The 57,671-nt window shown below is 55.2% G+C and carries 46 protein-coding genes, 2 tRNA genes and 3 rRNA genes (2 of these 51 running past the window's edge); 17 read left to right on the top strand and 34 right to left on the bottom strand.

Going from position 1 to position 57,671, the window contains the following annotated elements; all coding sequences use genetic code 11:
• The 4 genes from CCALI_RS12140 to CCALI_RS12125 form a co-directional block, all read right to left on the bottom strand.
• Positions 1 to 445, bottom strand: partial view of a glycosyltransferase family 4 protein gene (locus tag CCALI_RS12140; protein ID WP_016483770.1) — the start only. Its footprint begins 656 nt before the window's first position; 445 of the gene's 1,101 nt are visible here — the first part of the coding sequence; its start codon is at positions 443 to 445; the stop codon falls past the left edge of the window.
• 301 nt (positions 446 to 746) lie between these two features.
• Entirely contained in the window at positions 747 to 1,898 is a 1,152-nt protein-coding gene (locus CCALI_RS12135; protein ID WP_044949224.1) for a hypothetical protein, read from the bottom strand.
• An 18-nt stretch (positions 1,899 to 1,916) separates the two neighbouring features.
• Positions 1,917 to 2,957 (bottom strand): GNAT family N-acetyltransferase, encoded by a 1,041-nt coding sequence (locus tag CCALI_RS12130; protein WP_016483768.1) that lies wholly within the window; start codon positions 2,955 to 2,957, stop codon positions 1,917 to 1,919.
• Positions 2,954 to 5,143: a hypothetical protein gene (locus tag CCALI_RS12125; RefSeq protein WP_016483767.1), complete on the bottom strand. Its 2,190-nt coding sequence runs from the start codon at positions 5,141 to 5,143 to the stop codon at positions 2,954 to 2,956. Before CCALI_RS12125 ends, CCALI_RS12130 begins: the two co-directional genes overlap by 4 nt.
• Positions 5,144 to 5,427: 284 nt before the next feature.
• On the opposite strand from CCALI_RS12125, the gene CCALI_RS12120 reads away from it, so the two are divergent.
• From CCALI_RS12120 to CCALI_RS12095, 6 genes are all read left to right on the top strand, one after another.
• Entirely contained in the window at positions 5,428 to 5,943 is a 516-nt protein-coding gene (locus tag CCALI_RS12120) for an Hsp20/alpha crystallin family protein (RefSeq protein ID WP_016483766.1), read from the top strand.
• Positions 5,944 to 6,078: 135 nt separating this feature from the next.
• Positions 6,079 to 9,195, top strand: coding sequence for an alpha-mannosidase (locus tag CCALI_RS12115; RefSeq protein WP_016483765.1), 3,117 nt, complete (start codon positions 6,079 to 6,081; stop codon positions 9,193 to 9,195).
• 27 nt (positions 9,196 to 9,222) lie between these two features.
• Positions 9,223 to 10,950 carry an Rqc2 family fibronectin-binding protein gene (locus tag CCALI_RS12110; protein WP_016483764.1) on the top strand — a complete coding sequence of 576 codons (1,728 nt, stop codon included), beginning with the start codon at positions 9,223 to 9,225 and terminating at the stop codon, positions 10,948 to 10,950.
• Between the two features lie 169 nt (positions 10,951 to 11,119).
• Positions 11,120 to 12,211, top strand: coding sequence for a quinolinate synthase NadA (gene nadA, locus CCALI_RS12105; protein WP_016483763.1), 1,092 nt, complete (start codon positions 11,120 to 11,122; stop codon positions 12,209 to 12,211).
• 97 nt (positions 12,212 to 12,308) lie between these two features.
• Positions 12,309 to 13,907, top strand: coding sequence for a phosphoglycerate dehydrogenase (gene serA, locus CCALI_RS12100; RefSeq protein ID WP_016483762.1), 1,599 nt, complete (start codon positions 12,309 to 12,311; stop codon positions 13,905 to 13,907).
• 149 nt (positions 13,908 to 14,056) lie between these two features.
• Positions 14,057 to 15,094, top strand: a complete 1,038-nt coding sequence (locus tag CCALI_RS12095; protein ID WP_016483761.1) for a Gfo/Idh/MocA family protein — start codon at positions 14,057 to 14,059, stop codon at positions 15,092 to 15,094.
• 311 nt (positions 15,095 to 15,405) lie between these two features.
• Here CCALI_RS12095 and CCALI_RS12090 read toward each other — a convergent pair whose 3' ends face one another.
• Positions 15,406 to 16,452, bottom strand: a complete 1,047-nt coding sequence (locus CCALI_RS12090) for a Gfo/Idh/MocA family protein (RefSeq protein WP_016483759.1) — start codon at positions 16,450 to 16,452, stop codon at positions 15,406 to 15,408.
• A 347-nt stretch (positions 16,453 to 16,799) separates the two neighbouring features.
• Between CCALI_RS12090 and CCALI_RS12085 the strand changes: the two genes are divergently transcribed.
• The gene (locus CCALI_RS12085; RefSeq protein WP_016483758.1) at positions 16,800 to 20,258 is read left to right on the top strand and encodes a zinc-dependent metalloprotease; all 3,459 of its coding nucleotides are present in this window, start codon (positions 16,800 to 16,802) and stop codon (positions 20,256 to 20,258) included.
• Between the two features lie 58 nt (positions 20,259 to 20,316).
• Here CCALI_RS12085 and CCALI_RS12080 read toward each other — a convergent pair whose 3' ends face one another.
• Positions 20,317 to 20,964 (bottom strand): flavin reductase family protein, encoded by a 648-nt coding sequence (locus CCALI_RS12080; protein WP_016483757.1) that lies wholly within the window; start codon positions 20,962 to 20,964, stop codon positions 20,317 to 20,319.
• An 11-nt stretch (positions 20,965 to 20,975) separates the two neighbouring features.
• The gene (locus CCALI_RS12075) at positions 20,976 to 22,139 is read right to left on the bottom strand and encodes a homogentisate 1,2-dioxygenase (protein WP_016483756.1); all 1,164 of its coding nucleotides are present in this window, start codon (positions 22,137 to 22,139) and stop codon (positions 20,976 to 20,978) included.
• A gap of 288 nt (positions 22,140 to 22,427) precedes the next feature.
• Between CCALI_RS12075 and CCALI_RS15425 the strand changes: the two genes are divergently transcribed.
• From CCALI_RS15425 to CCALI_RS16220, 8 genes are all read left to right on the top strand, one after another.
• On the top strand, positions 22,428 to 23,192 hold the full coding sequence (locus CCALI_RS15425) for a hypothetical protein (protein WP_052572410.1): 765 nt from the start codon (positions 22,428 to 22,430) through the stop codon (positions 23,190 to 23,192).
• Positions 23,137 to 23,418 carry a hypothetical protein gene (locus CCALI_RS16400; protein WP_156415934.1) on the top strand — a complete coding sequence of 94 codons (282 nt, stop codon included), beginning with the start codon at positions 23,137 to 23,139 and terminating at the stop codon, positions 23,416 to 23,418. Before CCALI_RS15425 ends, CCALI_RS16400 begins: the two co-directional genes overlap by 56 nt.
• Positions 23,419 to 23,434: 16 nt before the next feature.
• Complete coding sequence (locus CCALI_RS12060) at positions 23,435 to 24,211, top strand: ABC transporter permease (RefSeq protein ID WP_016483754.1); 777 nt, start codon at positions 23,435 to 23,437, stop codon at positions 24,209 to 24,211.
• Positions 24,212 to 24,221: 10 nt separating this feature from the next.
• Positions 24,222 to 24,494 carry a carboxymuconolactone decarboxylase family protein gene (locus CCALI_RS12055; protein ID WP_044949217.1) on the top strand — a complete coding sequence of 91 codons (273 nt, stop codon included), beginning with the start codon at positions 24,222 to 24,224 and terminating at the stop codon, positions 24,492 to 24,494.
• A gap of 48 nt (positions 24,495 to 24,542) precedes the next feature.
• Positions 24,543 to 24,779, top strand: a complete 237-nt coding sequence (locus tag CCALI_RS12050; protein WP_044949215.1) for a carboxymuconolactone decarboxylase family protein — start codon at positions 24,543 to 24,545, stop codon at positions 24,777 to 24,779.
• 28 nt (positions 24,780 to 24,807) lie between these two features.
• Positions 24,808 to 25,584 (top strand): ABC transporter ATP-binding protein, encoded by a 777-nt coding sequence (locus tag CCALI_RS12045; protein ID WP_016483753.1) that lies wholly within the window; start codon positions 24,808 to 24,810, stop codon positions 25,582 to 25,584.
• The gene (locus tag CCALI_RS12040; RefSeq protein WP_016483752.1) at positions 25,581 to 26,645 is read left to right on the top strand and encodes an ABC transporter substrate-binding protein; all 1,065 of its coding nucleotides are present in this window, start codon (positions 25,581 to 25,583) and stop codon (positions 26,643 to 26,645) included. The genes CCALI_RS12045 and CCALI_RS12040 overlap by 4 nt, the downstream gene beginning before the upstream one ends.
• A 154-nt stretch (positions 26,646 to 26,799) precedes the next feature.
• Complete coding sequence (locus tag CCALI_RS16220) at positions 26,800 to 27,069, top strand: hypothetical protein (protein ID WP_016483751.1); 270 nt, start codon at positions 26,800 to 26,802, stop codon at positions 27,067 to 27,069.
• 23 nt (positions 27,070 to 27,092) lie between these two features.
• Here CCALI_RS16220 and CCALI_RS12030 read toward each other — a convergent pair whose 3' ends face one another.
• Entirely contained in the window at positions 27,093 to 27,998 is a 906-nt protein-coding gene (locus CCALI_RS12030) for a PilZ domain-containing protein (RefSeq protein WP_016483750.1), read from the bottom strand.
• A gap of 216 nt (positions 27,999 to 28,214) precedes the next feature.
• Between CCALI_RS12030 and CCALI_RS12025 the strand changes: the two genes are divergently transcribed.
• Positions 28,215 to 29,480 (top strand): MFS transporter, encoded by a 1,266-nt coding sequence (locus CCALI_RS12025; RefSeq protein WP_016483749.1) that lies wholly within the window; start codon positions 28,215 to 28,217, stop codon positions 29,478 to 29,480.
• 105 nt (positions 29,481 to 29,585) lie between these two features.
• Here CCALI_RS12025 and rrf read toward each other — a convergent pair.
• The 8 genes from rrf to hisD form a co-directional block, all read right to left on the bottom strand.
• Positions 29,586 to 29,702 (bottom strand): 5S ribosomal RNA (gene rrf / locus CCALI_RS12020).
• 145 nt (positions 29,703 to 29,847) lie between these two features.
• A 23S ribosomal RNA gene (locus tag CCALI_RS12015) occupies positions 29,848 to 32,691 on the bottom strand.
• A 316-nt stretch (positions 32,692 to 33,007) separates the two neighbouring features.
• Positions 33,008 to 33,080, bottom strand: a tRNA-Ala gene (locus CCALI_RS12010).
• 22 nt (positions 33,081 to 33,102) lie between these two features.
• A tRNA-Ile gene (locus tag CCALI_RS12005) sits at positions 33,103 to 33,176 on the bottom strand.
• Positions 33,177 to 33,323: 147 nt separating this feature from the next.
• Positions 33,324 to 34,861 (bottom strand): 16S ribosomal RNA (locus CCALI_RS12000).
• The 16S, 23S and 5S rRNA genes sit together here with 2 tRNA genes alongside, the layout of an rRNA operon.
• Before the next feature lie 798 nt (positions 34,862 to 35,659).
• Positions 35,660 to 35,884 (bottom strand): hypothetical protein, encoded by a 225-nt coding sequence (locus CCALI_RS11990; protein WP_016483748.1) that lies wholly within the window; start codon positions 35,882 to 35,884, stop codon positions 35,660 to 35,662.
• Between the two features lie 44 nt (positions 35,885 to 35,928).
• Positions 35,929 to 36,522, bottom strand: a complete 594-nt coding sequence (gene hisB, locus CCALI_RS11985) for an imidazoleglycerol-phosphate dehydratase HisB (RefSeq protein ID WP_016483747.1) — start codon at positions 36,520 to 36,522, stop codon at positions 35,929 to 35,931.
• Positions 36,519 to 37,808, bottom strand: a complete 1,290-nt coding sequence (hisD, locus tag CCALI_RS11980; protein ID WP_155850552.1) for a histidinol dehydrogenase — start codon at positions 37,806 to 37,808, stop codon at positions 36,519 to 36,521. The genes hisB and hisD overlap by 4 nt, the downstream gene beginning before the upstream one ends.
• Before the next feature lie 282 nt (positions 37,809 to 38,090).
• Here hisD and CCALI_RS11975 point away from each other — a divergent pair, with 282 nt between their 5' ends.
• Entirely contained in the window at positions 38,091 to 39,353 is a 1,263-nt protein-coding gene (locus tag CCALI_RS11975; RefSeq protein ID WP_016483745.1) for a M48 family metalloprotease, read from the top strand.
• 4 nt (positions 39,354 to 39,357) lie between these two features.
• Here the strand turns inward: CCALI_RS11975 and CCALI_RS11970 are convergent, their stop codons facing one another.
• The 18 genes from CCALI_RS11970 to CCALI_RS11885 all read right to left on the bottom strand — a co-directional run.
• A complete protein-coding gene (locus tag CCALI_RS11970) occupies positions 39,358 to 40,110 on the bottom strand; it encodes a ComF family protein (protein ID WP_016483744.1) in 753 nt (250 codons plus the stop codon).
• On the bottom strand, positions 40,094 to 40,654 hold the full coding sequence (locus tag CCALI_RS11965) for a hypothetical protein (protein ID WP_016483743.1): 561 nt from the start codon (positions 40,652 to 40,654) through the stop codon (positions 40,094 to 40,096). The genes CCALI_RS11970 and CCALI_RS11965 overlap by 17 nt, the downstream gene beginning before the upstream one ends.
• A gap of 73 nt (positions 40,655 to 40,727) precedes the next feature.
• Complete coding sequence (locus CCALI_RS11960) at positions 40,728 to 41,186, bottom strand: DUF7577 domain-containing protein (RefSeq protein WP_016483742.1); 459 nt, start codon at positions 41,184 to 41,186, stop codon at positions 40,728 to 40,730.
• A 213-nt stretch (positions 41,187 to 41,399) separates the two neighbouring features.
• Positions 41,400 to 42,467, bottom strand: a complete 1,068-nt coding sequence (locus CCALI_RS11955) for an NAD-dependent epimerase/dehydratase family protein (RefSeq protein ID WP_016483741.1) — start codon at positions 42,465 to 42,467, stop codon at positions 41,400 to 41,402.
• A gap of 137 nt (positions 42,468 to 42,604) precedes the next feature.
• A complete protein-coding gene (locus CCALI_RS11950; protein WP_016483740.1) occupies positions 42,605 to 43,630 on the bottom strand; it encodes a glycosyltransferase family 2 protein in 1,026 nt (341 codons plus the stop codon).
• Between the two features lie 81 nt (positions 43,631 to 43,711).
• The gene (gene gmd, locus CCALI_RS11945; protein WP_016483739.1) at positions 43,712 to 44,749 is read right to left on the bottom strand and encodes a GDP-mannose 4,6-dehydratase; all 1,038 of its coding nucleotides are present in this window, start codon (positions 44,747 to 44,749) and stop codon (positions 43,712 to 43,714) included.
• Positions 44,750 to 44,797: 48 nt separating this feature from the next.
• A complete protein-coding gene (locus CCALI_RS11940) occupies positions 44,798 to 45,781 on the bottom strand; it encodes an SDR family NAD(P)-dependent oxidoreductase (RefSeq protein WP_016483738.1) in 984 nt (327 codons plus the stop codon).
• Entirely contained in the window at positions 45,778 to 47,004 is a 1,227-nt protein-coding gene (locus CCALI_RS11935) for a glycosyltransferase family 4 protein (protein ID WP_197409316.1), read from the bottom strand. The genes CCALI_RS11940 and CCALI_RS11935 overlap by 4 nt, the downstream gene beginning before the upstream one ends.
• A gap of 281 nt (positions 47,005 to 47,285) precedes the next feature.
• On the bottom strand, positions 47,286 to 48,230 hold the full coding sequence (locus tag CCALI_RS11930; RefSeq protein ID WP_016483736.1) for a glycosyltransferase family 2 protein: 945 nt from the start codon (positions 48,228 to 48,230) through the stop codon (positions 47,286 to 47,288).
• 19 nt (positions 48,231 to 48,249) lie between these two features.
• A complete protein-coding gene (locus CCALI_RS15825) occupies positions 48,250 to 49,500 on the bottom strand; it encodes an ABC transporter ATP-binding protein (RefSeq protein ID WP_016483735.1) in 1,251 nt (416 codons plus the stop codon).
• A gap of 151 nt (positions 49,501 to 49,651) precedes the next feature.
• Complete coding sequence (locus CCALI_RS11920; protein WP_016483734.1) at positions 49,652 to 50,755, bottom strand: hypothetical protein; 1,104 nt, start codon at positions 50,753 to 50,755, stop codon at positions 49,652 to 49,654.
• Positions 50,756 to 50,868: 113 nt separating this feature from the next.
• The gene (locus tag CCALI_RS11915) at positions 50,869 to 53,418 is read right to left on the bottom strand and encodes a discoidin domain-containing protein (RefSeq protein ID WP_016483733.1); all 2,550 of its coding nucleotides are present in this window, start codon (positions 53,416 to 53,418) and stop codon (positions 50,869 to 50,871) included.
• 459 nt (positions 53,419 to 53,877) lie between these two features.
• Entirely contained in the window at positions 53,878 to 54,261 is a 384-nt protein-coding gene (locus tag CCALI_RS11910; RefSeq protein WP_016483732.1) for a type II toxin-antitoxin system antitoxin SocA domain-containing protein, read from the bottom strand.
• Positions 54,262 to 54,520: 259 nt separating this feature from the next.
• Complete coding sequence (locus CCALI_RS11905; protein WP_016483731.1) at positions 54,521 to 55,219, bottom strand: hypothetical protein; 699 nt, start codon at positions 55,217 to 55,219, stop codon at positions 54,521 to 54,523.
• Positions 55,185 to 55,412, bottom strand: coding sequence for a hypothetical protein (locus tag CCALI_RS11900; RefSeq protein WP_016483730.1), 228 nt, complete (start codon positions 55,410 to 55,412; stop codon positions 55,185 to 55,187). The genes CCALI_RS11905 and CCALI_RS11900 overlap by 35 nt, the downstream gene beginning before the upstream one ends.
• A 35-nt stretch (positions 55,413 to 55,447) precedes the next feature.
• Positions 55,448 to 56,131, bottom strand: a complete 684-nt coding sequence (locus CCALI_RS11895; protein WP_016483729.1) for a hypothetical protein — start codon at positions 56,129 to 56,131, stop codon at positions 55,448 to 55,450.
• A 52-nt stretch (positions 56,132 to 56,183) separates the two neighbouring features.
• Entirely contained in the window at positions 56,184 to 57,422 is a 1,239-nt protein-coding gene (locus CCALI_RS11890; protein WP_016483728.1) for a phage tail tube protein, read from the bottom strand.
• A gap of 109 nt (positions 57,423 to 57,531) precedes the next feature.
• Positions 57,532 to 57,671 carry the final stretch of a hypothetical protein gene (locus CCALI_RS11885; RefSeq protein WP_016483727.1) on the bottom strand. Its footprint extends 403 nt past the window's final position, so only the last 140 of its 543 coding nucleotides appear in the window; its start codon lies beyond the right edge, outside the window — the gene reads right to left on this strand; its stop codon occupies positions 57,532 to 57,534.

Raw genomic sequence — 57,671 nt, 5'->3', positions numbered from 1 at the left:
CGCGCTGCGGGGGGACGCCATGCTCGATAAGCCATTGCCGTAAATACTCCGACACAGCCACCACCGAGGGGTCGCGATTAGGCAGAAAACGGTAAGCCGGGTTTCGATTGATGACATGCACACTGGAGACAACAGGAAGTCCGGCCAACCGGCCTGCAATGTGACCGAGGTAGGCCGCGCGGGTAAGATGCGTGTGCAGAATATGGGCATGAAAAGCTCGTGCGGTTTTAACGATGCTTGGAACGGCAAAGGGCGAAAGCGGCCCATGCATCACCACTTCACGGCACTCCATGCCCGCTTCGCGCACGCGCTCGGGCAGCCAACCGTTCGGTGGGCATATCACTAGAACACGATGCCCTCGTTGCCGTAAGCGGTTGGCGAGAACAAGCAGCTGGCTTGTGGTGCCGGAAATCTGGTTGCTAGAAACGATCTGTACGATGTTCATCGTTCGCGCGAAGCCTCAAGCCGCCTTCGCGAGTGGACAGGAGGACTGGGCGGCACGACGGTGGAGACTTTGAAAAACCTTTCCTTAAAGATTACGCACAAATTCCGACATGGTTTCTCACAAAGCCAACAGAGCGCCCCAGCACATTTTTGCTTGTTATATCAAGCCACGGTAGTATAGCACGCCCATCACACGGAGTCAAGCCAAAGAGATTTGGGCGATGTCTCTTATTCCGTCCTCCTCTCTAGCGAAGAGCGTTAAGGTCGCCGTTTCTTTTCTGGCTCAGGAGCTATGACTAGCCTTATCGTTCGGCTGTGCTAGCAGGTTGCCACAACAGTCCTTTGCCACTTGCAGGGTCAATAAAAACTCCACAGACGGTGATAGGATCTTTAGAATGAATGGCACGAATCTGCACGATGACGCTACCGGTAAAACGAAAGCGCAAATAGGCTCCATTTCCGAAGTTGTCCACGACCTGGGAGGCAAGTGGATGACCTTGAATATCGTAAATGTCCACTTCATAGCTCCAACCAAGGCGCGCGTAGTCGAGAAAATAGAGGCTCAGCCGATGTGCCTGCGCATCGGTTGTGTTGACCCGCAGAAAAAGCGGCAACATCTTGTAACGATAGACGTTCAGCTGATGGGGCACGGGCACAAGCACCTTGGCGGCAGCAAAAGCCACCGGTGCGCGTTCGGTAAGTCCATTCGCGCCTAATAAAACACGCTTATCCTCCACTGTAGGCTGTTTTACGAAGGCGAAGTTTACAAACTCGCTTTCAAGCACATCGTTTCCGACAGCGGAGGGGCGCCAGCGTTCAAACCCCGTACCTCTTTGCACGGTGACGGTAGGCAAGAAAAAGCTGGCCGTGCCGTCTCGAAGAGGGATAAGAAAGCCCTGTTTGCCGTAGTGCCCTAACCAGTTACCCTGTGTGGTGTCATCTCTTCCTTCATAAACCGCTTGTGCGCCCTCTGTGCCTTCTGGCACGATCACGTAGAGCCGCTGCAGAGAGGCAAGCCGTTGTTGACCTTGGAGGGCCAGCACATTCCATTGAAGCAGCGCATTGTAGGGCATCGGTGGCAGTCTTAGCGTAAATGTGAGAGTACGTTGGGCATGCGGTTTTAGAAGGAGCGGCTTGGTGGCAACGGCAATCTTATGGGGAGCATTCTTTGTTAGAAAATAGAGGGGTGCACTACGTACAAAGAGCGTCAGGGTGCGGTTGCTTGGGTTGGTAACAGCCACTGGTAGGTGTACAAGGGTTGCTGCAGGCAACGTAGGCATCCAGCGAGGGCTTTCACTAAAAGCGTTTGGCTTCAGCGCCTCCGTTGGGTAGGTAGGTACGCTCAACTCCACGGTGTTGGCACGTGCCCCTTCTGCCCCGATCCAGAACAGCAGGAGGGCGAGCGCAAACATTTTAAAGCATCCAGTGCAAAGCCGTGCAAGGTTATTTTTCATGGGTCTTTACTTAGCTTACTAGAAGAAGTGAAGTGGGTTATGGCAGACATAATGTTCGAGCTTCGGAACAGGATGGGAGCTCATATAAAGATACTGAAACACGATGCGCCATCCGCATCCCAACAACCACTGCAGCATCACTTCATTGCAGCCGGGTATGGCAAGGTAGGGTTCAACGCGCGTAAGATGCCCGCTCATACGAGGATGGAGTTTTGCCACGTGCAGCACATGCAGCACCATCCGCGGTAGGTCGGCAGGATTAAGGGCAAGGAAAGGGCCGGTAGAGAGCGGGCCATAATAGGCATAGCCGACTGGCTCACCGGCCTTCGTCCCCCCATCAGCTCTACGAAACAGACGCGCAGCCCCTTCCGGCCCACCTGTTTCGGCGATCCAGTGGAGATGTTCTGGCAAACGGGTATACCCTAAAATCGTTCGGTCGAGATGGTCAAGAATGGCCAGAGTTGCTGGCTTGGCCTCTACGGGTTCGGCCAAAAGCGGTGCTTCCGAGGAATCCGGGTTTAAACTGCTTGGCGGAGTAAGCGTATCGAGAATGGGTCCGTGAGATGAGTGGGGATGAAGCGACTCCACTTGCCCCCCTAAGAGCAGCATGGGCAGGCGCGGAAAACAGCCGGCGAGGCGAATGTAGAGCGAATCGGCAGCAGGGTGATAGGAGGCCAGAATAAACCGTGAAGAGGCACCGGCCTCCTCTCCATCCTGAAGACAACAGCGCAGAAGCGTGCGTCCAATTCCCTGGCGTTGGTAAGCGCTTAGCACAAAGAACTCGGTGAGCTGCCATACCCCGTCTCGTACAATGCTATGCGCATATCCAACGATGCGGCTTCGGCCGAAACGCGGTGTGTCTTCGGCCACCCAGTAACTGGAGTTAGGCGCAGAACGAAGATGGCGCCGTGCCCTCACATGTTGGCTCCAACTTATGTCGCTGCCCATGGCACGACGCATCACTTCAAAAGTATCGGGTTCGTCCTCCGGCGTCCCTCGGCGAAAGGTGATGGAGCGTGAAACGCGCTCAGCCTCTACAGGCCGTGTTGGGGAAGTCACCTTACAAACTCCTCATAGGCCTCAACAGGAAAATGTTGGTTAACCTCACTCGTTCGATCCTCATGCATCCGTGCGATCGGAAATAGAGTATACACATTTTCAGCTTGCACTTCGATACGATGTTTTCCGGGAGATAGATTATCTCGTGAAAGACGATAGGTATCTCCTTCCAGATGGGTCGCTACTGGTTTGCCATCCACTATCACGGTGAACCTAGTGGGTGCATCGCCGAGGTAGGCCCAACGAAAGACCAGTGCGCCCTGATCCTGATGAGGCGTTGCTAGAGCCAACAGTCCCTCCCGTGAGGTCGAATGATGATAAAGGTAGATCGCCGCCTGTGTGAGATTAAGGAAGAGATAACCCCAACCGCCCTTGCCACGATAGGCAGGGGTCGTTAAGGAAGTCGGTTCAATATCGTTGGACAGTTCGGGACTATAGCTATCCACATACATATCATGCTTTGGCCCGTAGCCTGCTCCTTCGGGTTGCCCAGCAAATTCGTTCCATTGGCAGATCAGCAGAAAGCGGGGCCTTACCGCGAAGGCGGTCTGCCACTCCTTGAGGTAGGTATAGCCGTTCTCATGCCCCATGGCCTGCGGATAGAGCCATCCCCCATCCCCAAAGAACGCGATGGTAATGGTAAGCGCTTCCGGTTGGCCTTGATAGTAGGTGGGAACGGGGGTTATGCTGCCGTCCATCCACGACCAGTAGCCGAAGCGCTCGAAGTGGCAGCTTTGAAGTTGACTAGCCATCCAGCGCACGGTGAACTGAGGAGCAAGGACAGGTGGTTGCCCCTGTAGATCGCCCGGCCCCGGCCCATTGAAGATCACAATAAGCGGCTTACCATAGGCCGATTGCCAGAGGTTACGATAGATTGGATTTGTTAAATAGTGCTGATAAACCCACGCGATCTCCTCACTTAGCGCTGTAGTGGTGGTGGAAGGGCCGTTATTTAGCCCTAAAAGCAGAGTGATTTTGGGAACAGAGAACCCCTCTTGCTGCAGCTTTGCCGCTTGCTGAAACAGCACGTCGGTTCCCCGTATGAGTTCATCCACGCCCGGAGCATGGTCTTTCCAGTGCTGCTTGCCCCAGAGATTGTTCGACCAGTCCACGAGAATGAAATCTATGCCGCAGCGGATCATCCAAAGAAGATGTTGCCGAGCCACAAGCGGATCAAAAGAGCTGTAGGTACCTTCCACAGGAATCGCCTCGGCGGTGCTCCATGTGGCGTTTAGCGGAGTGAACCACGGTTCCCACTCTATACCTACAAGGTGTGATGGGTCGCATGGCAGTTGCTGATGAGGGTGCCATGGAGTGACCTTCACGAGGACGGCATTCGAGCGAGGTGTGTTGGCAGGCCCTGGGGTATCGGTGGTAAAAGCGTTGAAGGCGTGCAGGCCCGGCCACCCCGTTATATCCCGCCCCCAAACGCCTCCACCCACTTTGGCTTCCGTCACTGCCGGTAGAGCGGGAGTCAGAGGTTGAGGCCACTGGACGGGTTTTGTTAGGCTTGCCTGCCAAGCGGAATCGGTTCCAATGGAAACCAGTTGGCCGGATGGCAGCCTCATATCGAGACGTGCTAAAAGACCTGCGGGGCCGGAGCCGTTGTAGCACTCCACGGCCAAACAGTTACCGCCCGGATGAAGGTAGCGTTGCAGCGATCTAAGGGTGTGCACCTTATGAAAATCCGCACCGGCTGCAACTTGCTTGCCGTTCAGGTAGGCCGTAAACCGATCGTCGCAGGTGATGTAGAGGATAGCCTTTTTCGGTTTATAGGGAAGGGTAAAGACACGCCAGAGCCAAACCTTTTGATGATCTTGCAGCTTTGAAGCCCATATCCACCAAGCCATAAGCGGTTGAGAGGAGGGGGCTTGCGCCACTTGAAGACGAGCTAAGCCAGAAAGTGGCAGCGGAACCGAATAGACCGCTTGTCCCTGTGCGTCGGTGGTGATCTCCGCTCCCCAACGGCGTCCATTCCACAAAGGCCAAAGCTTCACGCCGGACGCAGGCACACCGTGTTTACGAAAAGCTTGGACATGAAGCACAACGCTTGTGCCTTCCGCTATCTGCTTCTGATCGGCTCGGAGACTCAGTTTCAGCGAAGTCGCAGCACCCGACGGGGTAGCGGCCTTCAAAAGTAGAAGCCAGATGCCTGCCCACCCTAGCGACTGGCAACAGCGGTACATCGTTGCAAACCATCCCTTTCCAAGCGATGTTTGTGTCTTTTTCTCTACAACACCGACTGTTTCCTGCAGGCCTTAGGGAGCTATGCGATTTCCTAGCTAGGAAGCTAGTTGCCTACGGAAGCTGCACATATCTGTGGGCCATGAGAATCGCGTAAAAATTGTGGGAGCATCCTGCAATTTGGGAACATTGAATGTGATGCTGTACGTACATATTAGTGGAACACACTAAAGAGGTGTGCCAACAAGAATATAAACTTGAGAATACTTCATAGGAGGTGATGCCTATGGCCCGCAACAATGGAAACGCTTTGACCGTGCGATCGAACGAGAACGTAGTCCGCTGGAACCCCTGGGCAGAGTTTGATCGAATGCATCGCTACATGGATGATCTCTTCGCCTCGCTGATGGGCTACACGCCACTGAGCCGAATGCTCGGATCCACCGCCTTCGTGGGTGATCCGGAGCTGTCGCCCGATGTCTTCGAGACCGACGAAGAGATCGTCTTCGTCGTGCCGCTGCCGGGCATCAACCCGGAAGACCTCCATATCGAGGCCACGACCGATACCATCTCCATCCGTGGCGAGCGAAAACCGTTCTATCAAGCGGAGAACGCGGTGCAGCATCGCCAAAGCCTCTGGACGGCTCGCGGCACGGGCACCTTCCAAATCTCTTACACCTTGCCGGTTGAGATCAACCCCAATAAGGTGGAAGCCAACTATCGCAACGGTGTGCTAGAGGTTCATCTGCCCAAAGCGGAGGCTGTTAAACCTAAGACCGTTAAGATCAACGTCAACAAATAGTTTCCAGGGGAATAGCGAGGCGTGCAGCTCGCACCTCGCTGGCCAGCGTGGACGAACAGAGCTGTAGGAAAAGCCGCTGCCTATGGTGAATAAGCTAGGAAACTAGCTTGAATCCATAGGAGCGGCTTTGCGCTTATGTCAACTATGTCAACACCCCACGTCCTCCACACAGCGCTTCAGCGACTTCGTGCTGCGGCCGATCGTGCCCTTAACGGCTTCCCCTCTATCGCCTGGCAACGCCTTTCCGGACCGGGGGAAGGCACGCCTGTACTTCACGGCACCGGTTCTTTTGAAAATCTTTTTGTGGAACCGAACGCTGAGGTTCGCCTCTCCACAAAGCTAAATCTTCCCAACACCGCAGCAGGAGCCCCTATCGTCGGTGAACCACTGCAAGGGACGCTCTTTACGCTCTACCCCACCCGCATCACTTGGAACGGAAAACCGATCTTCGAGGACGATAGCCTCTCTGTGGCCGCCGGATCCGCGCTTTTTACCATCGTTCCCGCCCTAAAGGAGGGCGACAACGGCGAGTTGCGTTTGGAAATGCGCATCCCTAACCATCAAGTTACGGGGTGGTATCAGCTGCGTCTGACCACGCCGAGCCTTCGCAACCGCTTCGAGAAACTCGATATCCTTTGGGCGCAACTCGCCCTCGCCCATGGGTTCGCACAAACCGAAACCGAACGCCGTCTTGTGCAAGAGGCCGCCGCACTTGTGCCGGAAATAACCGACGAAACCTCTCTCGATCAGATCGAGGCGCTCTCCCAGCAGATCATCACCATTTTGACACCATTGCAAAAACCCATTGCGGACATGCGGGTTCACCTTATCGGCCACAGCCATATTGACATGAACTGGTTGTGGACCTGGCCGGATACCGTGCAGGTGATCCTGCGTGACTTCAAGAGCGTCCTGCAGCTGATGGAGGAGTTCCCCGAACTTACCTTTTCTCATAGTCAACCGGCAACCTACGAGGTTGTACGCCAAAAAGCACCCGATCTCTTTCAAAAGGTGCTTGAACGTATTAAAGAGGGGCGATGGGAAGCCACCACCGTGGCCTGGATCGAGAACGATTCGAATATGTCATCGGGTGAAGCCCATGTCCGCCAGATGTTAGAGGGAGTACGTTACTCACAGGAGGTGCTTGGGGTAACTCCAACCACCTATCATGCCCCCGATACCTTTGGGCATGCTGGCAACATCCCACAGCTTGCCACCTTGGCTGGAGCCGAGCGTTACTATCACCACCGAGCGAACCCAGGTCAGGCACAGCTTTGGCCTGCCTACTGGTGGGAAGGACAAGATGGAACCCGCATTTTGGCCTTCTCCACACCATCCTACAACGGAGAGATATACGCTCGTGATCTGGCCGAAGCAGCCCTTCGAGCGCACCACGCCGGGCATCATTGCGCGCTCCACTTCCATGGAATCGGTGATCACGGCGGAGGGCCCTCACGTCAAAACCTCGAGGCCTTACGCCGTTTTCAGAAAACCCCCCTGCTTCCAACCGCATTCTGCAGTCGTCTCGACAACTACACAAGGGAGCTTCTGCAACATCATCCTGTCTTGCCCGTGCATAGAGGCGAAAGCAGCACCATCTTTGAAGGCTGCTATACAACCCATGCCGATACAAAGTACTACAATCGTACAGGAGAAAACTTGCTCTGCACCGCCGACACGGTAGCCGCTCTGGCCGGTCAGAACGCTACAGAGGCGCTTAGCCAGGCCTGGCGTACCGTCTGTTTTAACCAGTTCCACGATATTCTCGATGGCTCGGCCATTCATGAGGCCTACGAACAGAACCGTGAGGATTTCCTAGCCGTAAAAGCTACCGCGCAACAGGTAATACAGCAGGCCCTTGATGTGCTCGAAAGTCCTCTACCTCCGGGTGTCATCGCCGTTACAAACCCACTCGGTTTCGAACGCACGGATGTTGCACGGCTTGAAGGATGGACAGAAACCCCTCCTACCGCCCTACAACGAGTAGATGGCACGCGGTACCCTTTGCAAATAACAGCGGAGGGTCTGCTTTTTACACCCACCTTAGGTGCCTTTGAAACGGCTGGCTATCTGCCCGTGTACGATGAATTGGCTTTTCCCGTCCTCGCTCCCGAACCGGCCTACGCCCCAGTTGACCCGCGCTCGCTAGCTCCTCCCACCGATGCTGCAGAAAGCGCCCCTTACTATCGCATCGAAACGCCCTATTTTATTGCCTACATCCGCCGAGATTGCGGCATCATCGTTAGCCTCTACGACAAACGGGTAGGTAAAGAGGTAGTAGGCTATGGCCTGCGACGTGGTAGCGACTACTTGGACTCGGCTCGCCCCGATCTCGCCCTCGGCGTTCTTCAGCTTGTGGACGAATATCCACATGGCATGGCAGCGTGGCATTACGACGAAGTCTACCAGGAGTTCAGCCTCATTCGAGGGGCGACAACGCGCATCTTAGAGACGGGGCCAGTGCGCTGCGTTCTGGAGACGCGTCACACGGTGCGGAAAACGACCATTCTCCAGAAGATCATTTTCTATCAGACTCTGCCTCGAATTGACTTTGAAACCCATCTCGACTGGCAGGAGGTCGGCAATCCGCAGGTAGGTATTCCAAACCTCAAAGTAGCGTTTACAGCACGCCTATCCGAATGCCAAGCCTGGTTTGAAACGCCCTATGCCGCCGTGCGTCGCCCGTCGGACGGGCAAGAGGTTCCCGCTCTGCGTTGGGCTTGGGTTGGTGGGCCGGAATACGGTATTGCACTACTGAATGATAGCAAATATGGTTACGATGTGCTTGGTTGCCGGCTACGCATGAATCTCGTTCGCACCGCTTATGAACCCGACACCTGCTCCGATGTTGGCCTGCATCAAGTGCGCTATAGCCTCTATCCTCATCCAGCCTTCTGGCCCGAAGCTGGGGTCATAGAGGCCGCCGCCGGCTTTAATCAGCCGCTGATCGCACGAAAGGCGAACGGTAAAAACGCCCGCTGCGCGATCTGCCGTCCCCATCTTGCCCCAGGCACCACGGTAAAGATCGGCTGTTTGAAAACCGCTCACGATGGCAATGGAATAATCGTCCGCCTTTACGAGAGCGCTGGGCGCTCTGGTATCGCCCTTCTCAAAGGCCTGCCGGAGGGGACTCAAGTCTGGGAAACCACGCTGCTGGAAACGGAAGGGCGGCCTTGCAATGTAACCCAAGGAGCTCTATCGCTCTCCTTTCTGCCTTGGCAGGTTAAAACACTCCGCCTGTTGCTGCCATAAAGAGAGGAAGATTGGTGGGGAAGGGATTTGAAAACCTTCGATAGCCTAACGCTTCACGCCTGCATAGACGAGCTAAACAGCGCATTGGTGGGCGGGCAGATTCAGGAGGTACGCCAACCCGACGAGCGTGAGATTCTGCTAGGCATCCGGAATCGCGGTGCGAACCATCTACTGCTTCTTTCAGCACATCCCCAATTCGCCCGCGCCCATCTCACGTTAAAACGTCCACCAAACCCGCCCACACCGCCAACTTTCTGCATGGCTTTGCGCAAACATGTGGAAGGTTTGCACCTTCTGAAGGTGCGCCAGCTCGATTTTGATAGGGTTGTCTTTCTTGAAATCGGCCTCCCTGCCAACGGCCTCCCGTCAGCAACGCTCATTGGGGAGTTCATGGGGAAGCATTCTAATCTTGTGCTGGTAACGCCGGAGGGCACCATTCTGGATGCCGTTCACCGCGTAAGCCATCGTATTAACCGCGTACGCCAACTGCTGCCCGGACAACCTTACCAACTACCGCCGCCACAACCCGATAGGGTTAACCCTTTTACGCCACACGCCATAGACAAGATCTTACGCGAGCTGGAATCCATCCCTTCTAACGATGTGGAAAGTTTGGCAAGCGCCCTCATGCAGATCTATGCGGGGATATCGCCCTTCCTAGCACGAGAGATAGCAATGCGTGCTCTACATTACGAAGACAGGGCAGAGGGGTTACGCGTCGCTTGGGCCTCTCTTTTCGACGCGGCCGCACGACAGGACTACCAGCCTACACTTTTTCTTTCCGATGCCGGTACGCCGGTAGGTGCTTACCCATTTCCCTCGGTGCAGTGGCCCGATCACCAACAAAAACCCATGGAGAGCCTTCAACTTGCTCTCGACCAAGCCTATACCTTCCTAGTGGAACAGAGCGAACGAGAGTCACTAAGGGCAAACCTACGAGCCCGCATTGAGCGCGCCATTGCGACCTGGCAGAAACGACATGAAGGTGCCAAAAAGGCCCTAGAGGAGGCAGAGAAAGCCGACTTCTACCGTCAAAATGGGGAACTGATCCTTGCCAACCTTTGGCGCATTCAGCCCAACATGTCCCACGTCATCGTAGAGGATTTTTACGATCCCGATCTAAAGCCGCGCACGATCCCCCTCGATCCGCATCGAACCCCTCAGGAGAACGCGGAAAGCTGGTTTCAGCGCTACCGAAAAGCGAAAGTAGCCAGGGAACAGGAAGCACAGCGTTTAGCACAGGCAGAAAGTGCACTACGCCGACTTGAAGCGGCCCTTGTGGAACTGACTCAACTCGGCACCTGTGAAGCCATAAGGGAGCTAGGCGAAGAGCTTACCTTACAGGGCCTCCTGCCAAAGGAGAGCAGCGAGCGGGGACGCACCGAAGAGCCGGAGTTTGAGGGACACAAAATCCGTCGCTACTTCTCGCCCGAAGGCTATGAGATTCTCGTAGGCGAAACGGCCACAGCGAACGACTACCTCACCACGCGTGTCGCCCACCCCAACGACATTTGGTTGCATGTGCGTGCCGGAGTCAGTGCCCATGTGATCATTCGTACCCATGGGCAGCCAGAGCGTGTGCCGCGCTCGGTCATTGAGTTTGCTGCGCGGCTCTGTGCCCAACACAGCAAACAAAAGCATGCCGCGCTCGTTCCCGTAGATTACACTCTACGCAAGTATGTTCGCCGTCCGCGTGGGGCCCCACCGGGTGCCGCTGACTACTGGAACGAGCGCACCATCGAGGTCACCCCTTAAACATTGCAGCGCTTTCGCAGTGCGATTCGTATATAGTAGTTAAAAGCGAGATGCGGTCGAAACCGCAAAAATCTTAAAACTTAAAAAACCTCATAGTAGGGCGATGTCAACATCCCCGTTCCACACTACGTGGAACTGCTCGCCCTCGGTTGAAGGGAAAAAGTAGACTATGTTGCAAAAACCGCTTCCCCAGGAGATCGTGCAACTCTCTCCAGAAGAGACGGACGCGCGCATCGCTACGGCCCGGCGCTGTTTGGGAGAGGAGCTCATTATTTTGGGGCACCACTACCAACGCGATGAGATCATCAAATGGGCCGACTTTCGTGGCGATAGCCTTTTGCTTTCTCAGATCGCCGGTAAACACCCCGAAGCGAAATACTTTATTTTCTGTGGGGTTCATTTTATGGCCGAATCGGCCGACATCCTTACCCGGCCCGATCAGATCGTCATCTTGCCTAATATGAATGCAGGCTGTTCCATGGCCGATATGGCCAACATTGGACAGGTAGAGCGCGCTTGGGAACAGCTAGGCACCATCACCGATACGAGCCGCATTGTGCCGATCACCTATGTCAACTCAACGGCAGCCATCAAGGCCTTTGTGGGGCGCCATGGTGGGGCGAGCTGCACCTCTTCTAACGCGCGTAAGGTCGTGCAGTGGGCGCTCGAAAGAGGCGATAAGCTTTTCTTCCTTCCCGACCAGCACCTTGGACGCAATACCTGTGTGGCGTTAGGGCTTGATCCGGAGAAAGAGATGCTGCTGTGGGACCCCACCAAGCCCCTCGGTGGCAATAGCCCGGAAGATATTCGGGCGAAGCGCGTCTACCTTTGGAAAGGGCACTGCTCTGTGCACATGCGATTTACCGTGGAGCAGATTCGGCAAGCGCGTCAGGAATACCCCAATGTCAACGTCATTGTGCATCCTGAATGCACTCTGGATGTGGTGCAGGCCGCGGATGCTTACGGCTCTACGGAGTTCATTATTAAGACGATTCGCGCAGCGCCCGCAGGTACGGTGTGGGCGGTCGGAACGGAGATCAACCTTGTGAAAAGGCTTGCCGATGAGATGCCGGACAAGACGATCTTCTGTTTAGACCCCATTGTCTGTCCCTGCTCCACTATGTACCGTATTCATCCCCACTATCTGCTGTGGGCGATGGAATCGCTGGTGCGTGGCGAGGTGGTTAATAGGGTGCAAGTGCCACCGGAGATCGCGAAAGAGGCTCGCATGGCCCTTGATCGCATGCTGTCCATTGTTTAAGTCGGAACGCCCTCTTAACGCCTAAGAAGGCCTCTATGGGATAAACTGATTCAGGGAGCTTCAAAAAGGCTCCCGAACTTTTGACGACGGAGAACCTATGGCGAAAGTGCTTGTTAGCGATCCGGTGGCGGAAGCCGGAATCGCGCCTTTAAGGCAGGCAACAGGGATCGAAGTAGACCTTCGCCCTGGCCTCAAGCCCGATGAGTTAAAAGCGATCATCGGTCAGTACGATGCCCTCATCGTACGAAGCGAAACCAAAGTCACGGCCGAACTGCTTGCCTTTGCAGAACGATTGCGCATCATCGGTCGTGCTGGTGTGGGGGTAGATAACATAGATGTGGAGGCGGCCACCAAACGTGGCATCCTCGTGGTGAACTCGCCCGACGGCAACACCATTGCGGCGGCCGAGCTTACTGTGGGGCTTATTCTCGCTCTTGCGCGCCATATTCCTCAGGCAGACGCCAGCTTGCGTGCCGGTAAATGGGAACGCAAGAAGTTTCTCGGTAGGGAACTGCATGGGAAGACGATCGGCATTGTGGGCTTAGGGCGCATTGGCAGCGCTGTGGCTCAACGCCTTAAAGGGTTTGGCGTGGAGCTTATTGCCTACAATCCTTTCGTCCCAGAGACGGTTACACGCCAAATGGGCGTTGAGCCGGTAACTCTTGACGAGCTGGTGTCGCGCAGCGATTTCATCACCGTACATACCCCTCTCAATGAAAGCACGCGCGGGCTCATCGGCCCCGCGCAGTTCGCGCGAATGAAGGAGGGGGTCTACCTTATCAACGCTGCACGTGGAGGCATTATAGATGAGGAGGCGTTGGCGGAGGCGGTGCGCAACGGAAAAGTGGCCGGCTACGCGCTCGACGTTTTTACCACCGAGCCACCATCACCCGAAAATCCGCTTCTGCATTTCCCACAATCCGTAGTAACCCCCCATTTAGGCGCCTCTACGGTCGAGGCCCAGATCAAGGTCGCCGTGGACGTGTCGGAACAGATCGTTGAATTTCTCCAAGGGCGACCTGCCCGCTCACCCGTCAACCTCCCCAGCCTCTCTGAGGAAGAGCAGGCCCGTTTAGAGCCATTTCAGCATCTCGCGACGGCCATCGGCAACCTTCAGATGCAGTTAGCCCTTGCCCAGCAAAAAGAGCGTCCCATTGCCGCTGTAGAGGTGGTCTTTCATGGCGATTTCGGCGATCTGCCCACCCCTCCTATTACCCGAGCCGTGCTCTACGGGCTTATGCTCCCCGTTCATAACGGGCGGGTCAATCTCGTGAATGCCCCCTATCTCACCGAGATGCGCGGCATCCGGGTGCTGGAACAGCGTCGTGCGGCCACTCCAGATCACACCTGCTTGCTTTCCGTTCATGCGCATACAGCTGCCGGGGAACGCGTTATCTGTGGCACCGTCTACGGCAACGAACCGCACATTGTTCATATTGATGGCTACCATGTGGACATTGTGCCGCACGGATATATGATCATCACGGAGCATACCGATCGCCCAGGAATCATCGGAAAAGTGGGCACACTGCTGGGTGAGGCGGGCATCAATATTGCGGGCATGCATGTGGGGCGCGCCGCCATTGGGGGTCGAGCGATTATGGTGCTGATGATTGACGACCCAGTGCCCCCCGATCTGATGGAGCACATTCGCGAGGTGGGAGGCCTTGAGACCGCCTACTTAGTTAAACTCTAGGCGCTCTCCCAACAGAGCGGACGTCTAAATTCTTCTAGCCAACCGCTGTGATAACTCCTAGAAAGCGGTAAAATAGACAGATGCAAGGGGCACCATGATGTGGTGCCTCCCCCAAAATATAAAACTCCGAAGCACGAGGTGCATTTCTCATGGCAAAAAAGAAGATAGGTGTTGCCATTATCGGAAGTGGCAGCATCGCTACCTATCGTCACGCGCCCGAATATGCGGCCCATCCGAATGTCGAGATCATCGCCTTCGTTGACCCCGTCATCGAACGGGCGGAAAAACTGGCGAAGAAGTACGACGCTAAAGCCTTCCGCAGCCACGAAGAGGTTCTCGAATTAAAAAACGTGGATGCGGTTAGCGTCTGTACCCCTAACGTCTACCACGCTCCCATCACCATTGAGGCTCTCAAAGCGGGCAAACATGTTTTGTGCGAGAAACCGATGGCCACCTCCGATAAAGAGGCCCGTGAGATGATTAAGGCGGCCGAAAAGGCTGGAAAATTCCTCATGATCGGCCACAATCAACGCCTTGCTCCCCTCCACATAAAGGCCAAGCAGCTCATTAAAGACGGCGTGATCGGAAAAGTGATCACCTTCAAGACCTCCTTCTGTCACCCCGGCCCCGAATCGTGGTCTATCGAAGGCCCGACGGGTTGGTTCTTTGATAAGAAGAAGGCCTTTGTCGGCTCTATGGGCGATCTAGGCGTACATAAAGCCGACCTGCTGCGTTGGCTGCTAGGGGAAGAGATCGTGGAAGTTGCCGCCATGGTGGACCACTTAGAGAAGCCGATGGGCGATGTAGACGATAACGCGGTCTGCATACTACGAACGGAGAGCGGTGCGATGGGCACCCTCACCGCCTCCTGGACACACTACCCAGGTGAAGATAATGCGACCTATGTCTACGGTACCCTCGGCCAGATTCGCATCGGCACCGATCCCCGATTTAGCGTGATCGTCCACCTCAAAAACAAAGAGAAGCAGTTTTACGAAGTGGGGGCGCTTCAGACGAATGAAGAGGGTGGCCAGTCCGATTCAGGGGTGATTCGCGCCTTTGTGGAGTCGATCCTTACCAATACGCCCCCGGAGATCAACGGAGAGGAGGGGCGACGGGCGTTGGCGATTATTCTGGCGTGCCTTAAGTCCTCCGAGACCAAAAAGTTCGAGAAGGTCGAAATTTAACATAGATTCTCGTCTCAAGCGGCAGCAGGTCTGTCAAACGACAGACCTGCTTTTTTAGTGGACACTAAACGAGGCGTGGCCTCTTAACTACTGGGCATCATGCCATTCAGCGCCCATTGAGGATCGAAGGGACCTTTAGCATCTCCACTTCAGCAAGGTCGAAACCGAAGTGTTCGTGCGGAAATTCGCCCTCAAAGTATGCATTGGGAACTGTTGCGCACCATCCAGCGCTCCACACCAACGCATTTTTTGCTTGGTGAAACAGAGACACCAGCATTTTGGAGAAGCTCGCCCTTCAACCCGGGTTGATTTCATTCGTAGCGAACGCGCACCGGCTTGCCGGTTTCCACGCTCTCGTTGCCCGCAAGGGCTACAAGGGTCGAGCGAACGCCATCGGCATAGGGGCAGAGAATGCCGGAGGCGTCGCCGCTCTTAACGGCATCAATGAAGGCACGGTCTTCTTTTGCGAAGATGTCTTCGATATCGCCCCGAATCTCCTCCGTTCCCGGCTCGTTGTGGCGATAGATCTGCACATGGTGCGCCCACTCTGTGAACTTTGCCGTATGCTTGCTCGCCCAGATGTTCAAGAAAACACCGCCCCCCTGCTGGGTAGCACAGCAAGACATGATGTTTCCCACGGCACCACTTTCAAACTGGAGCGACATCACCATGGCGTCATCAAGATTGTAGTTCGACACAAGGTTAGGCAGCTTTTGGTTAAAGCCGCGTGCAGCGAAAGCGAACACCTCTACGACCTCGCCCATAAGGTAGCGGGCGAGATCTACCGTGTGGATAACCTGCTCCACCATCTGCCCGCCACTTTTCTCCTTCACCGGCCACCATAACCCGATGGGGTTATTCGCAAAATAGTCGCCCTCACGCTGCAGTGGCGGCCCTCCGATCCAGCCACCGTCCAAGAGAATCCCCGTATCTCCTTTCAGGAGCTCTCTTACGCGATTAACCGATTTGCGGTAGCGATTCATGAAGCCCGCCGAGGCGATGAGTCCCGAAGCCGTTACCTCCTTGCTAAGCTTGCGCAGATCGTCTGGATAGAGGCCGAGCGGCTTCTCCACCAAAAAGTGAACGCCGGCTTCGATACAGGCGCGCTCCGGCGCCCCATGAGCGTAGGTGGGAATTAAAATGTAGGCGGCGTCGAGCTGTTCCTTCTTCAGCATGGTGGCGGCATCGTCGTAAACGTTCCCACCACCGTACTCCTCCGACCTTTTCTTAGCGCGCTCTACCACAATGTCGCAAAACGCGACGAGCTCTACGTCGTCCCACTTAGAAAGATGGGGCAGGTGAGCACGTGAGATACCCCCACATCCGATAAACCCTACACGAACTTTGTCTTTTGGCATCGTCTTCTCGCCAACTCCTTATTCTAGAGCTAATCGTTGAGACCGTTCATCGGCACGTGATGAACTTTTCTAAATGAATAATTCTCCACCGTCTTCGCCTTCTCCTGCCTAGCAGTCGCTTCGCGATCGAGCAGATGTCCATTATCTCCAAGAAACGCCCACAATCGCAGGCACTACGAGCGTAGTTCAACGCCATTTTGGCGAAACCTCCATCGCGCTACCGTAGTCTTGAATCCAAAAGCCTTTTAGGCGCAACTCCTCGATACCTAGGAGGCGCTTTTAGGGTGACAATGGTGTAAAATTAATTCGTGGGCATTAGTCCCCAGATTTGAGGAGATACGTACTCTATGAAACCGTTTGGGCGTTTTTGTGTTCTCGCAACTCTGCTGCTGTGCGCTGCTCCCCTCTATGGTGCGCAACAGCCCCAACAATCGCCGCAAAAACAGCAGGTCTCATCACCATCACAAAAGGTTACCTTGGCTATCCGTGCGAAGGAAGGCCAGATCGCACGCTATCGGCAAGTGGCCGATCTAAAGGTCTCGGCGCAAGGAATGAGTTTAGCGCTGCAAATAAAACAGACGCAACGCGTGAAGTTCACCAAGGTAGACCCTTCGGGTGACATCACCCTAGAGCAGACCACCGAATCGGGTGAAATCACCACCAACGGCCACTCTACCCCTTTACCCGATGAAGAGAAGACGACGGATGTGCTCGTCATTCATCCCGATGGCACGTTGGCCTCCTATCAATCTGCCGATGGCGAAGCACAGGCACGCGATTCGGTACGCCTGATCGAGGCTACCAGCGTGGTTTTCCCCAAACAGCCTGTTGGAGAGGGCGATAGCTGGAGCTACACTTATCAGCCAAACGACAAACTCGGCATCCGAGCCGGTAAGGCCGATTTCAAAATTGACGGGGAGGAGACCGTTGCCTCTGCTGACACCTTTCGTGTGGAACTAAGTTTCACCGAAACCTCTGGAGAACATCCGATCACGGCAAAGGGCACGCTGTGGATTGAGAAGTCCAGCGGAGACACCGTCAAATCCGATCTGCAGGTGGACAACGTGCCCTTTGGTGGACCGGACGCCCCAACGCTCGCCAGCGGCCACTTCACCTCCGAGCGAACTGAGGGAAGCCCTCTTGGCGATGTGAAGACTGGTGGGGTGGCATCGGCCTCCGAAGCCCCTAAGCCAAAAACCATAGATGAAGTGGTACAAGGCTTTGAGAAACTTCCAGGGTTTGTGACCATCTACCGCAAAAAGACGGATGAGGGCGACATCATCTATATGGAGATCCCGGAGGACCTGCTAAACAAGCTCCTCTTCATGGAGGTTACAGCGCGCACCGGTACCTCGGCGCAGATCGTGGCAGGCACCCCCATCAACGATCTGTTGTTCAAATTCGTCAAAACGCCCGACGGCAAACTCACCATCGTGGTGCCCAACATTAACTTCCGGGTGCGCCCCGATACGCCCTTAGCACGGGCGGTAAAGCGCTCCTTTGCCGATGCAGAGCTAGAATCGTTTGTTATCAAAGCACAACAACCCGACCGAAAATCGCTCTTAATTGACGTAAGTGACCTCTTTAAAGGAGACATCGCTCAGGTCACCGATATCTTTTCTAATCCCCTGGGTGGACTGCTCGGCGGTGGTGGCGGAGGCTATACCCTCGACCGCAGCAAGACCTACGTTACAAGCATTAAGAACTTTCCGAAAGACCTTGTGGTAGAGACCCACTATAACTTCATGAAGATCGGGCGTGGTGGAGGAACCAGTTTAGCGGATCTGCTAGGCGGCTCAAGCAGTGTGCTTGCCGACGACCGTTCTATTCCCTTCATCGTTAACTACACGTTGTTTCCCCTTCCCACCGATAACGGGTATATGCCGCGCCTTGCCGACCCTCGCGTGGGCTATTTCCAAGTGGATTTTCAGGATCTAGACGACGACTCGAAGTCCGATCAGTCCGTGCACTACATCTATCGGTGGCATCTGGTTAAAGCCGACCCCAGTGCCCCGCTGTCGGAACCGACTCAGCCCATTGTGATGTGGCTCGACAATGCCATCCCGCTGCAGTATCGCGAAGCCATTAAGGAGGGCATCCTCTACTGGAACCGAGCGTTCGAGAAGATCGGTTTTAAAAACGCTATTGTGGTGAAGCAGATGCCCGACAACGCCGACTGGGATACGGCCGATATGCGCTACAACGTCGTGCGGTGGGTTACCTCGCCCTCCAGTGGTTACGCGGTCTCCCTTATGCGAGTTAACCCACTTACCGGTCAAATTCTTAATGCCGATATCACCATTGATGCCAACCTTGTGCGCTTCACGAAGGTAGAACAGCAGGTGGAGGTAGACCCCGCCTCCTACTTCAACGAGATGATGCAGCCTCTCTCACCAAAAGAGCTTTTGAAGCGCTCCCTGCAGGAGATGCGCTGCGATATGCCCGCTGAAGGGGTTCAGAACGCTTGGTTCGGCAGCATGGCGTTGAAACTCTTGGAGCCGGCAGGCCTCATAAAAACCGACGAAACCGCCTATGTGAACGCCTATCTGCGCTCCGTGGTGGCCCACGAAATGGGGCATATTCTTGGACTACGCCATAACTTCGTTGCCAGCACCTATCATAACCTCGATCAGCTCAAAAACGAGCAGATCATAGATAAAACCGGCATCTCCGCCTCGGTAATGGACTATCTACCATTCAATATCGCGGCACTGCACCAACGTGATGTTGCCTTCTGGACGCCCCGTATCGGGCCTTACGACGAGTGGGCCATCAAATACGGCTACCTGCCCATACCCGGAGCCAAAACGCCAGAAGCCGAACTGTACACGCTGCACCAGATCGCTTCGGCTTGCAATCTGCCGGGACACGCCTACGAAAGCGATGAGATCGCCGACCAGTTCGACCCCGATGTCGCTCGTTTCGACTTAGGTGCCGATCCGCTGACCTACTGGAAACGCTCTCTCGATCTCTCGCGCTACCTTCTACTCACCCTCTCCAAGCGGGTACCGGCACCGGGCCAGAGTTACTGGGAGTTCACTCGCGATTTCAACGGGCTCTTGAACATCCATGTCGCGTCAGCTGCACGTGCTGCGCGCTACATCGGCGGCCTCTATGTGAACCGTAACCAGCGCGGCGACTACCTTGAACATCCTACACTACTTCCTATCCCACGATCGCAACAGGAGGCTGCACTTCGGCTCGTCTGCACCTATATGCTCAGCTCCGACGCCTTCAAATTCCCTTCGAGCTACTACACCCACTTTACTACCAACCCAAATGCCGGGTTCGCCGTTATGCTGCAACGGCAGGACTACCCTATTTTCGACACGATCTCCCGCGCTCAAGAGAGCTGTCTTCGCTACCTTTTCAGCTCCATCACGCTCGATCGCATCGTGAACAACGAGTTCAAGGTTGGTGCTGCAAACACGCTACCGCTTACCGAGCTTTTCCATACGGTGAGTGCAGCCGTCTGGTCAGAGCTAGCCCATGGGGAGAACATCAACGCCTTACACCGCGATCTGCAGCGCACCTACATAGACATTATGTCGGATATGGTTGTGAATCCAACCAACCCAGCCCCAGAGGATGCCAAAATGCTAGCATGGTATCAGCTGCGTACCCTGCGTGATGAGATAGAGGCCAGCCTGAAGCGGCCGCACGATGAGTATACACGCATTCATCTTGCCGACTGCCTTATGCGCATCAATCGCGCCCTTCATGCCCAACAGATCATCGGAGGACCGCAAGGGGGCTCCGCAAGCTCACTGCTTCAACTCCTTCTGGGCGACCAAAAGCAGAAGTAACTCGAAACCTTAAAAACAAGAGGGGGTAGCTTCTTAGAAGAAGCTACCCCCGTCTTTGTCAAAGCTGTGGGCGCGGCATTTCAAACATGGCATCCGGACGAGCCCGCACATACCAATCGCCTCCCATGCGCCCAATGTAGTCTACGCGCGTAGCATCTATCCGACCATCCGGCAGAAGCAGCGAGCGTGCCACATGAAAATAGAGCACTTCGCCAATAATATAGTTGGCCGAGATGGGGCCACCGCCATGCTCTACAATCTGAAACAGGCGACACTCCATTGCCATAAGGCTCTCTGAAACCCGCGCGGGCTTCACCTTCACCGAGGGTGCCGGCATAAAGCCCGATTTTTCCCATTCGCTGACGCCGTATGGATAGTCAGCAGAGGCCTGATTCATCCGCTCCGCCATAAAATAGCTCACCACCGAGATGGTGTATTCCCTCGTGTCACGAATGTTCACCAACGTATCCTTGGGTTGCCCATAGCGATTGTTGGTAGGGGAGATGACCACTGAAGGGGGGTTCGAGCCTCCGGCCATGAAGAAGCTGAACGGAGCCAAATTGGGCACGCCCTCTTTAGAAAGCGTTGAGACAAAAGCGATGGGCCGCGGAGCTACATGATGCAATAGCAGGCGGTAGACCTCCGGTGGCGTGAGATCAGAAGGGTCTATGCCCACAAACTCTTGTGTATTAGATGTGTTTTCCATAAAATTGCTTCTTAACTCCGTGGAAGCCAGCTCTTTGGATAGGTAGGATCGTCAAACGCGAGGGCGGCTTCGGTGATCTGCAGCGGATAAAAGGTGTCGAGCATCACCGCCATCTCCTCTGTACGTTTTAGGCCTATGCTTGCCTCGACGGCACCAGGTTGAGGGCCGTGAGGGAGCCCAGCTGGGTGGTGAGTTATGGAACCGCGTTCGATGCCTCGGCGACTGGAGAAGTTACCGTTCACATAATAGAGCACCTCATCGCTATCCACATTACTATGATTATAGGGAATGGGTATCGCCTCCGGATGATAGTCCAACATTCTAGGTACGAACGAGCAAACAACAAAGTTGGGGCCGGAAAAGGTCTGGTGCGTTGGCGGCGGCTGGTGCAAGCTGCCGGTTATCGGCTCGAAGTCGCGAATGTTAAATGCCCATGGATAGAGATAGCCATCCCACCCCACTACGTCGAAAGGATGAAAGCCGTAATGATAGGCGGTGAGGGCGCCCTGAGCTTTGATACGCACCTCGAAATGTCCCGTCTCTTCGTGCACCTCCAGCGTCTCCGGAACGCGAATGTCACGTTCACAAAACGGAGCATGTTCTAACAGTTGACCGTACTCATTGCGATACCGTTTCGGTATCTCTATCGGCCCTCCAACCGCCTCAACGACTAGAAGCCGCACGGGGGAGCGTACGAGTTCTAGCTGATAGATAGTGCCTCGCGGAATAACAAGGTAGTCGCCCTCGTCAAACGCTAGCGGCCCGAACATGGTATGCAACGTGCCCTGCCCTTCATGCACAAAGATCAGCTCATCGCCATCGGCATTTTTGTAGAGATAGGGCATAGTGAACTTGGGACAACATATCGAAAGGGTGACATTGGCGTTCACCAACAAAGGAATGCGACCGGAGATAGCATCGCCCTGCGGCTGCGCACCTCCTGTACGCAGATGGTGATGGCGTAACGCCTGCCGATTAGCCAGCGCCGGCCGGAGATCCATGAGCGGCTCGAAGTTCTGAACCTGCGTGGGCGGATGGAGATGATAAAGAATGGAGGCGATACCAGAAAACCCCTTGGTTCCGAACACCTGCTCGCTATAGAGCGAGCCATCGGACTTCCGAAACTGGATATGGCGTTTTCGCGGAATGGTGCCGCGTTGGACATAGTGTGGCATGGCTTTCCTCCTGCCCTACCAAATATCGAGGTGCCGAAACTCCGGATGGGAGCGGTACCGACGTCAAAAACGACTTATGAATATTTAGGCATTCTATAGGTCACTTCCTTCTTTCATCTTCTCTATGTTAGGCCCAAACCCACAACCACCCCTAGCACCTATTCCACAGCCTTCCGCAATGAGCGGCAGCCAAATTCTCTCAAATAAATGCGAGATTTTGTCTATGCACAAAAAATTGTCTATGATCTATTGCGCTCCTGTTCGCTCCTGTGTTAGAATAGAACTACCATGAAGCAGACCCTGGTGCTACGCCTTGAGACGAATGAAGACCAACAGCGTGCGCTGCTGGAGACCATCGAGGCTTTCAACGGTGCCTGTCAGCACGTGGCCGATGTGGCCTATGCCTATCGCATTGCCAACAAGCTGGCACTCCAACCGCTGGTCTATCAAGAGCTTCGCAATCGCTACGGGCTCTCCTCGCAAATGGCTGTGCGCGCCATCAGCAAGGCGTGTGAAGCCTATAAGGCCGACAAAAGGGTTCATGTGCAGTTCGAACCCCATGACCCGATGGTGCTTGATCAGCGATTGGTTTCGTTTCGAGGGCTAACGCATGTTTCGATGCTGTGCTTATCGGGGCGCCACTACATTCCTTTCCGCTTCGTGCGCTATGCGCCAGCCCGCCCCGATCGCATTCCCGGGCAAGCCGACCTCGTCCTTGAAAACGGAGAGTTTCTGCTTCATGTGTGTATAGACATGGCAACACCGCCACCAGAACCGACGGAGATCGAAGAGATCACGGAGGCCACCACAGCACAAAAAGAAGATGAACACGCAGAAAGGAACGAATCGGAACATGTCGGAGGAGACAGCTATTCAACAGCAGACTCTGGCAGCCTATCAGCAGACGATCATAGCCAGTCAGCAGGCCATCACGGCCACGCAACAGACGATTCTCACCACGATGGAGCAGCTCCAATCGCAAATGGCCACCATGGAGATGGTGCTCGTAAACCAAGAGCGCATCCAAAATCGCCAAGAGGAGATCGTGGATAACCAGAAAGAGATCGTGAGCAATCAAAAAGAGATCATCGGTAACCAAAAGGAGATCATTGGCAATCAAAAAGAGATCATCGGCAATCAAAAGGAGATTATCAGCAACCAAGAGCGCATTCTCACACGTGAAGAGAAGATTCTTGAAAATCAACAGACACTCCTACACAATCAGAACGAGATTTTGGGCAACCAGAAACGGATTCTGGCTGCGTTAAAACTATCTTAAGGAGTTGAAAGTCACGATGCGTTATCATCAGCCTTCTCCCACCTATGCTGTACTCGCGCCTTTTGCCCTTTTTTTAGGTGCGTTAGGCCTTTGGTGGCTGCTGTGTGCACTCCATAAGCTGCCTGCAACCGTCTTTCCTACCCCGTCTGACGTTTGGCATGGTTTCCAAGAAGAATGGCGCTCTAGTCGCCTGTGGCAAGACATCATCGTCTCTCTATGGCGTGTGGCAGCCGGATTCAGCCTCGCCGTTTTCCTTGGTATTCCCATGGGACTATGGCTTGGAAATAGCCCTTGGGTACGAACCGCTCTTCTACCGATCATCAACTTTTTCCGTAACCTATCCCCTCTCGCCTGGATAGGCTTTGCCATAACCTGGTTCGGTGTGGGCGACCCTCCGGCCATCTTCCTCATCTTCTTGTCGGTGTTCTTCCCCATGGCCGTCTCGGTGGCCTCAGCCGTGGCCGCCATTCCGGAGGTCTATTTCCGTGTAGCGCATGACTTCGGCATCCGAGGGATACGCCGCATTCTTCTCGTTACCTTGCCAGCCATCACGCCGCAACTTATTACGGCCTTACGAGTAACTCTTGGCATTGCCTGGGTCGTGCTGGTGGCCGCCGAAATGGTGGGTACCCGCAGCGGCCTTGGTTTTGCCATCTACGACGACCGCAACGCCCTACGCCAAGATCTCCTGGTAGTGCACATGGTGGTTATTGGGCTTATCGGGGTGTTTATGGATAAGCTGGTTCTACAGCTCTCCAAATCGCCCTCGGTACAGTGGGGCTATAGAAACTGAGGAGCAGACTATGACCTGGATCAAGATCGTACAACCCAACGAGTCGCCGGCGGTTCTAGAGGCGATGCAGAAGCAGGGTCATCTGTATCCACCAGAGTACAAGCTACCGGTGGAGGCAGTGAAAGGCGAGAGCATTGTGCTCTCCCACAGCCTGCTGCCAGAAACCCTCTATCATGCCTTTGCGACCTTCGGCACCCTTATGTCGCCGGAACTGCCGCTTTCGCGCAAGCAGCACGAGATGATCGCCGCCACCGTTTCCGTGCTCAACCACTGTTTCTATTGAACGGAGTCACACGTAGAGTTTCTACGTCGCGTTACCAAAGACGATGCGTTGGCAAACGCCATTCGCGAAGATTATCGAAAAGCCGACCTAGACCCTGCCGATAGGGCGATGTTGGACTATGTGGCCAAACTGACGCTTGAACCGGCCTCCGTAAGCCGAGAGGATATTGAGTGCTTGCGCTCGCACGGTTTCGATGACAAGGCTATTCTACAGATCAACCTTATAGCTTCTTGGTTTAACTATATTAACCGTGTTGCGGACGGTTTGGGCGTGGGGCGGCCCTAGAGAACCATAAATTAGGAAAGGGGTTTTTATGACACGAAGCGACCTCGCAACGATTCATACAACAGCACAAATACAGTCTAGCGATGTACCGGCGGTTGCCATTAAGCAGTTAGAGCACGCCTACGGCAACCTAAGCGTTATCGAAAACTTCAACTTAGAGATCAGGCGTCATGAGTTTTTGGCCATCGTTGGCCCCTCCGGCTGCGGAAAAACTACCCTTTTAAGTCTCCTTTCCGGTTACGAACAGCCTACAAAGGGGTCTATTGCGCGCCTTGGAGAGGTTCGCATGATCTATCAACAAGGCGGGCTTTTTCCGTGGCTCACCGTGGCCGAAAATATCGGCTTAGGCCTAAAGCGCTTGCCAAATGCCAAAGAGCGGCAAAAAAAGCTCGAAGAGATGCTCGCACTCGTGGAACTACCCATGTTCGCCGATAGCTACCCACACCAGCTGTCGGGCGGAATGAAGCAACGCGTGGAGCTTGCTCGCGCGCTGGCCGACGACAGCGACATCCTGCTTATGGACGAGCCCTTCTCTTCACTCGACTACATCGCCCGACTGCAGTTACGCCAGGAGTTGGGCCGCATTCTCTCGTTACGCCCACGCACCGTGGTGCTTGTAACGCACGATCTGGAGGAAGCCGCCCATCTGGCCGATCGGGTTATCGTGCTTTCGGAACGTCCGGCCCGTATACAATGCGAGTTGGTGGTTAACGCCCCGCGTCCTCGCAATCTTACTCATCCTGCTGTTATCGAAACGACACAACGCCTTTTAATCGAAATGGGATTGGAAGGAGCACCAAAATGAGATCTACGCTATGGAAACAGTTTCAACGTTCCCCGCTTTTGCAGGGCTGCTTTGGCATGGTTCTCTCGCTGTGTGTGCTTGGCACCTTGCGGTTTTATCCAAATATCGCCGAGGCCCTGCAACGACACAACGGCCCGCGAGAGGTGCTAAAGGTGGGCTTTTTGCCGGTTACCTGCCATCTCACCTGTCCCGTCACAGACTACGCCACGCGAACCAGTAAGTTCGCTCGGTTTGAGTCGTGGCGCTTTATGGACTTTCCTACCCTCTGTGAGGCCTTCAAATCAGGGCGATTACAGGCTAGCTTTATTTTAGCCCCGCTTGCCATGAAGCTTGTGGAAGAAGGGGTACCGTGCAAAATCGTCTATCTTGGCCATCGCGACGGCTCCACGCTCATCGTACCTAAAAACAGCAAGGCCAAAAGCCTACGCGATCTCAAGGGCTGCACGCTTGCCATCCCCAGCTTCACCAGCAACCAGTATCTCGTTTTACGGCGTCGAATGGAGCAGGAAGGCATGCAGCCTAACGACATCAAGTTTGTTCAGATGGCTCCGCCCGATATGCCAGCAGCGCTGGCAGCGCACGCCATAGATGCCTTCTTCGTAGGCGAACCCTACCCCGGCAAAGCTGAAATGATGGGCATTGGAAGGCCGCTTTACTACGCAAAGGACCTGTGGCCGGGATTTGTTTCCTGCGTTCTGGTGGTTAGCGACAAGCTGATTCACTCCAACCCGCGCCTCGTTGCTGACCTGGTGCGCGGCATCGCCGACAGCGGCGCATGGGCCGACAAACATCGGATTGAAGCGGCGCAAGTGGTCGCTCCCTACTATCGCCAAGACCCAAAACTCCTGCGCTATGTGCTGACCACCCCACCCGATCGCGTAAGCTATTCGATGCTCACACCGACCGACAAGGACATGGAGGATATTATGGACGAAGCGGTGAAGGTGGGTGTTTTAAAGCACAAGCTTCCGCTTTCAGCTTTCTTAGACCGAAGCTTTATTCCTAGACACATCGTGCCCATAAAGATCACGCCGCCGCCCACCACCGCCCAAGCGGGATGAACCGTTTGAGGAGGGTTTCGTCGTAAAAATATAGGTGGGAAGTCACCGGATAGATGCCAGGAATCACCAGTCTCTTGCGGACATTTATCGCCGTGAAAATAGAACGATCCGGGGCTTCCCACCAAAAACAGCTTGCAAGGGAGGAAACAGAAAGATGCGTACTGTTGTCACCCAAATGGTGATTTCGATGGGTTTGTTCGCCCTGCTTTTGGTGACAGCACCGGCGCAAGCACAAATCTACCGCCCCACGAAGTTCCAGCAAGACCTCAGGAGGGCGCAAACACATCTGGCGGCCATGCAGCGACTGCTGAATCGTGTAGCGGCGCATCGCTCCAGCTCTAAAGCAAGACAACATACAACGCGACCGTCTCACCACTCGGCTAACACGAATCGGCACAAAGACGGTCACAATAAGAAGCACTAGCAGAGTTACGCAAACCTAAGCCTCTAGACGAAACGGGAGGGACGCCGGCGCTGCAGTTCCTCCCGCTGTTTCTGAAAGACAAAGTGCATGATCTCCTCTTGCTCCCAAGGCTCAGGGGCCAGAAAACTGCAGGCAATACGAACGCCCAGCCCACAACGCGCTAAGATGCGATCACAGGTAAGCACGCGTGCGCGCAACCGAGCTTTTTCTAACCCGATGATAGGTAGGTGCACCGTCACCATCGTTTGAGGCGCTAGAAGCTCCGACAACATGGCCGCCGCTTGAGGGCTTCCCTCACAAAGCAGTTCCGCACGAAAGCCACCTGCAGAGAGGTCGCACAACACTGCATCGAAGCGTTGTCTCTGAGTTTGCCGATCTGAACGCTCTGATGGCTTCACGACCTCTTCAGCAATCTGATGAACGGACGTCTCCTCCATGCGTTCTAGCACGATAGGCAACGCAACGGCAACACGAGCGTACTGGCGACGTTGAATGCGCACAGCCCAAAACGGACGAGTTGTCTTTATTAAAAGACCTTGGGCATGGCTACGGATTCCGCAGAGTCGAACCTCTGCACGATAGATTGCGGCCTCTCCAGTCATTTCGACAAAGAGTAAGTTTCCCTTCTGCAGCCATTCGACCGCTGTTTCCGGCAGGCAGCCCTTATCAAGGTCTGATAAGAAATAGAGGTGATAGCGCTTCACCGCCCATAGGGTAGCGGGAATGCAGATCGGCTCGGCACCTATTTCGCCCGGCGGCCGCAATACGAGACATGGATTATTCGTCTGCCACAACAGCTCGGCAGAGACCATCATCCCTTCAGAGCGGCGTTTAAGCCGTCGCCAAGTGTAGTAGCGGATGCTCGATTGCCAGAGACCGATTAAGGTAACGCTCAGCGCCCCAACAATGGCGGCCCAGAAAGCGGCCACGCTTTTCTCCCTTCGGCTAGCCTTCAGAATTATGATTCGCTAATTCCACGTTATTCTTTAGGCATGTTCTCTTTCCTAAAGCGTGGAGATGATAGGTACGGAGGGCAGATCACAGTTAGCAAAGCAAGATACAAACGCATATTTGTTTCTTACCAGCAGGATATAGACGACGAAGCGACGAATTTAGGAAAGAATTTTCCGGAGGACTTTTTGCCGATGTCGGTTCAATCGCTCTCCGAGCCTAACTCTCTTCGTGATCTCACATCGCGTCAGCTACAGGGTGGATTAGCTGCCTGGCTAGGTTGGCTTTTTGATGGAATGGATAGCACGCTCTACGTGCTGGTTGCTGGTTCGCTGGTGCCCATGCTGGTACCTGCAGGCACAGCCAAGACAACGATAGTGCACATCGGCAGCTATATTCAAGCGGCACTTTTGGTGGGGTGGGCGCTAGGAGGCACCCTTTTCGGTCGCGTGGGCGATAGGATAGGGCGCAGTCGCACCATGGCGCTAACCATTTTGCTTTTTTCGCTCTGCACTGGGCTTTCCACATTGGCTCCCAACTGGCAGACGTTTTTAGGGCTTCGTTTCCTGGCCGCACTGGGCATTGGCGGAGAGTGGGCGGCCGGTTCCTCTCTCGTGTGCGAGACATGGCCAAAGCGTTGGCGCCCATGGGTAAGCGCCACCTTACAATCGGCCTTTCAATGCGGCATTTTGATAGCGACTTTAGCAGCTGGGGTCTTCGCGGCAAACCCGCGTCTGGTGTTTTTGGTGGGGGCTTTGCCGGCCCTCCTGGTTTATTGGATTCGCCGTGCTGTCCCTGAACCAGAAGAATGGACTACCGCAAAACAGCAGCAGCCCGACCCACCGGTTATCGAGCTATTTCGCGGCCCGGTGCGTCGTACCACTATTCTCTCCCTACTTATCTGCTCTGCCTCGCTCACCACCGTTTGGGCGCTCATCTTCTGGTATCCTCAGCAGTTACGGCAACTCCCCGACATCGCGCATTGGAGCGACGTACAAAAGCAACACTATGTGGCTTTGGCCAGTCTCATCACCACCATTATGGCCATCGGGGGCAACTACTTCGCAGCTTTTCTCGCACATCGGTACAGCTACAAAATCGCCATCTCCATTACCTTTATTGGGGCATGGCTTGGCATGTTAGCGGCCTATGCGTTTCCGCACAACCATGTAACGATTCTGTACTACATCATCTGGGCTCATTTCTTTTCTCAGGGCGTCTTTGGGCTATACCCGCTCTACATCCCCCCGCTTTTTCCAACCCTTCTGCGTACCACAGGTGCCGGTTTTAGTTACAACACCGGTCGCATTGTGGCGGCCATTGGCACCGTCGTTTTTGGGGTTCTGGCACCCGTCTCCAATTTTGCACGGGCGCTCGTATGGGTCGCGTGGCTTTACATACCGGCTCTCCTCATCGCGCTTCTCATTCCTGAACCTTCTCAGGAGGGGCTACCGCAGTAAGCGACGCGTTAGCGTAGGGTTCAGAATTAGCGCAGGCATCTTTTTTCTGCAGACAAAGCAAACCGCCGAACGATCGCAGGGATCGTTCGGCGGTTTTTGCAGAGATTCTGGCAGCGTCCTATCTTCCCAGAGGGTTGCCCCTCCAGTATTTTCGGCGCAGACGGCTTTCACGACCGTGTTCGGGATGGGAACGGGTGGGGCACCGTCGCCATGGCCACCAGAAGAGGGAAGTGCACGAGGCACAAACTGAAGGGAAACGCGTAGCAGCGTAGGAGCGCAGACGATATGCGGATGCAGTTTTTACACGCGCTCTCTTTCTTGGAAGGTATCCGGGAGGAAAGAGAGGGTGCGCGTACAGCGAGGGATAGCGCTAAAGACCTCGGTCACTTAGTACGGGTCGGCTCAACATGTCACCATGCTTACACCTCCCGCCTATCAACCCGGTAGTCTGCCGGGGACCTTACCAGCTTCACGCTGTGGGGATTCTCATCTTGGGGCGCGCTTCGCGCTTAGATGCTTTCAGCGCTTATCGCTTCTGGACGTAGCTACCCAGCGTCTGCGCCTGGCGGCACAACTGGTACACCAGAGGTCCATCCAACCCGGTCCTCTCGTACTAGGGTCAGCCCCCCTCAGAATCCCTGCGCCCACCGCGGATAGGGACCGAACTGTCTTACGACGTTCTGAACCCAGCTCGCGTACCGCTTTAATGGGCGAACAGCCCAACCCTTGGGACCTGATCCAGCCCCAGGATGCGACGAGCCGACATCGAGGTGCCAAACCTTGCCGTCGCTGTGAGCGCTTGGGCAAGATAAGCCTGTTATCCCCGGGGTAGCTTTTGTCCGATGAGCCCTGGCACGCCCACGCGTAGCCAGAGGATCACTAGGCCCGACTTTCGTCTCTGCTTGGCCCGTCGGCCTCACAGTCAAGCTGGCTTATGCCCTTACACGCACTGCCTGATTTCCAACCAGGCTGAGCCAACCTTTGGGCGCCTCCGTTACCTTTTAGGAGGCGACCGCCCCAGTCAAACTGCCCACCTGCCACGGTCTCCGCAAAGGCTCACTTTGCGGGTTAGCGTAGCGAATACAGAAGGGTGGTGTTCCATTGGCGCCGAAGCTCCCACCTACGCTCTACATCCATATTCGCCACGCAATGACAGGTTGCAGTAAAGCTCCACGGGGTCTTTCCGTCCTGCGGCGGGGAATGCGCATCTTCACGCATGCTACAATTTCACCGAGTCTCTCGCTGAGACAGCGGCCAAGTCGTTACGCCATTCGTGCGGGTCGGAACTTACCCGACTAGGAATTTCGCTACCTTAGGACCGTTATAGTTACGGCCGCCATTCACCAGGGCTTCAGTTCGGGGCTGCACCTTGCGGTTGACCCCTCCCGTTAACCTTCTGGCATTGGGCAGGCGTCAGCCCGTATACGTCGCCTTTCGGCTTAGCACAGACCTGAGTTTTTGGTAAACAGTCGCTCGGCCCATTTCACTGCGGCTCCCCTTGCGAGGAGCACCCCTTCTCCCGAAGTTACGGGGTCAGTTTGCCTAGTTCCTTAGCGAGAGTTATCTCGAGCGCCTTCGTATCCTCTACGCGCCTACCTGTGTCGGTTTGCGGTACGGTCGAATGTAGGCTCCAGACCGGCTTTTCTCGACCCCTCTTTTGCCCGCTTCGCTTTGCCCCGAAGGGCTCCACTAGTGGGTTACCCCAACGTGCAACCAGCTGCACGACGGACGCCAGAGAAGTGTCCCCGGCCATTCAACGCCTACACCCGGTTCCGGAATATCAACCGGACAGCCATCAGCTACGCCTTGCGGCCTCGCCTTAGGACCGACTAAACTTAAGAGGACGAGCCTTCCTTAAGAAACCTTAGGCTTTCGGCGGACGGGATTCTCACCCGTCTTTTCGCTACTTATCCCGGCATTCGCACTTGCGTTCCCTCCACCGCGGCTTTCGCCTACGGCTTCACCGGAGAACGCAACGCTCCCCTACCCGTAGCCCTTGCGGGCCACGCCTTCGCTTCGGCAGTGGGCTTAAGCCCCCTTACATTATCGGCGCAAGGACACATCGACCAGTGAGCTATTACGCACTCTTTAAATGGTGGCTGCCTCAAAGCCAACATCCTGGTTGTCTGTGCACCCTCACATCCTTTCACACTGAGCCCACATTTGGGGGCCTTAGCGGAAGGTCTGGGTTGTTTCCCTCTCGACTATGGAGCTTATCCCCCACAGTCTCACTCCCATTCTGTGGTGTCTCGCCATTCGGAGTTTGGTTGACTTCGGTAACCCGGGAAGGCCCCTAGGTCATCCAGTGTCTCTACCTGCGAGACAGAACGAATGAGGCTGCACCTCAATGCATTTCGGGGAGAACCAGCTATCTCTGCGTTCGATTGGCATTTCACCAGACTACCCACAGTTCATCCAAGCACTTTTCAACGTACACTGGTTCGGGCGTCCACGGGCGCTTAAACCCGCTTCCCCCTGACCATGGGTAGATCACGCAGTTTCGGGTCTACTGACGGCAACCTTAACGCGCCCTATTCGGACTCGCTTTCGCTCGGCCTACGCCACAGAGTGGCTTAAGCGGCTACCGCCAGTAACTCGCCGGGTCATTATGCAAAAGGCACGCCATCACCTCCCTAACGGGAGGCTCTGACTGTTTGCGGGCTGACTGGTTTCAGGTTCTCTTTCACTCCCCTCCCGGGGTGCTTTTCACCTTTCCCTCACGGTACTGGTTCACTATCGGTGGCGATGTGTATTTAGCCTTAGGAGGTGGTCCTCCCAGATTCCCACAGAATTCCTCGTGTTCCGTGGTACTTGGGTACCGTCTAGAGCCGACACAACGTTCCATACGGGGCTCTCACCCTCTATGGCACGCCGTTCCAGGCACTTTCTAGAACACCGTATCGGTCCCCGTATTGACGGCCCCGCAACCCCGACAGGACAGGCCTGTCGGTTTAGGCTGTTGCCCGTTCGCTCGCCGCTACTTAGGCAATCGCATCTGCTTTCTTTTCCTGAGGGTACTTAGATGTTTCAGTTCCCCTCGTGCCCCTCCCGCAAAGCGGGATGACGGGTCGTTACACCCGCCGGGTTGCCCCATTCGGAGATCGGTGGATCATCGCTTGCTTGCAGCTCCCCACCGCGTATCGCCGCTTGGCGCGTCCTTCATCGGCACATCGCCCCAAGGCATCCACCAGCAGCCCTGTGTATCTTTAGCTGCTTCCTCTGCTGCACACGCTCACCCTCTTTCCACCCCGATACCTTGCGATATCGCGCGAAAGATGAGCGTTTCCACAGAAGAACTGCAGCCGCGCTTGTAGCATGCGCTCTATGCTGCTTTCATCTTCTTTCTGAAAGATGCTGCGTTTCCACTATTCAGTTATTAAAGTGCTTCGTTCTGACCCTTGCCATCTCTGCTGCAAGAGGCCCCGCCTCTTCGGCGGTCTCGCGCGTTCTCTGCGTCGCGCGGCGAGGTTTAATCTACCACATCCCTTTCCCTTTTGTCAAGGGTGGTCGTGCTTCCTTTTTGCAGGTGGAGGCTAGCGGGATCGAACCGCTGACCTTCTGCGTGCAAAGCAGACGCTCTCCCAGCTGAGCTAAGCCCCCAAAACCCACCGCTGTGGCGGGATGGGCCTATGAGGATTCGGACCTCAGACCTCACCCTTATCAGGGGTGCGCTCTAACCAGCTGAGCTATAGGCCCGCGGCCGTCAACATGTCCTAAGAACGTCGCGTGGACGGAAGCGCTTGCGCTTATCACAGACCAGGTATCGACATCAAGGTGGTAGGAGGTATGTAGAGAGGCTGAAGGTTTCAGCACTCCTCTCTATCCTCCCCCCATAACCCTTAGAAAGGAGGTGATCCAGCCGCACCTTCCGGTACGGCTACCTTGTTACGACTTCGTCCCCCTCGCTCCCCACACCTTCGGCGGCTAGCTCCCCTTGCGGGGTTGCCCCACCGACTTCGGGTGCAGGCAACTCAGGTGACGTGACGGGCGGTGTGTACAAGGCCCGGGAACGTATTCACCGCAGCTTCGCTGATCTGCGGTTACTAGCGATTCCGACTTCACGCAGGCGAGTTGCAGCCTGCGATCTGAACTGTGGACGGATTTTTGGGATTGCCTCCCCCTCACGAGTTCGGAACCCTCTGTCTACCGTCCATTGTAGCATGTTTGTAGCCCAGGGCGTAAGGGCCATGCTGACTTGACGTCATCCCCACCTTCCTCCGAGTTACCCCGGCAGTTTCCCAAGAGTGCCCGGCACTACCCGATGGCAACATGGGATGGGGGTTGCGCTCGTTGCGGGACTTAACCCAACATCTCACGACACGAGCTGACGACAGCCATGCAACACCTGTGTCGGCGTCCCCTTGCGGAGAACGTGGCTCTCACCACGGTGCGCCGCATGTCAAGCCCTGGTAAGGTTCTACGGTTTGTGACGTATTAAACAACATGCTCCACCGCTTGTGCGGGCCCCCGTCAATTCCTTTGAGTTTCAACCTTGCGGCCGTACTCCCCAGGCGGGATACTTACTGCGTTAGCGACGGCACCAGAGGAGTCGATACCCCTGACACCTAGTATCCATCGTTTAGGGCTGGGACTACCGGGGTATCTAATCCCGTTCGCTCCCCCAGCTTTCGCGCCTCAGCGTCAAGACAGCCCCAGGAGACCGCCTTCGCCACGGGTGTTCCTACCGATCTCTACGCATTTCACCGCTCCACCGGTAATTCCATCTCCCCCTAGCTGCTTCAAGAAGAGCCGTATCTACCGACCTTTTGGGGCTGAGCCCCAAACTTTTACAGTAGACGCGCTCCCCCGCCTACGCGCCCTTTACGCCCAGTAAATCCGGACAACGCTCGCCCCCTCCGTCTTACCGCGGCTGCTGGCACGGAGTTAGCCGGGGCTTCTTCCTTGGGTACCGTCACTTCCTTCTTCCCCAAGAAAAGGAGTTTACAACCCGAAGGCCTTCCTCCTCCACGCGGCGTCGCTGCGTCAGGGTTTCCCCCATTGCGCAAGATCCCTAATTGCTGCCTCCCGTAGGAGTCTGGGCCGTGTCTCAGTCCCAGTCCGGCTGACCATCCTCTCAGACCAGCTACCCGTCGTCGCCATGGTAGGCCGTTACCCCACCATCTAGCTGATAGGACGCAGGCCCCTCCTCAAGCCCGTGGCTCTTCGCCCGGTTTTCATCGTACAAAGATGCCTCCGTACGACACCATCCGGTATTAGCACCCCTTTCGAGGTGTTATCCCGGTCTTGTAGGGCAGGTTGCCTACGCGTTACGCGACCGTTCGCCGCTAGAAGAACCCCTTGCGGAGCTCTCCCCGCTCGACTTGCATTTCTTAGGCACGCCGCTAGCGTTCGTCCTGAGCCAGGATCAAACTCTCCGTTGAAAACCGTTATGTCAAGTCGGTTCTTTGTTTTGGCTTCCAGCTCTTAGTGGACGAGAAAAAGCCCACACATGGAGAGGATGCCATCAACAAATCCGACTTCGACTTCGAGATGTTTTATAAACCTGGCTGTTTCTATAAGGCGCAAGGTCACTCTCTTCCCCTCAACAGGGAAGTATCATGACGTTGCTCCGTCACACGCGACTCAATTCTTAAGGACCTGTGTCTCCCAGCGTTTCCCTCTGGAAGCGTTGGGCACTGCGTCTTCGGCCTGCCTACATGGCTGCAGGCTCCTTCCAGACGCCCGCATAATATACACCAGCCCTTGCGTGTTTGTCAAGGGAAGAATGCAGAATTTTTCGACCCCACGTCCCCAGACAGCGGAGATGATGCTCGATCGGCCTAAAGGGTTATGCTATAAGGCCTGGAAATCGTGTAGAAGGTGACCTGCCGCTTCGATTCCGGCGCTTTCCCCTTTTTATCGTGAGGGAGTTGTCGAAGCAGCGGCCTTGTCGTGACGCTTTGGACGAGCCCCTTGCCGACACTAGACCGAATTGGGACGAGGTATTGGAAGGTAAAAAGCTATAGGCAGGCGGTTCTAGTACAAATTAGCAAAACAAGGCCGGCTCTGGGGAAAGCTGCATTTTCTAGCAAAACTCAAGCCAGAGAGGGTTCTAAGCAAACTTTCGTCTTAGGGTAGAGCCGCCGGCGAGTAGAGATCGCCAGAGGCTATATCTATCCGCCGAAAAAACTGCCACCAAGTTCTGGCAGCGATTGAGTCAAGCCGCCTGTCTTTGCTGCTTACCGATCGGAGTAGACCTGAACGATAGGGCCCTGTGCGCTTGGCTTGGCAAGCTCTTTCTCGATCTGGAGGAGATTTCCTGAGACCTGCTTCGCATTGGCATCCGTAATATTGATTGCCCAGCGTATCGCCCCAATTAGCGCAGCGATCAAGGCGATCACCAACAAAATGCGCACGGTAACGCGTTGTGGATGGGGGGTCTCCTCCCACTCGTCTTCTTCCATGGTAACTCTCCTCCATGCCCTCTTGCCCTTCACCTCAGGAAGAGCTACAATACCCCCTTTGTGGAGGGCACACCTTTCACACGTGGATCGATACTACAGGCTTGGGCAAGTGCCCGCCCAAACGCCTTGAAGGTCGCCTCGATAATGTGGTGAGTGTTGCTTCCTGCTATCTGGCGCAGATGGATTGTCCAGCCCGCATGAAGCGCCACCGCACGGAAGAACTCCGGTACCATCTCCGTGGTGAAATCGCCCAAACGTGGCGTGGTAAGCTGTAGTTCCCAGCTTAGGTAGCCCCTTCCACTGATATCAAGGGCACATAGCACGAGCGCCTCATCCATAGGCACAATGGCGTGTCCCATGCGAACAATGCCGCTTCGATCGCCCAAAGCCTGAGCTAGTGCTTGGCCCAACACGATGCCCGTATCCTCCACCGTGTGGTGGTCGTCAATATGCAGGTCACCATGGGCCTGCACGGTAAGGTTCATTAGGCTATGTCGAGCGATATGGGCCAGCATATGGTCGAAAAAGCCTACACCTGTGGTTCCCTCGAAGCGCCCCTCAGCGTCGAGAGCGACCTCAATATGTATATCGGTTTCTGCGGTTTTACGATGTAGGGTGGCCTTACGGGGTGCGCTCATAGGGTCTTCTCCTGTCGTGCTTCAGCAGCTCGCGCGTGGGCTTCAAAACCTTCAGCGCGCGCCAGCAGTGCGAGGGAAGGAATAAGAGGGTTTAGCGTTTCGGGTGCCGCGTAGATCACACTGGTTCGCTTGAGAAAGGTCTCCACATGAAGGGGAGAGGCATAGCGCGCTGTACCACTTGTAGGCAGCGTATGGCTGGGGCCGGCCATATAATCCCCCAGCGTCTGGGGCGTGTAGTCTCCCAAAAGCACCGCTCCCGCATTTTTTACCGAGCCAAGCAACGCCAAGGGCTCGCGCACCATGAGCGCGAGATGCTCTGGGGCGCAAACGTTGGCCAACGCGAGAGCCTGCTCCATCGTCTCAGTCACCATCAAGAGACTGTTACGCTCTAAAGCCTGCCGAAGAATGGCGTGACGTGGAAGGTGTTCCAGCTGCCGCTCTATTTCGGAAGCCACGGCAGCAGCTAGCGCAGCAGAAGGCGTTATGAGATAACCAGCGCAGGCCGGATCGTGCTCCAATTGGGTAAGAATATCCAAGGCGACAAAAACGGCATTGGCTCCTTCATCGGCCACGATGCACACCTCGCTAGGGCCGGCTAACATGTCTATATCTACTATCCCCCAAAGCAGCTTCTTGGCGGTGTTAACCCATACATTCCCCGGCCCTACAATCTTATCTACCGATGGCACGGTTTGAGTGCCAAGAGCCATCGCCGCCACGGCTTGCGCCCCCCCCACAGCAAAAACTCTATCCACTTCTGCCAAAGCGGCCGCTGCAAGGACGAGAGGAGAGACGCTACCCTCTTTCTGAGCCGGTGAACAGAGAACGAGCTCCTTCACCCCAGCCACCCGCGCAGGTAAGGCGGTCATGAGAACGGTGGATGGATAGGCCGCCGTCCCTCCTGGCACATAGATACCCACCCGCTCCAATGGCCGTATGAGTTGACCGGTAACCCAACCTGGGCGCGCGTCCATCCAGCTTGTTCGTTTCTGATGCTCGTGAAAAGCGGTGATACGGCTTGCCGCCTGCTCCAACACTGCCCGGAGCGCTGGTGGCAGCGTGTGAAGCGCCTGTTGCATCGCCTCACCAGATACCTCAAGTGACGTCAATTGAGGAGAATCGAAACGCCGCCCTAACTCCACAAGAGCGGTGTCGCCCTCCGTGCGTACCCGCTCCACGATTTCGCGCACTACTCGCTCGACCTCGGGGTTGTCCTGCAGAGTCGTGCGTCGGACGGCGGCACAGGCCTGTTCAAAACCGATCTCAGCTACGTTTACAATGCGCACAATAGGTATTAGCTTCCTTCCCATGCGAATAACAAAGTATACCTGCCCTAAAAAGAGGAAGGGAAGTTTGTGCTCTTCACACAGCGAAAGAGAGCGATTGACCGTCGGTTCGATAGATAGGGGCTTTGATGAGGGGAGCTACGGAGAAATAATAAGAGGGTTGAAGGCTGTAGCCGTATATCTCAAATTTTATGGATACGGATAAGGGGTAAAAAACGTCTATTAAAGTAGGGTATTGTGTAAATAGGGAAAATGTTCCCTTAGGTGAAAGGTTGCACCAAAATGAGCGATTCGGAAGATGGAGTCCGCTGTTGGACTAAAGGAAGTCGTCTGCTTCTCCTTGGCCTTGTGATTTTTGCGGCGAGTTTACTGTGGGGCCGGCCCAGCTATGCTCAAACGTCTAGCACCTCAGCAAAACCCAGCCCAACGTCCGAGAGCGGTTCTATTGTCTACACCCCCGATACCGATCCCGAGGTAAAACTGGGCAAAGAGGCCGCGCAAGAGGACATGAAGCATCTCAAGCTCATTACCTCAGGCCCGGAGTATGAGCGCCTACAAAAGATAGGTCAAGAGTTGGCGGACGTCGCCGATCGCTATCCCATTCCCGCTCTTTGGGGTTACCCGAACTTTAAGCCTTTCAAGTTCTCCTTCTATCTGGTAGACGATAAAGACGTAAACGCTTACTCCTATCCTGGCGGCTTTGTTTTCGTGGATAAAGGCCTTATGGATTTCGTTCATTCCGACGATGAGCTGGCCGCCGTGCTCGCCCACGAAATGGGACACGTTATGCATCATCACATTCTCAAGCTGCTACACGAACAGGGCAAACTTCAAAACATCCTTACGCCGCTTCAGCTGGCCGCCATCGGAATGATCATTGCTGGACATTTTGGCGATAACAGTACTGCTGGGGCCGGTTTTTTCCTGGCCAACGGCTCGCAGCTGTATCAAATTGCGCGTATAAACGGCTATTCTGTGCACGCGGAAGAGGACGCTGACCACTACTCCATTCTGCTCCTTACCCACACGCACTTTGACCCCGCCGCCATGTACACCTTCATGAGTCGCCTGGCCAACACAGAAACCCCGCAGGAGCTAGGCATCCTGCGTGATCACCCTCCCACTCCGCAACGTGTAGAGGCGGCCAAAAACCTGTTAGCAAGCCTCCACATTCCCCTCAGCATCACCACAGCCGACCCGACTTGGCGCGCCAATGTTACCGACGTTAAGAAGGGCAGCGGCGATTTGGCACAAATTAGTGTGAAGGGCATTGTGGTCTGCAGCGTTGTTGGGCTCGATGGGGAATCGGCACATGAGAGAGCTGTTGCCCTCGCCGCCAAGCTCGATCAGTTGCTGGACAGTGGTCTACAGGCCTATGAAATCCACTACGCCCCAAACGGCGAGGGAATTATGCTGCGCAACACGCTCTTTCTGACGAATGCCGATGCGCAAGCGCAAGGAACTTCGCTGGAACAACTTAAGCAGTCGCTCGGCAACGCGATCATCCAGATCCTCCAGATGCGGCAGATCGAGTTTTCTAATTAAGCGCCTAGTCGCGTGCAACGGCAAGCACCCATATCCGTGCCGCTCCAGCCTGCTTCAACAGTTTGGCGATCTCGCCTAAAGTAGACCCTGTGGTGATGACGTCATCCACCAAGACCACGGAAAGCCCTCTAAACCGCTCTGGCTCGGTTACCTCAAAAGCACCAACAACGTTCTCGCGTCGCGCAGCCGCTCCCAACCTGGTTTGAGGGCCTGCAAAGCGTACGCGCCTCAGGCCCCGAGTCTCCAATCGCCAACCCTTTTCTTTAGCAAAATAGAAGGCGATTCGCTCCGACTGGTTGTACCCTCGTTGGCGCAAACGCTTTGGATGTAGGGGAACCGGAACAACGATATCGAAGGCGAGATTGCCGATCTGCAGGGCGTCTTCAGGAATAGCTCCCACATGGAAGGCGTTTGCCAACAGATGAGCCAAAGGGGCCGCCAAAGAGGTGCTCCCCCCGTACTTCAGTCGGTGGATCGCCTCTCGAAGGCCTCCGCTGTAACGCCCGAACGCAAACGACCAATCCCATGCCGGCACTTCACCGGCAGCACACTGCAGACACCAGCTCGAGGCCTTAAGCGTGGGTGCCCCGCAACGAACACAAAACGGAGGTTGCAGAGTTTCAAATGAGGCGATGCAGGCGGTGCACAACGCCCCTTCGGGCAGCAGTGTGCCACATAGCAGACACTTCGGCGGATAGACAAGGTCTAGTAAACCGTGAAAGCAGAGCGCGGCAAACGCCTTAACGTCCACTTTCATGGCAGGGCAGGGGTTCCAACAGCACGAAGACCATCTCGATGCAGCCGGGAATGTGGTGTAGGGGTATCAGCTGAAGGCGGCGTGCCGTGTACTCTTTAACAACTTTGATAGGCCCTTCGATGCACCGCGGCACCTCCAGCCGCGCCAACAGCGGGGCACCGGCCTGAAATAGCCCTTCCGCCTCAAGGTGCTGCAGAACCTGTGGGTGCAACAGATCGGCACACGTGCATTCCAGTGCATTTTGCGGGGCCAAGTCGGTTATCAGGGCCAATGCCTGGTTCCAGCGCACGATCTTTGCCGATCTATCGAAGGCAAAGCAGGGCAGAGATAGGCGTTCCACCATCCAATCCAGCGTTTCACGTGCACTACCGGCCATACGCCGTGCGTGTTCTACATCGGCCTGCAACACGGCCTGTGATATCCCCTTCTTTGGGGTACGTTTGGGTAGGTTTCCCTCGTTTGCAACGACTACGGCCACGGACGCAACGTCGGCGGCTGTCTTTCGGCTTGCAGGCGAGGTCGTGCTATGATCCGAGGTTTTCAAGCTTCTCTTCTCCGGACGAGCAAACTAGGCATCCATTGTTAGTTTTTGGTAAATAAAGATGCGTTCCTCAGGCTTAGTTCCCGCCAAGCCCTCCGCCATTGGCGCCTTGCAGGCTGTGAATGAGGGAGGGCAGACTGGAGAGCATCGAAGTAAGCGATTGAAGGCCAACAAAAAGCAGCAGGAGATGAAACACCATAGCAACACAGCTCCACAGGACACAGAACCTTCCGATCTGCTGGCGCTGACGGTTGTCGCTCATCATCATAAACGCCCATCCGATAGGTAGCCCCACATAGGGCAGCGTAATGGCCAGCCACAGCGCCGCCCGTTTGGCCATTCCTTCATCGCCAGCTAAAACGGTTGGAGGGACGTAGGCGCGCCCAGCCTCCGACGTGCCCGCGCGCGGGGGTGGATTCCCCACGATGGGAGCGGTCCCCGAAAGCGGCGATTGGCACTTCCAACAAAAGGAAGCCGTATCGAAGTTGTTTGCACCGCAACGCGGGCACACAATGCGTCCTGAGCTCGCTGCCATGATAGCTTTCCTTTCACCATTGCCTATATACGATCCCCTACATTCTACCCATGGCTTTGATACGGTTTAAAGAGGGCTTTTCGGCACAGAGTTGGCCGTCGCCCTTGCGGAAAAGGCGCATAAAACCCTTTCTGTTAGGGACGGTGTTAGAGGCACATCTTTGTTATCGTGCAGCTAGGCAGACAGCGACCATCTCTCTGAGGTTAACGTTACTTAGTGTGAGGCGGAAGCCTTTAGACGTTCCACCCACGAGGCATGAATCTCTTCGAAGATGTCAGAGAGACTTTTGGAGATGTTCCATTCAGGGTAGTGCGCTCGCATTTTGGAGAGGTTGCTGATGTAACAGATATGGTCGCCTTCACGATTTTTGTCTACATATTCGTACACCATCTTCTTACCGGACACGGCCTCAGCCATCTGGAAGGCTTCAAGGATAGAGCAGCTATTTCCTCTGCCTCCACCAAGGTTATAGACCTCTCCACACCGGGGGTTGCGAATAAACGCGTGGATGAAGCGGGCCACATCGTAGGAGTGGATGTTGTCGCGCACCTGTTTGCCCTTATAGCCGTAAATGGTGTATTTACGCCCTTCCAAATTGCATTTAATGAGATAGCTCAAAAAGCCGTGCAGCTCTACGCCGGAGTGGTTGGGCCCGGTGAGACAACCGCCGCGCAGACAACAGGTGCCCATGCCGAAATAGCGGCCGTACTCCTGCACCATAATGTCGGCAGCCACCTTAGAGGCGCCGAAAAGGGAGTGCTTGCTCTGGTCAATACGCATCTGTTCCGTAATGCCATCGTAATCTTCGGGGCGGGCGTAGTCCCATCGGGTATTCAACTCCTTGAGGGGAAGTTCGTTGGGCGCATCGCCATAGACTTTGTTGGTAGACATATGCACGAAGGGCGATTCGGGGCAGAAGCGTCGCGCGGCCTCTAGTAGGTTCATGGTGCCCACCGCGTTCGTATCGAAATCCTCAAAGGGCATGCGCGCAGCAAGATCGTGCGAGGGTTGAGCGGCCGTATGTACAATGGCATCAGGGCGCAAAGTTTCTAGGAGTCGGAGAACAGCGGGTCTATCGCGCACATCTAGCTCATGGTGGACAAAGTTAGGTAGCTCCCTTTGAAGCCGTTGCTGATTCCAACGCGTATCGCCCTGCGGCCCGAAAAAGAAGGCCCGCGCATTGTTGTCGGCTCCATGCACCTCCCAGCCTTCGTGGGCGAAGTAGGTGCACACCTCCGAGCCGATCAGGCCAGACGAACCGGTCACCAGAATCTTCTTCATTTCCTCTCCCTCAAGTTGGTATAGTCTATCGTACCTTACTCTCCCCCTTCCAACCTAGGGGATGAGAGTCTACAAACTTTTCGGTGTGCGTGAGCTCCCCTCATGTCCTTACATGGCATTGAGACTGGCAAAGCGTCTTACCATCCGAAGAGCCGGAGCGCACGCTGAAGGAGGCGTATCTTCCGCTCATACTGCCTCCCCTGCGTGGCCGCCAGCCAACGATGCACCTTTTTCTCAAAAGTGCTTCTCGGGTCGGCCAGCAGGCCTGGCGGCACGTTGAGCCCCATCCGCCTTGCTTTCTCCTCCCAATCTACATCCCACAAGGCTATTTTGCGGAATTTACGGGTACCGTGCTTCAGCAACATCGCCACGATCTCTTCATCCCACCAGTAGTAAGGCGCTTTCGATTCCTCCTGCAGCGCCCTCCAATCAATGCCATGCTGTTCATAGCCCTCCAGCCAGTCTCTTTGTACCGGATGCATCTCTTGTGGAGGTCGCGCATCCATATGATGGTACTGTCGGTAGAGCGTAATAGGACGCTTCGAAGGGAAGTTGAGGCGCTCCCAAGCCTGATACCACCGCTGTTTGCTTTTCATTCTCTCCCAGTTAACATATTGAAAATGGAGAAGTTTAATCTCTTTCCACACAATCCGATGGCCGCTCTGCGGCTGTGGTACCAGCGGGCCATGTATCTTTTCACCACTATGTTCGACACCATTGTCCATGAAGCCACGTGGAATGGGGTGGGGCGGGATCCAACACTGTTCAAACCCCGGATAGATGTTCACCCAATCCATGTAGATCACCGTGCCTTCGGGAGCACTCCACGCCTTTCTCCACTCTTCGCTTTCTGCCCAGTTAGCGGTGAGGGCCTCGTCTGCATCCAACGCGAAAAGTAAGCGCCTACCGGGGATCTTTCGCGCCTCGTTCCAAAGAAGGCGTTGGCGTACGCCTTCGTCCCACTCTGGAGAGCTGTTATCTACCAACGTCACCTTCGGAAAGCGCGAGGCGATCTCGCGGGACCCATCGTTTGAGCACTGATCGGCAATCACAATATGGTCGGCCCACAAGCTAGTACTTGCTAAAATTCGTTCTAGAATCCATGCCTCGTTTCGTACAGGGGTGAGGCAGATAATCGTCGGCTTCTGAGAATCGGCAGTCATAGGAGTAGATGTCCTTTCACAGATGTTTCTCGCGCTGGTGACCTGTTCGCAACCCCACTCACAAGTCGAGCGCCGTGGCTGTTAGTGTGAATCAAGCATACCGCGCGCCGCTCGGTCAAGATCGGCGCGCACCATACTTTCCACAAGCCCCTCAAAGCTCACCTCTCGATGCCAGCCCAGCTTCGTCTCGGCCTTCTTTGGGCAGCCTAGCAACAGGTCTACCTCGGCCGGGCGGTAGAGTTTGGGGTTCACCCGCACGATCTCCTTGCCGGTTTTTCGATCGATGCCGCGTGTGTTCTCCGCCACGCCCTCCCACACGATATCGAATCCCGCGTAGCGCGCCGCGACCTCCACAAACTCGCGCACCGTGCGAGTCTCGCCGGTCGCCAGCACATAGTCATCGGCTTGTGGCTGCTGCAGCATCAGGTACATGCCGCGAACGTAGTCGCCAGCGAACCCCCAGTCTCGCTTTGCATCGAGGTTGCCAAGCTCCAACACATCGAGCTGCCCGTGTCGAATGCGTGCTAGGGAGGAGGTGATTTTGCGGGTGACGAACTCCTGTCCACGCAGGGGCGACTCGTGATTAAATAGGATGCCGGAAGTTGCGTGCATGCCGTAGGATTCCCGATAGTTCACTGTTATCCAGTGAGCGTAGAGTTTGGCCACCCCATAGGGACTTCTTGGGTGAAATGGCGTCTCCTCCGTCTGCGGCACCTCGCGAACCTTGCCAAACATTTCGGAGGTGGAGGCCTGATAGAAATGCGCCTCCGGTCGAACCTGTCGCAGGGCTTCTAACAGCCGCGTAGTGCCCAAAGCGTCCACATCTGCTGTGTAGATGGGCTGGTCAAATGAGGCCGTTACAAAACTTTGGGCGGCCAGATTATAGACCTCATCCGGTTGAACCTGATCAAGACAACGTAGGATGTTAGAATACTCCAGCAGCTCCAGAGACACCAGTTTAACCGCGTTGGCGATGCCCAGTTCCGCTAAGCGCCAAAGATTGATCGAGGCGCTACGCCGATAGGCTCCGTAGACTTCGTAGCCGTGGTCTAACAGCAGTTTCGCCAAATAGGCGCCATCCTGCCCTGTAATGCCTGTAATTAAGGCGCGTTTCGTCATCTTCTCGTCCTCTTTCTCACTGCATAGGTTATCTTAGCGGCTATCCTCTTACATTGCCGTAGGGCCGTAGGTTGTATCGAACCAAACGATAGTCTCGCGCAAGCCCTCTTCCAGCGTATACTGCGGTTGGTAGCCCAGGGCCTTGAGTCGCGTAATGGAAACTTCCCAGCGCTGTGCATCGCCCACCCAGCTTTTGCCGGTGTATTCGATGCGGGTTTTGCCGCTGAGGCCACGTGCCGCGATGATCGCGTTCGCCAAATCCGTTACCGAGCAGTTTTTCCCCGATGAAACATTATAAGCCTCGCCACAGTCCCCCTTTAGAGCAAGGGCTAGCAGCCCCTGCACCGTATCAGCAACGTAGGTAAAATCGCGGATCTGTTGGCCCGTTCCCAGCACCTCCAGACGATAAGGGTCGCGCTGCAACTTCTTTAGAAAATCGAGCACCACAAAGCGTGCCATGCGCGGACCGTAGGCATTAAAAAGTCTGGCGATAACAACCGGCACCTGATAGACGCGATGCATCATCTGGGCGGTGATCTCGGTGTTCAGCTTGCTAGCGCCGTAAGGAGAGATAGGGCGAAGGGGAGATTCCTCCGTAATTGGGAACGCCTCCGGCTCCCCATAGACGGCACCGGAGGAGGCCACCACCACCTTGCGGCAGGCCATCTGCCCCCTTAAGGCGTTTAGCACTCGAAATGTGCCCACACAGTTAGCCTCAAAATCGTAGACAGGGTCTTGCACGGAGCCTGGGACGGAGGCATTTGCTGCCAAATGAAACACATAATTCGGCTGAACTTTTTCGACGAGGGCGCCCATAGCATCCGCGTCACGCACATCGCATTCGGCAAAAACCACGCGATCGCTTACCGCCCGCAGATTCGCCCAGCTTCCCGCCTGAAGGTTATCCACCGCCGTCACTTTGGCGCCCAGGGTCACCAGGTGTTCAACCAGATGCGACCCGATAAAACCAGCAGCGCCGGTAACGACGATCGCGGTGTTGCGAAAACTCTCTTCGTAAGCGTTAAGGCTCATAGGGCCACAGTTTCTCGACTTTCTAAAAGGCTGGAATAGAGGGTTAGTAGAGCTTGCGTAACAGCCGCCACAGAGTACTTCTGGCATACTAGCTGGCGCCCATTCTCACCAAAGCGGGTGCGCAACTCTGGGTTGGCTAATAGTTTGATAATAGCTTCGGCAACTTCTGGTGGTTTTTGGGAGACATTAAGACCTGCACAATTACCTTCCACTAGCTCCGGCAGACCGTGCGCCATGCCGCCAACCACCGGCTTTCCGTAGCTCCAGGCCTCAAGGTAAACCGTCGGCAGAATTTCGCTGAGCGAGGGCATACAGAAGATATCACAGGCGGCGAGGGCATCCGCTTTTTCTTGAAAGCTTACTTTTCCGAGAAAAACGATACGAGGGTCGGCTGCTTGAAACCAATCCACCGTGCCCGGCCCAATAAACACAAAACGCGCTTCTGGAAACCGCTCCCACACCAGCGGAGCCGCATCAAACACCGCTTTCGCCCCTTTCTGAGGCATCATCCGCCCTACATAGAGCACAATGGGAACCCCCTCTAACCCGTGTCGCTTGCGGAACTCCTCTGGGTCGGCGCGCTCCGGTAGCTCTGGGGAGACCCCGATCACATGGGTCTTCTCCTTTGGCACCCCGATGGAAACGAGGTAGTCGCGGTCGGTCTCCACAAGGCCGATCACGGCATCCGCTTTTTGGTAGTAGGCGATATCCTCCGGGCCATCGCCCCACTGATGTGGATGGCAGAAGGGGGTGCATACAAAGGGAACGCCCGCACGTTTGGCCGCCTCTTGCGCTGTCCAGCCCAAATAGCCGCCCGCGAGAGAGTGGACGACATCCACCCCCTGCACGAGCGCTCGCAGTTTAGGTAGATAGACATTGCGATACCAAGGATAGCCAAAACGATTGAGGGAATGATAGGCCAGGCTACATAGTTTGGGAACGCATCGGAGCGCGATCGGCAACATGCGCACCCTGTCAAACAGCTTGGGTGTCAGCGAGTGCACAAAAACAGGGCCGTCTTGGTAGCTAGGGTAGGAAGGGACCAGTAGGCTCGTGCCGAGGACGGCAAGGCGCGTGGGAAGTTTTTTTTGAAGAAAGTTGCCCGCTGCTATGTCCACGTGGTGCTTTTTGCTCATCTCATGAGCGATTTGGCGGGCATGCGTCTCCACCCCACCAATAAACGGATGATAGTTTTGCGCTACAAGCAGGATTCGCATGGGCATCCTAAAAACTTTTCTTTACAGGTTTTTTCCTACCGTTATTATTATGGACTATCGAGCGCATTTTCCGTTCAAGGCTCTCTCCTTTTACCGACGAGTTTTGCAGAACGGAGAGTTCGCCCGGTTAGTTATCGGTTAAAGCAAAAATAAACTAGAGAACAACTTCCTCTCAGCGCAGACGATTCCGAGCGATCATTTGTACCCTCTTCCTTTGCTAGAGGAACATCGAATCGTTGGGAAAACGCAAGGAGTATAAATTGACTGCGTGCAGGTTGCAGATGCTGTTAACGCGGTCGGGTCATTAAGCCCTTTACATATCGCTTCATAGCTCCGCCCCAAAAGCGCGCCGTATGAAGAACTTGTCCTTTTTTCAAATGGCGCCAACCCGCCTGAAAACCTTGATAGGGCAACAGTCGCGTTTCACGAAACCAAAAGGCCTCTTTCACCATTCGCTCTTGTTCCGGTGATAAGCCCTCCATACTTCGCCATTTATGAAGTAACTTCTGCTCCTGCTGCCCATACCGCTCGAGATATTTGATGGACGTAGATTGATCTTCATGGGAGCGATAGCGAACAACCCGAATTGGAAGATAGTGTACGGGTGCTCGAAGCGCCATCTGGAAGAAGAGATCGGCATCTTCAAACACATGCCCAAAAGTCTCATCAAATCCTGGAGTTTGTTGAAAAACAGCGCGACGTAACATAGTAGTCGATGGTAGGATAATGTTCAGACAGAAAAAGGAACAAAAAGGAGTATGTAGTTCTGTTTCCGCTAGAGGCCGCACCCAAAATCGTGTGGGCTGATAACGTTTCACGACGGTATTCTGGGTATCTTCTAGCGGCTGGCCCTCGGCATCTATGCGCCGAAGCCGGCAGAACACCATACCCACCTCCGGATATTGGTCAAGATGGGCGCTTAGGGTTGCCAGCATTTCTGGTTCCATTATGTCGTCGGCATCAAAGAAGACAATGTAGTCGCTCTCTGGCGAGGACTCGCAAAACCCCCTGTTCCGTGCCTTAGACACTCCCCCATTAGGCTGCTGAACAAGCTTCAAGCGCGGTTCAAGAGGCAAGTAGCGCTTTACAACCTCTGTAGAGCCATCCGTACTGCCATCATCTACAACAATATGTTCCCAATCCTGTAGGGTCTGGGCGCGCACGCTTTCGATTGTGGCTCCAATAAACCGCTCCGCATTGTACATCGGGGTGATTACGGATACCTTGGGCATGCCCTCTCCTCATCGTTTCCTATACAGATAGCCTCTCCTCTTCCAGAGTAACCACACGGGTATTCCAATCGAAATCAGCTAAAACCGTGCCATATTTCAAGGCCTCCTCGGGAGCTGCACCTGAGTAAGGCAACTGCGGTGACACTACAAACGAACAGGCATCTGCAAAGTAGTCTATGACCTCATGCCCTCCGGGAGGATGAATCTGGATATCTATACGGTAAGTGCCCGGCTTGAACCAAGGGGACCGAATGCGCAAAGAGCCCTCGATGGCGTCCCCCTCCGGAAACCGATGTTTGACCCACATATCATCCAACAAACAGACGGAGGCGCCTAGCTCATTGAAGACCTGGGCACACAAGGCCCCATAAATAGGGCGTTCCTTTCTTCTTTCAATGCGAAAGAGGATGACCTTCTCTTCCTCAGGAGCAAATACCTCCTTCACCGGCTTCACCCACACAAAACGATACTCCCCAGAACCAGGCCGGCGTTCTGGTTCGCTTTCCTCCCGGCTCACCTCACTGTACTCCGCTAAATAACGCTCAATCGCTCCCTCCACATCGCCATCATACACAACCTCCCCACTACGTAAACAGACCCCACGCGTGCATAAACGCGACACCGCCTGCATGTTGTGGCTCACAAACAACACCGTGCGTCCCCCGCTCGCCACATCCTTCATCTTCCCCAAACACTTCTGCTGAAACTCCGCATCCCCTACCGCCAATACCTCGTCCACTATCATTATCTCCGTCCGCAAATGCGCCGCCACCGCGAACGCCAAACGCACATACATCCCACTCGAATAACGCTTCACCGGAGTGTCCAAAAACTTCTCTACCCCCGCAAACTCCACGATCGCATCAAACTGACGGCGTATCTCCGAACGACTCATCCCCAAAATCGCACCGTTCAAATAGATGTTCTCCCGACCCGTTAACTCCCCATGGAAACCTGTCCCTACCTCCAATAAACTGCCCACACGGCCGTATAAGTCCACCCGTCCCCGCGTCGGCGTCGTGATGCGGCTTAATACCTTTAACAACGTGGATTTGCCGGCCCCGTTCTTGCCGATAATGCCCACCACCTCCCCTTGCTGAATTTCGAGGTTAACGTCTTTTAAAGCCCAAAAGGTCTCGGTGGAACGGTTGAAATGACGTAGCTTGTGCGCAAGAGCGGAGACAAGGGTCAGATGGGTCTCCCGATTATGAGCAATCCGATAGGCTTTACTCAAACCTTGAACCGCTAGGGCAATATTCGCGGACGGCATACACCAACAGCTCCTTCTTTCTCTTGAACGCTCGTAAACCCTTACAGTGTCGGCGCTCTTACCAAAATCTAAACCCCTATTTTCTCTTCATCAGAACACTTCCATTATACTCGATGGAGCTGAGGAACGATTTGGTTCGTATAAAAGCCCTTTACGATCCCGCTGCAACGCTCCACCACGTATTCCGTCCGTCGCTAACAAACCAAGCCTCCACATAGGCCGTACTGCCAATGGGGTTCAGCTGATAGTTGTAGCTAGTACGTGTGTCAATTGCATCTGAACCCTGAGGGGCCACATAAAAGGTGACAGGGCTTAGCGCGCCCCCTGTTCCATTCTTCACACAAAGCAGACGATTAGGATAGTTGGCCGCAAGAGGGAGCGTCAGCCCTCCCGTGCCCCCTATTACCACGACGATCTGCTCTGTGCTGCCTATGGTGTAGGGAAGAGACACCTTCGTCACTATCCCCGTGGTCCAACCGCCTCCACCGGCCGCTATCGTTATCTGCGACCCGCTTTGGCTTAGCGTTACGCCAGAGCCCGCCGCTAGCACCACATCGCCCGTAAGTCCTGCGTTCCCACTTACGGCTAGGCTGTGCACCCCTTGGTGCACATGGTCTTCCCTAGCGTAGTTCGTGCTGGTTCCCACACCGCCGATCGCCCCTACAGGCTGCACCGTGCTGGCCGGAGAGCCTCCGCCAGAGAGATTTGCCCACGTTGGGGTTCCGTTCACCACCTCCAAAACCTGCCCGTTGCTGCCCACAGGCAAACGCTGCGGGGTTCCACCAATGCCGCCCACCATCAAATCCCCTGCGGCCGTCATAGGGTTCGTCATGGCGTTCGGCACCCCTATCGTGATGGTTTGCCCGCTCTCACTCAGCTGGACGTTGCTGCCAGCCGCCAAGTTTACCGCCCCCTGTAAGGGCAATCCTCCAGCCGCCGCAAGGCTTGTTACAGCCCCCACCACCGTTATCGCGCTCTGAGGATTTCCTCCCCCCAGCTGGCTCACGGCTATCACCGCGGAATGCGGGCTGCTGTTGCCGTAGAGCAGGTTTACTTGACTCCCAACGGCCGGTGGGGTGGCCGGATTGAACGAAATTCCCTGCAGATAGACCGGGTTCCCATTCACGTCGGTCGCCCCTACATCCACCGAACAGGTGTGTGCCAACAAATCCACATCCACCACCGTGCCGTTCAGGTAGCGCCTATCTGCCCGTGCCCGATACCCTTGCTGCTCTAGCTGCCGTAGAAACGACATCCTTAGCTCCTTCTGTATGTGGCGAATAGCGAATGGCAAGGAGAGAGGATCAACCGTTTGCTATTCCGCATTCGCCAATCAACCCTTCGCTCTTATTCCTGCTCCCAAACTCTCTAAAACTGCCAGTCCACTATGTTGCTGCCCAACCATTGGCCATTGTACCAACTCCACAATCGCCAATATATCTTTGTTCCGCTCGCTATCCCTCCAGGCACAAATAGACGTTGGTACCACGTCAGCGAACCCGCGACCCATGGCGGAGCAAACTCGTTCTGGCTCGAACCGCGCTGACCCGCAGGCACGTTGATATGACCCACATCGCTCCCTACCGCATGAACCCACGAACGGAAATCGTCTTGGTTGTTCGGTATACTTCCCACGGCGTACGTAAAGAAAAACCCTCTTAATCCTGCCGGCGGACTGCTGAACAAAAACGCAAACTCGTATGTTGTTCCGCTCACACCCCCCTGCGTAGTGGCCACACTTGTCTGCCCCGCAGGGCTCAAATCCGTTACCACCCACCCGCTCTGCTGCATGGGCGCCCCTCCTGCCAACGCCGAGTACACCACGCTAGGCACACTTTCATGCCCGTTGATGTCAAGCGTCGTCACATACGCCCACACCTGCTGCCCACCATTAAAACTCCCAAAGGTGTATGCAGTCGCACCCACCGGCGCCGGCGAGCTCCCGTTCGCCAAAGTAAACGGCCCGCTGGAGCTTGCCGTCGAATAGTACACACGGAAACCCACTACCCCCGGCTGCCCCGTATAGCTCTGCCAGCGGATCGTCAGGGCATAGGGACTAGTGGAGCTGCTATCCAAACTCGTTATCGTCGGCGGTGGCAATGCGGAAGGCACATAGGGCGCATACTCCGCCAAACCCCACCACTCGCCTGGCATAAAGTGCTCCTCTATCGCTTCCAGGCTCCATAGCTCCTGAACCGTCACTCCCGCCTGTGTCTTGGCAGATAACGCAGGGCGCAACGTCGTTCGAAACGCATGGATACTGTGAATCTTTGTGTCGTAATCGGGCGAAATCTCACAATGAAGCCGCCATAAACGCCATGCATAATCCCGTAAAATCGCTGCCCCCATCTTCGTCTGTAAGTCCGGTGTAATTAACAACGGGTCGGTAACAATGAGGCGCCTGTGCCCAAAAGCAGCCACGCTTGCCGGGTCGTACAGCTGCACCGTCACCCCCAACTGTCCGGCGCTCACCTTCCCCGTCGTTATCGAAACCGCATTCCTCAGCTCCTTTCCCGTTCCTGTCCGCACCACATGCCGTACATCCTCATTTCCATCGGGTGCCGAAATCAGTACCCTGTCCGGACGCATCTGACGATAGGGCGGCTCCCGAACCTGTAACACCCCGTTTCCATCCGCTTCAAATATCCAGCCCACCTCATGCCACAGCTCATACTGATAGCCCAGATGGTTGTTGCCCTGCCCCTGCCAAATCGGCATGATCAGACCCGTCAACCCCACTCCGCTCTGCCACCCGATCTGCGAGCCGATCCACGGCCCGTCGTAAGCTCCCATCGCGCCAGGCCAATAACCCGCGCCTGTCAGCAGCGCATATGCGATGTCGGCCACATCCACGTTCCCGAACGGAGCTGTCAGGCGCGTCTCGTTGTTGTCGGCCAATCGTTTCAACACATCGGTGGCCGAAAATGTAAAGTATCCTTCGGCATCATAGGCCATACTATCGCCCAAATAGCCGCAAAAGCGGTTCATGCCCAGCCACTGCCCCGCCATGCCCCCAAAGATGCCCACCTCATCTAGCCCGATCGTCTGGTTCTGATAGGCTACCATTTGCAACTGCACATAACGGGCGTTCTGCTCCACATCGCATATAAACACTTCCGTCACGTTTGGGTCGGTCGCATCGTTAAGGTAGGCCTCATCCCAATCCCCCTTTGGCCCTCCTACGGGCCGCGCTGGCATGCTTACCCAATGTACGTTATCGTTAGAGAAGGCCACCGTCAAGCTGGCCGGCAAGGTGCACCCCGTCAGCCCCCCTGTTCCAAACCGGGCCGCGATGTGATGCACCATCTTCACCGACCCCAAGTCGAAGGTCAACGTTAACACCTGGTTGGCATTCAACGAAAACGTCACCGCATGCTGGTTTGGGTTAGAGGTTGCGTTCCAGGGAGTAAAAACCCCATCGGTCAGATAAGAAAGCTGTCCACTTGCAGGAACTGCCGTCAAGTGCATTGCATACTGCTGGGGACTTGGGGGCGCATTCCAGATCATTGCATTCGCCATCAACCCCAGCGCCAGATCGTTATAGCACCATGTTCCCACCCGAAATAGAATGGGACGAGCTTCGGTTACCAAGGGTTCGAAGCCGTTTATACCCTGATTGTAGATCGAGCTCACATTCGTAGGGGCTAGAAGGCCTTGCGGGTCTAGCAGGGTCGCCTCCAGCGTCGCCGGCTCCCTCAGACGTCGGCGCAGCACGGGGTGGTTACCAGCGGTCATCAGCACCGGGGCAGGGCTAGCGATCCAGCTGCCATCCTTGTAGAACCAAAGCTCAGCGGTTGTCATTCCGAAGCGGCTTTGCCGATGCACCTTCGCCATCCAGGCATTCATCGGCGTCGTCAGGCCTGCAATGGCGGTGGCGCTAAGGGGATAGGGGTCAGAATAGGTTTGTGGATTGGGCATGGTGTAGCGATCTCAACCTCTGTTCTAAGATTTTTCACATCCTATTGGATAGTCCATGCGGCTGGACAGTCATCTTATAATGCGATTGTCTGTCTAGTTGCTTCGGTTTTCAAGCTAGACTACCTATGAGAATCTGCTTAAGATCAAGGGCTTGTCTTTCTATCCTGTTGCCGCAGCTAGTAGAGAGATTAATAGCTCGCTGGAGCTCAGTGAATAGTACAGGTGTCTATTGGCATGACAGATAGTTTCGAAAGGCATGCTATGGTTGGATGGAACAACTTGTCTTATGTTAAGCAACTACAAAGATGAAAGGCGAGCCGGGCGTATATTCGATTGTAGGGGCAGGCCCCCGTGCCTGCCCGTTTTACCCGTGCCTGCCCGTTTTAATTGACCGCTTCTGCTGAATCGCTCCAATAATACACTATATCCAAAGGGGGTATCCATCTGCCATTGTCGAGGCTATGAGAAGAAATTGTCAGCACAGAAGTTTGAACGGAGGTTAGCGGACCTTGTAATTTCGTCGGCAGTGAACTCATCGAGTCGTGGCTCACGAAGAGCGAGCGGTTTCTTTTGAGTGTATCCGTAGAATGGACGTTTCGCTACCACTATGTCCTGTTGGGTCTGGAGGGTCTCAATCGTCGAATCAATGCCCTCAGGCACAGGGACAAACTCCATTTTTCGGTACTCAAATCCCGAAAGAGGCCTACCTAATTTGCGAAGAGCCAGCCGGTCGGCAAAAAAGAGAAGCTTATACCGTTTTACAAGCCCAAAATACGCGTCGGTCTCACTTCTTAGAGTGATGTAGAGAACAAGCTCTTGATTCTTCCGCTCTGTTGTATCCATGTAACCCCCGAACGCCCGGTTGGGATTAGCCTTTAGTTTCTAGCCACTAAAAACTTAAAACTAAAATGGTGATGCAAACATTGCTGTCTGGGCGCGATGACACAGACAGATGTGAATGCCTTCAACCCTATTTAGCATTCATACATCCATAGGACAAAGCTTTTTGCCTCGTCTAGCAATCACATTAGAGACAATATTTGGATGAGATAGCACCTGCATGCGAGCTTCGTTCAGAAGGCAACCGCCTAGTCGTTCCACTCTAAAGCGGTCTTGCCGCATTGTAGTAGACGTTGGCGTTAGCGGCAGCGTCCAAGCCCGCACTCTTCTGCAACTGGGCATTTACGGCCGTCTTCACCCCATCAATATAAAGGTGGATCTGAGGCGCGGGCTGAAAAAACTGGGTCGCCAACCGATAGGAAGTGGCGGGCAGAGGGCCTAACAGAGAGCCCACAGGCCCCAACGTATGAAAGTAGTGGTAACGATAAGCCAGATAGTCAAACCCTCCCGGGCCGAACTGCTGTGCTAAATTTTGTGATGCCACCGGAGGCAGATGCGAATGGTGGAACAGACCGCCTAAAATATCGAGACCGGCCCCCACCAATGCACCCACTGGGCCGCCGACCTCATAACCGGTGATCGCCCCCTGCAAAACCCCTCCTAAAGTGATCCCGTGCTGCTCGCCCTGCTGAAAAACGCCATAGGCCGCGAATGCCGTCTGTAGAGTGCTACGAACTGCTGGGCTGGTGTAAGCGCCCAGCGCCCGCAGCAAGGTGTGAGAAGAGATGGGAGACGTCTGCGCTAGGTGCCCGATTCGCGCTCCTCGCCCGTAATGACGAACGATCTGCTGCCATCTCCCTCCCTCGCCTAATTTAGTCGCTTTTAGAAACGACGCGAACCCCTCCGGAATAAGAAGATCAGAACGTTTAGCTTTGTCTCCCATAAGCCGTCTCCATTGCATGACGCCACTCCTCATAAAAACGATAGACAAAATGGGGAGGCTCGCGCTCTAAACGCCTCAGCAGAAGAGCGCGCCAGGCCGCCGCTGCCGGCCCTTGCCCCTCTAAAATCGCCTTCACCCGTGCCCCCCAATCTTTTGCGGCCGTAAGCCACCAAGGCTCTTCCGAGTCGATCTCCCATCGTGCAGCCGCCATACCCTCTAGCCCGTAGGCCCTTAACAGGGCGGCGGCTATGTAGGGACCTCCGATTCCCGCACGCCGTCTATTTCCAGATAGGTTTTGATGAGTATCTCTAGCGTTGTATCATCGCTGTCAGCTACCTCCTCCGCATCATGAAAGTACCGATCCTGGGGGTTTTCTGCTATACGCACCGCCCACACCAAGGCCTCCAAGAGAAACCGCATGGTAAACGCCTCTCTATAGAGACGCTCACGCCAACAATGGCAGCAGTTATCGAGGCGTTTTTCTGCCTCTAACGCTTCCACCCGTTTCCGTTCCTCTCCCAAACGTTGAGTCAGCCAAGCTTGCCGCTCGGCCTCCACTCGCCGCTTCGCCTCTTGCCAAGCACGAACTTTTTGGGCGAAACTCTCTAGTGCGTTTGCGCTTTCGCCAGCTTCTTGTGAACGAATGGGGGGCGGAGGTGGAGGAAACTTTTCCTCTGCTTCTATCTGTAAAGCCTCCTGAATGGCTTGGACCAAGTAGGCCTGCTGCTGCGCTGTGGGCATGGAGGCAAACTCTGCCTTTAGCAGCGATTCTCTGGGCTGACCAGCAGCCCAGGCCAGAATCTGCTCCATCGCATAGATGTCTGCTTTAAAACGTGCATCGTGGCGTTGTAGTTGGTTGAGCGGTCGCACCACGACTTGCTTACCGTGAGGCAACGCTATCTTCTTGCTCAGCGGGAATGGAAGCGACACTGGAAATCGTCCTTTCTGCGAAAAATTAGGGGCAAAGGTGCTGTAGAGAGAGCTAGGTGCTGATCCAACCAATCCCATTCGAGAATCCCGCTATGGAGGAAGAACCACCGCCTGAACCGAACTGCCCACCTAAAATGGCAGCATTCACCGTGTTCACCAGGGTCACTTTAGCGGCATAGCCCAAGATGGGATCGCGCAGCCCCACAAAATCCGCATCTATGGCCAGCATTCCCTCGGTTAAAGGGAGGGGAGCCCTGAGAATCCTTAGATTGGGCAGATGAACCTCCATATGGTAGCTCAGTCCCGTGCTCCCAATGCCGACTCCGGTAACCGCGAAATTCAGGCTCACCTGACGCGCAGCCAACGCCGCTTCGGGCAAATCCATGGCATCGTATAGGCAGACGAGCCGACCGGAACAGAGAAACCGATTAACCACTGCCGCACCAGGATCGTAGCCACTTCCAGCCACAAGCACGCTTTGAATCTCTCTTTCAAAAAGAATGCGGCTTCCCTCTAAAAGGTTAATCGCTATCGGATTGCCATCCACCTGCAGCCATGCGGAGGCAAATCCGGCCTGGGTTCCATACCCGATTTCAGCGAACACGAAGGGGCCACCCCCATTGGCGCTTACATCCACAAAACTCGGTGGCGGCGGTGTGCGCACCACGGTGAGGCTCCCGTTTCCACCCATAGCTGGCGGCAAAAGCGTTGGGGTTGACCCAAAAAAGTAGTCTACAAAATGCCCGTTACCATCTGGATAGCGGTTAGGTAGCTGCCGATGGGCTAAAAAGGTGACTTCCGCGGTAAAAAGACGTGCCAACTGCAGCTCTAACTTCTGCACCAAAACCCCAGTTGAAAGACGTGCCCACGTGCCGTCGCCAATGTCCTCCTCCACACTGAACGAGGGGATCTGTCGGCCAGGGAGGAACTGATGCTGGTAAACGGCGGGGTTCGTGCTGGAAGCCGCCTGCTGAGTGGAGGCGATATCGCGTCCAAACACCCCCAACAGCGGATAGAACAGATTTTCTGGGTCGGCATAGAAACGAAAGGCCCCTTGGTACCGTCTTCCCACAATGGGCGCCCGCAGCAGCTGTATATCCCCATCCACCTCCGCCCCTAGGCTTAATTCAGCTTCGCCCGCAAATCCTCCGCCAGGCTCTACCATCATGTAACGTAAGGGGTTCGTCCCCGCAATGCCCACCGTCGCTGGGTTGGTACTGGAAAGCGGCGGTTGACAGAAGTAGCTTTCGATAGCCAATCCAACCGCACTGGTAATGCCTGTGTAAGCCACAAGTTCTCCTCCCTAATCAACGAATCTGTATGAGAGCGTCCGCACAGGAGGTTGTCATAAGACCTCTGGGAGCACCTCACCATAGGACACCACATCCCACACTTGTGATCTAAGCGGTCCATACATAGAGAAAACGGCAAGGGAGTAGGATCCCCGCAGTCACCGTCACTGCGTTCGCCGCCCCTTGGCGATTCAGCCAAGCGTGAGTCTCTCCTGCTGTCGCTTCCGATAGGCCAGTTCTTAACTCGT

This window comes from Chthonomonas calidirosea T49 (assembly GCF_000427095.1).
GTDB lineage: Bacteria > Armatimonadota > Chthonomonadetes > Chthonomonadales > Chthonomonadaceae > Chthonomonas > Chthonomonas calidirosea.
This window is presented reverse-complemented; position numbering and strand designations above follow the sequence as displayed.

What these genes read in the sequence shown, in the direction of transcription:
- CCALI_RS12135 (WP_044949224.1), bottom strand. Translation starts at nt 1,898, where the DNA reads ATGAAAAATAACCTTGCACGGCTTTGCACTGGATGCTTTAAAATGTTT.
- CCALI_RS12125 (WP_016483767.1), bottom strand. Translation starts at nt 5,143, where the DNA reads ATGTACCGCTGTTGCCAGTCGCTAGGGTGGGCAGGCATCTGGCTTCTA.
- CCALI_RS12120 (WP_016483766.1), top strand. Translation starts at nt 5,428, where the DNA reads ATGGCCCGCAACAATGGAAACGCTTTGACCGTGCGATCGAACGAGAAC.
- CCALI_RS12115 (WP_016483765.1), top strand. Translation starts at nt 6,079, where the DNA reads ATGTCAACTATGTCAACACCCCACGTCCTCCACACAGCGCTTCAGCGA.
- nadA (WP_016483763.1), top strand. Translation starts at nt 11,120, where the DNA reads ATGTTGCAAAAACCGCTTCCCCAGGAGATCGTGCAACTCTCTCCAGAA.
- serA (WP_016483762.1), top strand. Translation starts at nt 12,309, where the DNA reads ATGGCGAAAGTGCTTGTTAGCGATCCGGTGGCGGAAGCCGGAATCGCG.
- CCALI_RS12095 (WP_016483761.1), top strand. Translation starts at nt 14,057, where the DNA reads ATGGCAAAAAAGAAGATAGGTGTTGCCATTATCGGAAGTGGCAGCATC.
- CCALI_RS12090 (WP_016483759.1), bottom strand. Translation starts at nt 16,452, where the DNA reads ATGCCAAAAGACAAAGTTCGTGTAGGGTTTATCGGATGTGGGGGTATC.
- CCALI_RS12085 (WP_016483758.1), top strand. Translation starts at nt 16,800, where the DNA reads ATGAAACCGTTTGGGCGTTTTTGTGTTCTCGCAACTCTGCTGCTGTGC.
- CCALI_RS12080 (WP_016483757.1), bottom strand. Translation starts at nt 20,964, where the DNA reads ATGGAAAACACATCTAATACACAAGAGTTTGTGGGCATAGACCCTTCT.
- CCALI_RS12075 (WP_016483756.1), bottom strand. Translation starts at nt 22,139, where the DNA reads ATGCCACACTATGTCCAACGCGGCACCATTCCGCGAAAACGCCATATC.
- CCALI_RS15425 (WP_052572410.1), top strand. Translation starts at nt 22,428, where the DNA reads ATGAAGCAGACCCTGGTGCTACGCCTTGAGACGAATGAAGACCAACAG.
- CCALI_RS16400 (WP_156415934.1), top strand. Translation starts at nt 23,137, where the DNA reads ATGGTGCTCGTAAACCAAGAGCGCATCCAAAATCGCCAAGAGGAGATC.
- CCALI_RS12060 (WP_016483754.1), top strand. Translation starts at nt 23,435, where the DNA reads ATGCGTTATCATCAGCCTTCTCCCACCTATGCTGTACTCGCGCCTTTT.
- CCALI_RS12055 (WP_044949217.1), top strand. Translation starts at nt 24,222, where the DNA reads ATGACCTGGATCAAGATCGTACAACCCAACGAGTCGCCGGCGGTTCTA.
- CCALI_RS12045 (WP_016483753.1), top strand. Translation starts at nt 24,808, where the DNA reads ATGACACGAAGCGACCTCGCAACGATTCATACAACAGCACAAATACAG.
- CCALI_RS12040 (WP_016483752.1), top strand. Translation starts at nt 25,581, where the DNA reads ATGAGATCTACGCTATGGAAACAGTTTCAACGTTCCCCGCTTTTGCAG.
- CCALI_RS16220 (WP_016483751.1), top strand. Translation starts at nt 26,800, where the DNA reads ATGCGTACTGTTGTCACCCAAATGGTGATTTCGATGGGTTTGTTCGCC.
- CCALI_RS12025 (WP_016483749.1), top strand. Translation starts at nt 28,215, where the DNA reads ATGTCGGTTCAATCGCTCTCCGAGCCTAACTCTCTTCGTGATCTCACA.
- CCALI_RS11990 (WP_016483748.1), bottom strand. Translation starts at nt 35,884, where the DNA reads ATGGAAGAAGACGAGTGGGAGGAGACCCCCCATCCACAACGCGTTACC.
- hisB (WP_016483747.1), bottom strand. Translation starts at nt 36,522, where the DNA reads ATGAGCGCACCCCGTAAGGCCACCCTACATCGTAAAACCGCAGAAACC.
- CCALI_RS11975 (WP_016483745.1), top strand. Translation starts at nt 38,091, where the DNA reads ATGAGCGATTCGGAAGATGGAGTCCGCTGTTGGACTAAAGGAAGTCGT.
- CCALI_RS11970 (WP_016483744.1), bottom strand. Translation starts at nt 40,110, where the DNA reads ATGAAAGTGGACGTTAAGGCGTTTGCCGCGCTCTGCTTTCACGGTTTA.
- CCALI_RS11960 (WP_016483742.1), bottom strand. Translation starts at nt 41,186, where the DNA reads ATGGCAGCGAGCTCAGGACGCATTGTGTGCCCGCGTTGCGGTGCAAAC.
- CCALI_RS11955 (WP_016483741.1), bottom strand. Translation starts at nt 42,467, where the DNA reads ATGAAGAAGATTCTGGTGACCGGTTCGTCTGGCCTGATCGGCTCGGAG.
- CCALI_RS11950 (WP_016483740.1), bottom strand. Translation starts at nt 43,630, where the DNA reads ATGACTGCCGATTCTCAGAAGCCGACGATTATCTGCCTCACCCCTGTA.
- gmd (WP_016483739.1), bottom strand. Translation starts at nt 44,749, where the DNA reads ATGACGAAACGCGCCTTAATTACAGGCATTACAGGGCAGGATGGCGCC.
- CCALI_RS11940 (WP_016483738.1), bottom strand. Translation starts at nt 45,781, where the DNA reads ATGAGCCTTAACGCTTACGAAGAGAGTTTTCGCAACACCGCGATCGTC.
- CCALI_RS11935 (WP_197409316.1), bottom strand. Translation starts at nt 47,004, where the DNA reads ATGCCCATGCGAATCCTGCTTGTAGCGCAAAACTATCATCCGTTTATT.
- CCALI_RS11930 (WP_016483736.1), bottom strand. Translation starts at nt 48,230, where the DNA reads ATGCCCAAGGTATCCGTAATCACCCCGATGTACAATGCGGAGCGGTTT.
- CCALI_RS15825 (WP_016483735.1), bottom strand. Translation starts at nt 49,500, where the DNA reads ATGCCGTCCGCGAATATTGCCCTAGCGGTTCAAGGTTTGAGTAAAGCC.
- CCALI_RS11920 (WP_016483734.1), bottom strand. Translation starts at nt 50,755, where the DNA reads ATGTCGTTTCTACGGCAGCTAGAGCAGCAAGGGTATCGGGCACGGGCA.
- CCALI_RS11915 (WP_016483733.1), bottom strand. Translation starts at nt 53,418, where the DNA reads ATGCCCAATCCACAAACCTATTCTGACCCCTATCCCCTTAGCGCCACC.
- CCALI_RS11910 (WP_016483732.1), bottom strand. Translation starts at nt 54,261, where the DNA reads ATGGATACAACAGAGCGGAAGAATCAAGAGCTTGTTCTCTACATCACT.
- CCALI_RS11905 (WP_016483731.1), bottom strand. Translation starts at nt 55,219, where the DNA reads ATGCAATGGAGACGGCTTATGGGAGACAAAGCTAAACGTTCTGATCTT.
- CCALI_RS11900 (WP_016483730.1), bottom strand. Translation starts at nt 55,412, where the DNA reads ATGGCGGCTGCACGATGGGAGATCGACTCGGAAGAGCCTTGGTGGCTT.